The following is a 56415-nucleotide window of genomic DNA, read 5'->3' as shown; positions in this document are numbered from 1 at the left end:
GTCTTGACCAATTACATCGGTGTAATTCGGTGGAAGTCAAGTCGCGAATCGTAAACCCTCAATGCTCCGTCGAGGCTTCAGTCGTGGCCGACACGCGGTCGGCGTGTCTGACTCGTGATGCTCAGTCGTCGGATGCCGCGCGGCGGGCCGCCCACGCGGTGGCGACCATCTCGGCCAGCGAGTGGCGCATGCGCCAGTCGAGGTCGCGTGCGGCCAGTTCGCCCGACGCGACGATGCGCGCGGGGTCGCCCTCGCGCCGCGGTCCGATGGTGGGCTCGAACGCGATGCCCGTGACGCGCGCGACCTCGCGCATGATCTCGCCCACCGAGACGCCGTCGCCCGATCCGAGGTTGTAGACCGCCTCGACCGGGTCGCCGGCGTCGAGGCGCCGCGCGGCGGCGACGTGCGCGTCGGCGAGGTCGGAGACGTGGATGTAGTCGCGCACGCAGGTGCCGTCGGGCGTCGGGTAGTCGTCGCCGTTGATCCGCGGGGTGCGCCCGTCGAGCAGCGCGTCGAACACGAGCGGGAACAGGTTGTGGGGGCTCGAGTCGAAGACCTCGTCCGTGCCCGAGCCGACGACGTTGAAGTAGCGCAGCGAGGTGTGCCGCAGTCCGGTGGCGCGCGCCTGGTCGGCCATGAGCCACTCGCCGATGAGCTTGGACTCGCCGTAGGGCGACTCGGGACGCTTGTCGGTGTCCTCGGTGACGAGGTCGACGTCGGGCGTGCCGTAGACGGCCGCGCTGGAGGAGAAGACGATGCGGTCGACGCCCTTGGCCTGCATGGCGCCGAGCAGCCGCACGGTGCCCGTGACGTTCTGGTTGTAGGTGTGCAACGGCTGCTGCACCGACACGCCCGCGTACTTGAAGCCGGCGAGGTGCACGACCCCGCGCACGCGGTGCGCCTCGATCGCATCCTCGAGGAGTGCGCCGTCGAGGATCGACCCCTGCAGGAAGGGGACGCCCTCGGGGACGAACGCGCGGTGGCCCGACGAGAGGTCGTCGACGACGACCGTGTCGATCCCCTGCGCCCGGAAGGCGCGCACGACGTGCGCTCCGATGTATCCCGCTCCCCCGGTGACCAGCCAGCTCATGTCCGCCTTCCGCCGCCGGTGCCTCCGGCGTCGTGACGATGCTAGCGGTCGGCCCCGAGGGGCGGATGGCGCCGGCTCAGGCCCGGCGCAGCGGCATCCGCTCGACGTGCCGGTTGCGGTCGCGGATCTCGGGACGGCCGTAGCCGTCGGTGTCGAGCCGCAGCAGCGTCGCGACGACGCCCCACGCGGCCAGGCCGGCGATGATCAGCATCACGATGATGTCCATGGCAGTAATTGTGCTCCTTGCAACATCCTGCCGGAAGTGGCAGACTCGCCATAGATCGACACATTCCTGCCAGTCCGCTGGCGGCCGTCCCGGGAGGCCGACGTGCTCCAGACCATCGCCTGCATCGCCGTCCCCCAGATGGCGCCCTTCGAGTTCGGCGTCATCTGCGAGGTGTTCGGCATCGACCGCTCCGAGCAGGGCGGGCCCACGTTCGACTTCCACGTCGTCGCCGCCGAACCCGGCCCCATCCCCACCAAGCTCGGCTTCGACATCGTCGTGCACGAGGGGCTCGCCGCCGCCGAGACGGCCGACCTCGTCGCGGTGCCCGCCTCGCTCATCGACAAGCCGTCGCATCCCGAGGTGCTGCGCGTCATCCGCGAAGCCGTCGACCGCGGCGCGTGGGTGCTGAGCGTGTGCTCGGGCGCGTTCACGCTCGGTCGCGCCGGGGTGCTCGACGGCCGTCGCGCGACCACGCACTGGATGTACACCGACCGCCTCGCCGAGATGTTCCCGGACACCGAGGTCGACCCCGACGTGCTCTTCGTGCAGGACGGCAAGGTCGTCACGGGTGCCGGCACCGCGGCGGGCATCGACGCGGCGCTGCACATCGTGCGCACCGAGCTCGGCGCGAGCGCGGCGAACATCGTCGCGCGCCGCATGGTCGTGCCGCCGCAGCGCGACGGCGGGCAGTCCCAGTTCATCCAGACGCCCGTCGCCGAGGTGCGCACCGACTCGTTCGCCCGCGTGACCGAGTGGATGCTCGAGCACCTCGACGAGGACCTCACCGTCGACCGGCTCGCGCGCACGGCGCTCATGTCGCCGCGCACGTTCGCCCGCAAGTTCCGCGCCGAGACGGGCACCACGCCCAACGCGTGGCTGAACCGCCAGCGGCTGCTGCGCGCGCAGCAGCTCCTCGAGGAGACCGACCTCACGCTCGAGGAGATCGCGCGCGAGACGGGTTTCGGCGCCGCCGCCGTGATGCGGCACCACTTCGTCAAGGTGCTGCAGACCACCCCCACGCAGTACCGGCGCGTGTTCGGGCCGCGCCAGGCGGGCTGAACCGGCGGGGCGCCCGGCCCACCCGCCCGAGGCGGTGCGTCAGTCCGCGACGCGCCCCGGCACCGTGGCGATCCAGGCGATGCCGTCGCCGGCGAGCTCGATCCATCCCTCCTCGGGCGTGACGAACACCGCCTCCCCGCGCTCGACGCCGACGGCGCCGTGTGCGCCGGTCGCCCTGACCGTGCCGCCCTCGGCGAGCAGGATCGCCGGCCCGGCCAACGGCACCCGTGCACCATCCGGCGCCCCCTCGACCCGGAACAGCGTGAAATCCGGCACCGGCGGGCGGAACTCGACCACGCCCGGCGCGACCTGCACAGGCGGGAGCAGCGGCGGCGCGATCGCGGAGAAGTCGAGCACCTCGAGCAGTTCGCGGATGTCGATGTGCTTCGGCGTGAGGCCGCCGCGCAGCACGTTGTCGCTCGCGGCCATGAGCTCGATGGCGAGGCCCGACAGGTACGCGTGGATGTTGCCGGCGTCGAGGAACAGCGCCTCGCCGCGCCGCAGCGTCACGCGATTGAGCAGGAGCGAGATCACGATGCCCGGGTCGCCGGGGTACTCGGCGGCGAGGTCGCGCACCGTGCGGAAGGACGCCGCGAACGGCGAGGTGAGGGCCGCGTCGGAGCCGGCGAGCGCGGTGACGCGCTCGACCAGCCATGCCGCGTCGCCCGTGTCGCCGCCGCGGCCGTCCTGGAGCAGCCAGGCCACGGCCTCCCGCAGCGGGTCCGCGCCGGCGAGGCGGTCGGCCAGCAGGTCGAGTGCGCCGGGCTGCGGCTCGTCGGAGGCGGCATCGGCCGTGCGGAGCACCGCGAGCACGCCGTGCACCTCCTCGAGCGGCCGGAACCCCGAGAGCGCCTCGAACGTCTCGCTCACCGCGACGACGAGCTCGGGCTTGGCGTACGGATCCTTGTAGTTGCGGTCGAACGCGTCGAGGGAGGGCCCCTCGGCCTCCTCGCGGGAGAACCCTGCACGCGCCTGCTCGGGCGTGGGGTGCGCCTGGAGCGAGAGCGGGCGCGCGGCGGCGAGGATCTTGAGGAGGAACGGCAGTCGCGCGCCCCCGCGCGCGACTTCGGCGCCGAGCGCGCCGACCGGGTCGGCGGCGATGAATCGGGCGAGGTCGGCCGCGCCCGCGGACGCCGGTTCCACGACCTCCGACGGCGACGCGGCGTGCGCCCCGAGCCAGAGTTCGGCCTCGGGCGCTCCGCTCGGCTCCACCCCGCGGAACTCGGCGATGGCGGTGTGGGATCCCCACGCGTAATCACGGGGACGGTTGCGGATGGCGACAAACATGCGTGACGGCGTCCTTTCGGGGTTTGGCACCAAACTACCAACGGCTGCGGCTCCGCTCAGCCGCGTGCATAGGCTCTGCGCATCCACCGAGAGGAAAGCCGACATGGCCTACGAGCCGCTCGCGAGCGACTTCTATTCGTACGGGTCCCTGCTGACCGGGCGCGAGCAGGAGGCGCTCGCCGCGCTGCGCGACTGGCTCGAGCGCGACGTGCGCCCGATCGTCAACGACCACTGGGAGCGCGCCGAGTTCCCCATGGAGGTCGTGACGCCCCTGGCCGAGCACGGGGTGCTCTCGTACGCGTGGGACGAGACGGCGCCGTTCGAGAACTCCGCGGTCTTCCGGGGTTTCGTGGCCCTCGAGCTCGCGCGGGTCGACGCGTCGGTCGGCACCTTCGTGGGCGTGCAGAACGGGCTCGCGACGGGCTCGCTCGCGGTCGCGGGCTCGCCCGAGCAGCGACGCGAATGGATCCCGCGGCTGGCCTCCGGGGAGGTCGTCGGCGCGTTCGGTCTCACCGAGCCGCTGTCCGGCTCCGACTCCGCGCGGGGCCTGCGCACCACCGCGCGCCGCGAGGGCGACACCTGGATCCTGAACGGACGGAAGCGCTGGATCGGCAACGCCACCTTCTCGGACATCACGATCGTGTGGGCGAAGGACGAGGCCGACGACCAGGTCAAGGGTTTCATCGTGCCGACCTCCACGCCCGGCTACGTCGCGACGAAGATCCAGGGCAAGGTCAGCCTCCGGATGGTGCAGAACGCCGACATCGAGCTGACGGATGTCGCGGTGCCCGAGTCCCTCCGCCTCCAGCAGGCCGACTCGTTCCGCGCCGCCGCGGCGGTGCTCCGCCACACGCGCGCCGAGGTCGCCTGGTCGGCGGTCGGCACCGCGATCGGCGCGTACGAGGCGGCCGTGCGCTACGCGAAGGAGCGCGAGCAGTTCGGCCGGCCGATCGCCTCGCACCAGCTCGTCCAGGACCTGCTCGTGAAGTGCCTCGGCAACATCACCGCCTCGCTCGGCATGGTCGTGCGGGTCTCCGAGATGCAGGACCGCGGCGAGCAACGCGACGAGCACTCGGCGCTCGCCAAGGCCTACGCCACGTCGCGCATGCGCGAGACCGTCGCGTGGGCGCGCGAGGCGTGCGGCGGCAACGGCATCGTGCTCGACTACGACGTCGCCCGGTTCTTCGCCGACGCCGAGGCGCTGTACTCCTACGAGGGCACGCGCGAGATGAACACCCTCATCGTCGGCCGCGCGATCACGGGACAGGCCGCGTTCGTGTGAGCCCGCCCGGGCGGGCGATAGCCTTGTGCGCATGACCATCGGACGTCGCCCCGCGCTCGAGGGCGCCTTCGCGACGTTCGTCCTCTTCACGGCGTTCGCCGGCCAGTTCTGGCGGAACCTGCTCGGCTGGTGGGGCTGGGGCGCGATCGTCGCCGCGATCCTCGTCGGCTCGGTCTGGCTCTGGATGGCGCGGCGCCCCGCGCTGTCGTGGCACCGCGTGCCGAAGTCGACCCCGGTGTTCCTCGCGATCGCGACGCTCTCGCTCACGTGGTCGGCCTACCCGGCCGGCACCGCCCTGGGGCTGGTGCTCACCCTCGTGCCGACGATCGTGGCGCTCTCGCTGACGCTCTCGCTCGGTTGGCACGGGTTCCTCCGCGCGCTCGTCGGCGCGCTGAAGTGGCTCCTGGCGCTCTCGCTGCTCTTCGAGCTCTGGGTCGCCGTGTTCGTGCGCGAGCCGCTGCTGCCGAACTTCCCCGACTTCGACCCCTCGGGCGACGTGCCCATGGCGTTCTACTGGTCGCGCGCGCTGCTGTTCGAGGGCGGCCCCATCGAGGGCGTCGTCGCCAGTCGCAACCTGCTGGCCATGTCCGCCCTCATCGCCGCCATACTGTTCGCCGCGCTGCTGGCCAGCGGCGGCATGCGCCGCAGCCAGGGCATCGGATGGCTCGTCACCGCCGGGATCGTGCTCGCCCTCACCCGGTCGGCGACCGTCGTATTGGTCGCCCTCGTCGTGCTCGCGGCACTCGGCTTCGCGGTGTGGGCGCGCCGCGCCGGGCCGGAGCGCCGCCGCGTCGTCTACCTCGCCGCGGCGGGCGCCGTCGCGGCATCCGTCGCCCTGCTCCTGCTGTCGTGGAACGCGCTGCTCGGCCTGCTCGGCAAGAGCGAGGACCTGACCGGACGGCTCGACATCTGGGAAGCGGTGATCGGGCTCGCCGGCGAGCGCCCGTGGTTCGGCTGGGGCTGGATCGGCTACTGGCAGCCCTGGGTCGAACCGTACGACGGCCTCGCCGTGCGCAACGGCGTGGAGTACCTGCAGGCGCACAACGCCTGGCTCGACGTCTGGATGCAGCTCGGCGTCGTCGGGCTCGTCGCGTTCGCCTCGATCGTCGTCGGCGCACTCTGGCGCTCGTGGTTCCTCGCCGTCGACCGGCCGATGGACGAGCGCGGGCGCCCCGTCGCGTACTCGCCGGCGTCGCTCATCCCGCTCCTCGTGCTCGTCGCGCTCATCGGCCAGTCGTTCGCCGAGAGCCGCATCCTCGTCGAATCCGGGTGGATCCTGCTCCTCGCGATCGCGTGGGGCACGAAGCAGCGGCAGTGGGCGCCCGAGCCGCTGCCGGCCATGACGCCCACCCGGTGGCCGAGCCGCTTCGCGCGGCCGAAGGCGGCTCGGTGAGGAACACGCTGCGCGAGTTCGCCGGTTCCGCGCGCTTCGCGCAGGCGCTCACGCTCGTCGCCGTCGGCCTGGCCTTCTCGACGCACGCCGTCCGCGCGCTGATCGGCTGGCCCGGGCTCATCGCCGCCGTGCTCACGCTGCTCGTGCTCTGCGGCCTCTCGCTGGTCGCCCGCTGGCGCGCCGTGGAGTGGTACGGGATCCTGCCCCTCACCATCCTGCTGTTCGTCGGATGGTGCGCGGCGTCGGTGCTCTGGAGCGACACGCCGACGCTCACCGTGCTCGGCGTCGGCCATCTCGTGGCGTTCGGCGTGCTCGGCGTCTACGTCGCGCTCATGCGCGACACGATCCAGATCGTGCGCGCGTTCGGCGACGTCCTCCGCGTGCTGCTGGGGGTGTCGCTCGGCCTCGAGATCCTCTCGGGCGTGCTCATCGACCTGCCCATCGCGTTCCTGGGCATCCAGGGCGACATCGCGGAGCTCGGTCCGATCCAGGGCGTCTTCGGCTCGCGCAACGTGCTCGGCTTCGTCGCCCTCATCGCGCTGATCACCTTCATCGTCGAGTGGCGCACCCGCAGCGTGCTGCGCGGCCGGGCGATCGCGTCGCTCGTGCTCGCCTCGCTGTGCGTCGTGCTCGCGGGCTCGCCGACGACCTGGATCGCGCTCGGCGCGACGCTCGTCGCGCTGGCGGCGCTCTACGGGCTGCGTCGCGTGCCGGCGCCCACGCGATGGCGCTGGCAGCTGGCGCTGCTCGTCACGGCCGTCGCCGTCATCGTCGTCGGCTGGATCACGAGGATCCGGATCATCGAACTCCTCGACGCGCGCGCGGAGTTCGACGTACGGCTCGACGTCTGGCGGGAGGTCTCCCGGTACCTCGCCGCGAACCCGCTGCAGGGGTGGGGCTGGGTCGGCCGGTGGCCCGGCACCGCGCCGTACGCGTGGGTCGAGGCCGCGGTGGGCCGCGACCTGTCCTCCGCGCTGAGCGCCTTCATCGACGCCTACTTCCAGGTCGGCGTGATCGGCGCGATGCTGTTCATCGGGCTCCTCGGCGTCGCACTGGTGCGCTCGTGGCTGCTCGCGTCGTCGCGCCGGAGCGTGGTGTACCTCTGGCCGGCGCTCGCGCTCGTGGCGCTCGCGGTGACGAGCTTCGCCGAGAGCTTCGCTCTGGTCGAGGGTGGCTGGATGCTCCTCGTCGTCTGCGCCGTCAAGGCCGCGCGCGACATGAGCTGGCGGGACGCGCTCGCGTCCGCGCGGCCGCCCGCGCCGGCCGTGGCACCGCGCGACTGAGGCGGCGGCGGGTCGACGGCACCGCGTCGCGCGCGACGCCCGGCTACGCCTTGCGCAGTCCGACCTTGAGCACGCCGAGGAAGAGCCCGGCCATGATCGTCTGTGCGCCGAGCATCATGACGAGCGACGCGAGCACGGCGGTGCGCAGGGTCGACGACGGCTCGAGCGCCCCGAAACCGGATTCCGCCCACATCGCGAACTGCCAGAGCGCCACCCCGAGGCCGACGAGGAACATCAACAGGCCCACGAGCGCTCCGCTCTCGAGACTGATGCGCCGCTCCAACCGGTCGAAACTTCGCGACCGCGGGATGTTGAACCCCTCGTGCTGGGCGTAGATCTTGGTCAGGACGGCGAAGAGCACCGCCTGGTATCCGACGACGGTCAGGGCGGCGAGGTAGACCTGGCTGGAGACGTCGAAGCCGACCTCCCCGAAGACGATCGGGCCGAACGCGAGGAAGAGGGTCCCGAGCAGCCCGATCAGGAACGCGGACGCCCCGGGGATGAGGAAGAGCCAGCGCGGACTGAAGATCAGCAGGAACCGCAGGTGGCGCCATCCGTCGCGCCAGCTGCGAAGGTGGGGCGGGCGGCTCCGTCCGTCCTTGTCGAGCGTGGTCGGCACCTCGGAGACGCGGAGCCCGCCGAGCGTCGACTTCACCACGACCTCGCTCGCGAACTCCATGCCCGTCGTCTGCAGGTGGAGGTCGAGGATGGAGCGCCGGTTGAAGCCGCGCAGCCCGCAGTGGAAGTCGCCGATCGGCGAGCGGAACAGCACGCGACCGATCCACGACAGTACCGGGTTGCCGAGGTAGCGGTGCAGCGGCGGCATGGCGCCCTCGGCGATGCCGCCCGCGAATCGGTTGCCCATCACCAGCTCGTCCCCCGCGCGGAGCCGCTCGACGAACAGGTCGAGCCTCGAGAAGTCGTAGCTGTCGTCGGCGTCGCCCATGATCACGAACTCGCCGCGCGAGGCCTCGATCCCGGCGAGCAGGGCGCTGCCGTACCCCCGCTCCGGAACGTCGACGACCCGCGCGCCGTGCGCTCTCGCCACGTCCTGCGATCCGTCCGTCGAACCGTTGTCGGCCACCACGACCTCGCCGACCACGCCACTGCGGCGCAGGTACCCCTGCGCCTTCTCGATGCAGGTGGCGAGCGTCTCGACCTCGTTCAGGCAGGGCATCACGATCGAGAGCTCGATCGCGGTCGTGGGAGCGGGCACTGGGAATCCTGTCGGTGCGTCTGGCGGCCAGCCCATCGTACAGAATGGGTGCATTGTGAATCTCGGACTCGTGGTCTCGACGCTCGGACGCACCGAGGCGCTGGACCGACTGCTCGGATCGCTCGCCGGGCAGGTCGAGCACGAGGACCGGGTCGTCCTGGTCGCCCAGGGGCGCGTCGACGACGTCGAGCGGGTCGCGGCCCGTCACCGGAGCGACCGGTTCGCGATCGCCGTCGTCGAGTCCCCGCGCGGCGCATCGCGCGGCCGGAACACCGGCGTCGCGGCGCTCGAGCCGGGCGAGCGCTTGCTCCACTTCCCCAACGACACCACGTGGTTCCCCGACGGCGCTCTCGACGCGATCCGCGCGGCCGCGCCCGCGATCGCGGTCGGAGCGCTGACCGTCGTCGACGAGCACGGTCCCAAGTTCGTGCTGCCCCCGGCGGGAACGCCCCTGGATCGATGGAACGCGTGGAGCGTCATCGAGATGGGCTTGCTGATCCGACGGTCGGTGTTCGACGAGCTCGGGGGGTTCGATCCCGACCTCGGCACGGGCGCGCCCACACCGTGGCAGGCCGGCGAGGCGACCGACCTGCTGCTCCGCCTCATCGAGCGCCGCCCGGATCTCGCCGCGACGTTCACGTGGCTCGACCCGACGACCTTCGTCGGAGGCATCGCCGACGCGCGCGGACTGTCGACGTCGGAGCGCCGGCGCAAGCTGCGCGCGTACGGCCGGGGGCTGGGCCGCATCGTGGTCCGGCACCGCTACCCGGTGTGGTGGCGCGCCGCCTTCGTCGCGGGCGGGCTCGCCTTCGGCCTGCGCCACCGCGCCGCCAACGCCGTCGGCGACGGCTGGTGGGTGTTCCTCGGTCGCGCGGAGGGCCTGGCCGGACGGGCGCTCGGCGGCCCCGGCGCGGCGGTGACCCGATGACCGAGGTCGTGCCGCCGCCGATGCGGCTGCGACGCGCCACCATGAGCCTGATCACCCTGCTCGGCGGCGTGTCGCTCTCGGTGATCCCGGCGGCGACCCTGTCGATCGCGTCCCGGCTGTTCTCCCCCGCCGAGCAGGGCGCGATCGCGGTCGCGGTCATGGTCGCGACCTTCGCCGGCCAGATGACGTTCGCGATCGTCGTCGAGGCCCGGCTCAGCTCGGCGGCGACCGAGCGCCGGGTGGTGTTCCCCGCCTGGCTCGCCGCGCTCGCGGCGGTCACCGCCCTCGTGATCGCGTTCCTGCCTCCGAATGCGATCGTCCTCGCACTGGGGCTGCCGATCCTCGTCGCGGCCCTGGAGGTCGGTCGCGGCGTCTCCGTGGCCGAACGACTGGACCGGCGCGAGATCGCCGCCTCCATCGCCGTGGGCGTCGGAGCGCTCGTGGGCGTGGCCGCGGGGTTCGCGGACCAGGCATGGGCGCTGGCGCCGCTCGTGCTCGGCATCGCCGTCGCCACCGGGATCCGCTCGCTGCCCGTCCTGCACCGGGCCAGCCGCCCCGAACCCGCGGTCATGGGCTGGGTGGTCCTGGACACCGCTGCGACCGGCGTGGTGTACCCGCTGCTGAACGCCATGATCCTGGCATTCCTCGGTCCGGCCGACGCCGTCCTGTTCACCTCGATCGCCACGGTCTCGGGGCTCCTCGCCATCCCCCTGAACTTCATGCGGCTCCGACTGCTGAAGGCGCACTCGGCGCTCGACATCGTCGTCTCGGCGGCGGCCGTCCTCGCGGCCGTCCTCGCGCTCCTCGTGCTCGAGCTCAGCGGTGCCCTGGCGTTCATCTTCGGAGCCTCGTGGAGCGAGTCGGCGACCCTCGTCCCGCTGCTGGTGGCGTGCGCGTGGCGTGCGGCGTCGCTGGCCACCACCATCCCGTTCGCCGCCCTTCGACGCGACGGCGCCGTGCGCCTCGTGACCGGTCTCCGAGCGATCGTGGCGCTCATCACCTTCGCGCTCGCCGCGGCCGGCCTGGCCGCGGCGAGCCTGACCGCGATCTTCGCCGGGCTCCTGGTGGCCGAGCTGTCGTCGGCGCTCCTCTACGAGCTCGCGCGTCGCCGGCGCCGCCGTCGCCTGGAGCAGTGGTCCGCGCGCGGGACGGGTGCGCAGGCATGAGGATGCGCGTGCTCGTCGACCTCCTGTTCTTCACGGGGACGAAGGGCGGCATGGAGTCCTACGTCCGGGAGACCTACGCGCGACTCTCCCCGGACGACCCGGAGTTCGAGTTCGTCGGGCTCGCGTCCCGCGAACTCGCCGAGTCCGGCGCGCCCTGGTTCCCCGGTCCGCTCGTGGACTCCGGCGTCCGTGGCGATCACCGTCCCGCCTGGGCGATCGCCGAGATCGCCTCGGTGTCCCGCCACGCCGTCCGACACGCCGCCGACCTCGTGCACTGCCCTGCCAACTTCGGCCCGTGGCGCTCGCGAGTGCCCGTCGTGCTCACCGTCCACGACCTCCTCGCGTTCCGCCATCCGGAGTACGTGCCCGGCGCTCACGCCCGCGTCGTGCGCTGGATGATCCGCCGCGCCGCCTCCGCCGCGACCCGCATCGTCACGGTGAGCGATGCGACCCGCCTCGACGTCGTCTCGCTGCTCGGCGTGACGGCGGATCGGGTGGACGTGATCCCGCTCGCCGCCTCGCCGTCGCCGCCCGCGCAGGAGGCCGCGCGCAGCCGGGACCGGGTGCTCGCCGTCGGCAACCGGATGCCGCACAAGGGGTTCGAGACCCTCCTCGAGGCGATGGCGTGCATCCGTCCCGACCGGCGCCCGCACCTCGTGATCACGGGCGGTCCTCCGGACGATCCGCTCGCCCCCGTCGTCGAGCGCCTCGGGCTCGAGGACTGCGTCGAGCTCCGCGGATGGCTCGAACCGGCCGAGCTCGACCGGCTGTACCGCACGTCGGCCGCCCTGGTCTTCCCCACCCGTTTCGAGGGGTTCGGGCTCCCCCCGCTCGAGGCCATGGCCCGTGGCTGCCCCGTGGTGGTCTCCGACCTCCCGGTCATGCACGAGGTGGCCGGCGATGCCGCCGTCTACGTGGATCCGACGAGCCCGGCGGCGATCGCGCGGGCGGTCGAGGCGCTGCTCGACGACCCGGGCGAACTCGAGCGGCGATCGCGGGCGGGCCTCCGGCGGGCGGCCGAGTTCTCGTGGGAGCGGACGGCGGAGGCCACGCGGGCCGCGTTCAGGGCCGCGTCCGCCGCGGCCGGCGAGCCCGGGTCGCGTCGCGCCACCGCGCGATGAGCTCGTCGGCCGAGCCGTGGAGCGAACGCCTGGTGCGCTCCCGCGCGTACCAGGCGGCGGTCGACGCCCGCAGCGGCCGACCGGCGCCGACGGCCCGGGCGATCGCCTCGCCGAGCACCCGCGGATCGACCGAGGTCGCGACGATCCCGTTCTCGTCGTCCACCACGAGTTCCGCGGCCGCATTGTCCTCGCCCGCCACGACCACCGACGGCGTACCATGCGCGGCGGCCTCGGCCACGACGAGTCCGAACCCCTCTCGCATCGAGGGGTTCACCAGCGCCGCGGCCGAGCCGAACAACCCGTCGAGTTGCGCGTCATCCACTCGGCCCAGGAACCGGACCACGCCCGAAACGCCCGCCATGTCGGCGGAACGCCGCGCCGCCGCAGTCTCCGGGCCCTCCCCGACCACGACGGCGTGCAGCTCGGGTACCCGCTGCCGCGCGATCGCGAGTGCCGGCGGCAGCGCGTCGAGCCGCTTGTCGGGGATGTGGCGGCCGACGAAGAGGATCGTCGGCGGCTGCGCCGGTTCCGTCGGCTGCGCCGACGGCGTGGGTGCGTCGACGAGGTCGAGGAGGCCGAGGACGACCGGATCGGCATCGCGACGGTGTCCGAGCAGTCGCGCCCGCGTGAACCGGCTGTTCACCGTCTGGATGCGCCCGACCTGCGCCCCGGCCCACTGCAGGAGGTAGGCGATCGTGCCGACCACGATCCCGGAGTAGCGGCGCCACGTGCGCCACGGCCAGACCTCGAGCCAGTCCGTCGCGATCACCGTGCGCGTGCCGAGGAGCGCCAGCCGGACGGCGAACACGTTGAGGACCGGGAGCGCCGCGACGATGACGAGGTCGTGGTCGCCGCGATGCCGAGCGAAATGGCGCAGGATCGCCCAGGCGAACCCGAGCGCGGCCCTCGGCGTTCGGGCGCCGCGTGCATCCGCGATCTCGCCCTGCCAGACGCCGACGACCCGGAACGGCGCGTCGGCCGACTCCCGCCCCGTACGGGTGACGTAGTCGACGCGCAGGCCGCGCTCCGCGAAGATCTCGGCGAGCGCGCGGTAGACGCGTTCACCGCCGCCACGGTCGACGGGGGGCAGGCAGTCGTACGCGATCGCGATCCGCGGCTCAGGCACGGGCCGTCGCGCTCCCCGTCGCCTGCGGGATCGGCTCGTCCGGCACGGCGAGCTCGCGTCGCGCGATGACCCCGGCTGCGATGCCGACCAGGGCCACGAGGCCGAGCGAGGCGATCACGTACCCGACCGCGAGGCCCGGCCAGCCGAGCGGCGGCTGCCACTGCGGCGAGGCGAGCATGTCCCCCAGCGGCGCCTCTCCGCCGATGACGTACCGCACGAGCACGAGGCCGAACGCGATCACGCCGTACGCGCCGATGAGCGCCGCCCCGATCCAGGTGATCCTGACCGAGAGGAACCGGATGCGCGGGGCGTCCCTCGAGAGGAGCCAGGCCGCGACGACGACGACGCCGTGGTAGAGGAAGAGCGCGTAGCGCCCCTGCCAGATGATGCCGGTCTGCGCCACGCTGTATCCCTGCACGGCGGCCGGGACGAGCACGCACGCCGCCGCCAGCACGGCGAGTGTCGCGAGGCCGCGCCGTGTGGTGGCGGTCGCCGCCAGCACCAGCATGACCGCGAGCGCGGCGATGAAGGGCCAGTACGCCCACGGCGGGAGCGGGGTGTCCATCCATCCGAAGAACCCGATCGCCTGCTGGGCGTAGTCGTTGGCGGCCCTGACCGTGTGGAGGAACCCGTCGAGGAAGCTCGCGCCGACCAGCGGGGCATCGGCCGCCTCCGCTTGTCCGGACAGGCTGCCGCCGAAGAGGGTCCAGCCGATCGAGAAGAGCCCGCCGACGGCGATGACCGCGAGCCACGCGTAGCTCGCCGGCGTCGTGAACAGCGCTCGCGCGGGCCGCCATCCCGCGGCGAGGACGCACGATGCGACGATCAGGACCAGCCAGAGCGGCCCGAGCGCCCGAGCGTTGGTCAGCACGACGGAGGCCACGGCGACGCCGGCCCACAGCCACGTCCGCGACACCAACGGCCGGTGTGCGGCGGGTCCGAACGACTCGAGCAGTCGGAGCACGCCCACCCAGAGCGCCGTCGCGGCCGCGATCTCGGCCCCGTTCGGATTGACCGCCCCCAGCAGGTAGACGCTCATCGGCGCCGCGCAGAACGCGAGCGCGAAGGGCATCCACCGTGCCCGGCGACCGAGGGCGGCTGCCTGGAAGGCCCACGCGAGCAGCGCCGCGCCGAACAAGGTGCTCGCCGCCCGCATCGCGTACACGGCCGCGTTGCCGTCGACGAGCAGACTCGGCCATCCGACGACGTAGTAGTAGACCGGGTTGTACGCGCCGACCCAGGTGTTGAACCAGGGCTGCCCGCCGGGATCGCCGAGCGCGACGGCGCACGAGGCCGGGACGTCGGAGTGCGTCGTGAAGCACATCATCTCGGGCGAGTACTCGTAGCCCGGCGGAAGGTCGACGACGATGTGCCGGACGTCGGGCAGCGTGTATCCGATCACCTGGCCGCGGACCTGCGCGATCGCCTTGGTCGCGTGCGCATTCTCGTCGGGAACGCTGAACACGGGCGAGGCGAACGCCCACATGAGTCCGAGGAGGGCGAAGACGGCGAACGGCCACACGAACCACGCAGTGCGCGAGCGCACTTCGCCGCGAGCCGGCGCAGCGTCGTCGCCCGCGCGTCCGGACGCCGCGGTATCGCCGACGGATGCAGTCACTGTCTCCTCCACGGGTTCGCGGCCCGCCGGCGCCGGCGAACGGTCCCCGCAGCCAGTCTAGGAGCGAGGATCGCGCGGGCCGGCGTCAGGTGCCGGCGTGCGCGTGATCAGGCGGCGAGGATCTCGTCGATCACGACGAGCGTGTGCTCCCAGCCCTCGACCGCGATGCAGTCGACTCCGAGCGCCTTCACCGGGTAGTCGTTGCCGTGCTCGTCGAGGCGGTCGCCGACGAAGAGCATCTCGTCGAGCCCCAGGCCCGACACCTCGGAGAGGCGTCGCATGCCGTAGGCCTTGTCGATGCCGCGCCGGGTGATGTCGATCGAGGTGGATCCGCCCGAGCGGACCTCCAGCTCGGGGAGCCGCTCCTGCACCGCGTCGCGCAGGGTGTTCTTCTTCTCGCCGGTGGGGTCCCAGAGGACCTTCTCGGCGACGGGGGCCGCCTGGCCCAGTGCGGAGAACGTGACCTGGGAACCGCGGTCCTCGAGGATGGGTCCCCAGGTGCGGTCCTCCCAGAAGCCGAGCGCGCGGGCGGTCTCCTCGACGACGTGCATGGCGTGCGCGCGCTCGTCGACGCCGAGCTCCTGGGCGTACACGCGCGTCCAGTCGCCGTCGTCGAACCGGTAGTACTGCGTCCCGCAGGTCGGCATGAGGTGCAGTCGCTGGAGCTGGCCGGGCGATGCGTCGTGGAGCCGGTCGATGACCTGCGCTCGGAACTGGGCGATCTGCCCGCCCGAGATCACGCAGACCTCGGCGACATCGAGCAGCTGCCGGAGCTTGACGGCCATGCGGTCGTCGAGGGGCGACTTGGACGGGGCCAGCGTGTCGTCGAGGTCGAAGGCGATCAGCTTGGGTTCGGGCATGGTGGTTCTGTCCTTGGTGGGTGGGATGGCCGGCGGTCAGCCGCCGAAGGATTCCCGCAGCGCGGCGATGCCCTCTTCGGTGCCGCCGTCGAAGACGACCTTGCCGTGGGAGAGGACGATCGTGCGGTCGCACAGGTCGCTCACCTGCGCCGCGGAGTGGGAGACGAAGACGATGGTGCGGCCCTCACGCTGGAACTCGCGGATCTTGGACATGCACTTCTCCTGGAAGGGCTCGTCGCCGACGGCGAGGACCTCGTCGACCAGCAGGATGTCGGGGTCGACATGGACCGAGATGGCGAAGGCGAGGCGCACGTACATGCCCGACGAGTAGAACTTCACCTGCGTGTCGATGAACTCGCCGATCTCCGAGAAGTCGACGATCGAGTCGAAGTACTCGTCGGTCCGGGACTTGGAGAGGCCGAGGATCGACGCGTTGAGGTAGACGTTCTCGCGGCCGGTGAGGTCGGGGTGGAATCCCGCGCCGAGTTCGAGCAGCGCCGCGAGGCGGCCCCGTCGCTCGACGGAGCCGCGCGTCGGGTCGACGATCCCGCCGATGACCTTGAGCAGCGTGGACTTTCCGGAGCCGTTGGCGCCGAGCAGGCCGACGCTCGAACCGGCGCGGATCGTCAGGTCGACGTCGCGGAGGGCCCAGAAGTCCTCCTTGTGCCGGTTGGACCGGCCGAAGTTCACGATGCGCTCCTTGAGCGACTTGTCCTTGCGGATCACGAACCGCTTCGAGACGTCGTTGACGCGGATGACCTCGGGGGTCGACTGGATGACGCTCATGATCAGATCTCCTGCGCGAAGTTGCCCTGCAGCCGGGCGAAGATGCGCTGCGCGATCCAGACGAACCCGACGCCGACGGCGATCATCACCATGAGGCGGAGCGTCATGTCGGGCGGATAGACGACCCCGTTCGCGGGATCGCTTCCGGCGATCCAGAACGCCCGCTGGAACGCGATCACGGCCATGGTCATCGGGTTCGCGAGGTACAGCTCGGCGAGCCACATCGGGAGGTCGGCCCGCTCGAGCGCGTCGACCACGAAGCCGTAGGAGTAGACGATCGGCGAGATCCAGAACCCGATCAGCAGCCCGACCTCGACGAGGTACTGGACGTCCCGGAGGTAGACGTTCACCGCGGAGAGGAGCAGCCCGAGTCCGACGCCGAAGATGATCACGACCGCGACGGCGAGCGGAGCGTACAGCAGCTCGGCGTGCCAGGGGACCTGCCCGAGCACGATCGTGGCGAGCACGAGCACCACGAGCTGGACGCCGAAGTTGAAGATCGCGCTGCCGGTCGCGGCGAGGGGGAAGATCTCGCGCGGCAGGTAGACCTTCTTGATGAGCCCCGCGTTGCTGAGGATCGACATGGTCCCGCCCGTGACGACCTCGCTGAACAGGCCCCACAGGGTCAGGCCGGTGAAGACGAAGATCGCGAACTGCGGGATGCCGCGCTCGGCGCCGAGCACCTTGCCGATGGCGAAGTAGTAGATGGCGAGCATGACCAGCGGACGGATCAGGCTCCACGCGAACCCGAGCGAGCTGTCCTTGTAACGGGCCTTCAGCTCGCGACGGATCAGGAGGTCGAGCAGCTCGCGCTGGCGCCAGGCGTCGCGCACGGCGGCGAGGAACCCGTGGACGGCCGTCGTCCCGGTGCTCCCGGCGCGCTCGAATGGGAGCGCGGCCAGACGTTCCGCGCGCTGCGAGGCCGTTTCCGCCATGCTGCTCCCTACGATCGATGAATGCCGGCTGCGTCGGCCAGGACATCGGCGCGACCCTAGGATGAGGTGACACGCAAGCGAACTGCCGCGCCGGCGCCCCCGGTAGCCTACAACGCGCCAGGCTTCGAGTTCGCCGTGCGCCAGATCAGGACCATCGTCGACAGCGGTGTCGACGCGGAAGAACGGGAGCACTGCTTCGTGACGGTTTCCATTCCCCGAGCCGAGGACCCGACGGTGACCGTCGTGATCATCGGATGGCGGCTCGCGGCCCCGCTGCTCGACGCGATCCGCTCCGTCGTGGCATCCGCCGATGCTCCCCCGTACGAGGTCGTGGTCGTCTTCAACGGCGCGTCGGATGCGGTCCGCGAGGCCTTCCACGCGGAGGTCGAAGGCGCGGTCGTGGTCGACCTGCCGTACAACACGGGGTACGGCCATGCCTGCAACCGGGCGGCGGCGGTCGCCCGAGGCGAGTTCCTCCTGTTCCTCAACGACGACGCCCGGCTCCTCCCCGACGCCGTGCGCCGCCTGGTCGACTCGGCTCGGAAGGGCCTGCATCGCGAGACACCCGTGGGCGCCGTCGCGGCCGTGCTCACCGGCGAGGACGGCCGCGTCCAGGAAGCGGGTTCGCGCGTGCTGGCCACTGCGGGCACGGTCCAGATGGGCGCGGGACTCACGATGGAGCAGGCGCGATCGGAGGGGTACCTCCGGCGACGGTCGATCGACTACGGGTCCGGGGCCGGCCTGCTCGTCCGTGCCGACCTGTTCCGGCGACTCGGCGGGCACGACCCGCGATACCGGCCCGCGTACTTCGAGGACGTCGACCTCGCGTTCCGCATCCGTGCCGCAGGAGGCGACGTGATCCTGGAGCCGGACGCCGTGGTCGTTCACATGTCCGGAGGGTCGACCGACACCGACCGCCGCTTCCGGGAGTTCGCCGGACACCACGCCGGGCTGGCGTTCATCGAGCGCTGGCGCGACGAGTTGGCGGGCGCGGCGAGCGAGGACGACCCGATCGAGCGCATCTGCCCCATCCGACGCGAGGACCCCGACTCGGGACCCTCGACGGCCGCGGCCCACGCGGACGAGGATCCCGCCGAGATCGCGCTGGGCATCGCGCGCGACTACGAGGCGTGGCTCAACCGCCGGCTCGACGAGTGCGTCGAGGAGCGCGCCGGGATCGCGTCGGAGCTCGAGCACGCCCGGTCGGAGTGGAACCACTGGCACGACACCGCGCAGGAACGCGGCGCGCATTCGCACGAGCTGTACCTCGAGCTCCAGTCGCTCCAGGAGCGCAACCTGCTCGGCATCGCGCGGTGGCGGATCGACCTCGCTAGGAAGCGACGGGTCGAGCGCCGAGCGCAGTGACGGTTCCGTCGCCGCTCGTCGAGACCGACTCGAGCCCGAAGAACTCCCACAGCTCCTCGGCGTACTCCTTCCAGGAGCGCTGGTCGCGCCTCGCAGCCTCGGCGCGAAGCCGCTCCTGCAGTTCGGGCGTGGTGAGATACGAGCGGATGGCGTCCGCGAGGGCATCGTCGTTCCTGGGATCGACGAGCAGCGCTCCCCCTCCGGCCTGCGCGATCTCGCGCATGCTGCCGAAGTCGCTGGTGACCACGGGGACGCCGATCGCGAGCGATTCGGCGACCGGAAGCCCGAAGCCCTCGTTCACCGAGGGGAACAGCGTGAGCGTCGCCGAGCAGTAGAGGCTCCACAGCTCCGCGTCCGAGAGCCCGCGCTGGGTCTCGACCGGACGTCCCGCTTCCTGCATCGCGGCGCTCAGACGCTCGAACTCCGCACTGTTCCACGAGTTGCCGCCCACGAACACCAGTCGGAACCGGTGGCCCTCGCGCCACAGCAGCTCGGCCGCCTGCAGGATGGCGAGGTGGTTCTTCCGCGGTTCGTGACTGCCGACGCTGAGCAGCAACGGGTCGCCGTCGTCCGAGTCGGGCGTCGTGGCCCGGGCCGCGTCCAGGGCGCGCTCGTCGACCCCGGTGGGCAGCATCACCTCGCCGATGCGGGGTCCGGGAAGCCCGATCGCGGCGAGCGCGTCGCGCCAGCCGCTGTACTCGGCGGTCGAGGCGACCGAGGTGGTCGCGACGTTCGTCGCGAAGGCCACCGCACTGAGGTTCTTCGCGAAGACGCCGCCCATTCCGGGGCCGACCGTCTCGGCCGTCGTGATCGGCACGCAGTCGTGCCCGACCACGTGCAGCCGGGTGGGCGACAGGCGCGCGAGCGCCTGGAGGCGGGCGGTGCGCGCGGTCTCGGTCGCGAGCTCGATGAGCACGTAGTCGCAGTTCCACGGCACCACGTAGCGACCCCGCGGCTCTCGCACCGTTCGCGGGGCGGTCCCCCACAGCGCGTTCTCCCGCTCGGAGGGGCTGAGCAGCCGGAGGCGCGAGTACGAGTCGTCCCAGCCGATGAGCGCGAAGCGGCGGTCGGCCGACCAGCGCGCCGTCGTCTGCCGGACGACGCGCTGGATCCCCGTCGCCAGGGAGGACCGGGCCGTGTGGTCGGCGTCGACCACGACACCGGAGACGACCTCGACGTGGTCGCGGAGCCGGGCGGCGTATCGCGACTGGGCGGTGCGGATCGCGGCGGCCACGCCGGCCACCGGGCCGTCCAGCCGCACGCGGCGCTGCAGGGCGATCACCTCGTCGGCGTTCGGCAGGGTCGCCGTGAGCACCGCGAGCAGGAGCCACAGGCGCTGGGCGTCGTCCTCGACGAGCGACGCGACGAGGCGCCGGAGCACCGGGACGTCGGACGACGTCGGTGCCGACGCGTCGAGGGTCTGGGCGACGAGCCGCAGCCGTGCCTGGATACCGGCAGCCATCAGCGGGACGCCTCCTCGATCGGGACGACGAGTTCGTCCCACAGTTCGCGGGCGTAGTCGTCCCAGCTTCGAGCCGGCCGGTTCGCGGTCTCGGTGCGCAGTCGCTCCAGCGTGCCGTCCCCGTCGAGCAGCGAGCGCATCGCGCGCATGATCGCGAGGTCGTCCCGAGGGTCCACGAGGAGGCATCCACCGTCTGCCGCGATCTCGGCGGTGCTCCCGAAATCGGACGTGATGACGGGCACGCCGAAGGCGAGGGACTCCGCGACGGGCAGCCCGAACCCCTCGTGGAGGGAGGGGAACACCGAGAACGTGGATTCGCGGTACGAGTCGACGAGCACCCGGTCGTCGACGTTGCGGAGCGCCTCGAACGGTCGACCCTTGCGGCGCAGCTGCGCGACGGCGCGGTCGAACGGAACGGTGAACTGGGCGCCGCCGCTCCCGATGAATCGCAGTCGGAACCGGAGTCCGCGGCGCCACAGCGCCTCCGCGGCCCACAGGACGGCGTCGTGGTTCTTGCGAGGTTCCTCGCTGCCGACGCAGAGCACGAGCGGAAGATCGGCACGGCGTTCGCCGGCGACCGCGCCGTCGTGCGGCACCGGGGCGTCGATGGGCAGCGGGACCGCCGTGACCTCCGGACCCGCGATGCCCTGGGAGCTCAGCGAGCGGACGAACCCGGCGAACTCGGAGGCCGCCGAGCGGCTGACCCCGGCCAGGCGGTCGGCGTGCTTGACGACGGAGAGGAAGTCGACGAATCGGTCCGTCTCGCTGAGCGAGACCATATCGCCGCTGATGGCGGGGATCATGTCGTGCACGACGAAGCCGAAGCGGTTCCCCGAGAACTGCGCCAGCGCCCTGAGCGGTCCGCACTGCGACTGCTGGGGCACCTCGATGTGGATGAGCACGCTGTCGATCGGCACGACGACCTCGGTCGCGTCGTCCTCGGCCCTCGGCCGGGCGGGCTCGCCCGCGTGCCAGTCGAACAGCGTCGACTCCTCGGACGACCTGAGGGTGCGAAGCGCGTTGTCGCGGTCGGACCACACGACGAAGACCGGTTCGTGCGTCTCGCGCCAGCGACGCGCCGTGTTCCTCACCACCCGTTGCACGCCGGTGTTGTGCCGGGTGCGCGCGGAGAAGTTCACGTCGACGACGACGGCCTCGCGGACGATGCGCAGGCGCGTGGCGAGGGAGCCGCTGCGGATCACCGCGTCGCGGCACGCGGCCAGGACCACCCGGTTCAGCTGGGACTCGTCGATCAGCTGGAGCCGGCGACGCAGGCGCAGGAACTCGTCGGAGTCGGGGTAGACGCCGGCGACGGCGACGAACAGGAGCCAGACCGCGGAGTCGACCGGGTTCCGCTTGACGTGCGATGCGACGAGGCGCAGCAGGGGGCCCGGACCACGGCCGGCCGCCTCGTCGAGATCGCCCTCCGCGATCCCGAGCTCGGCGCCGACGACGATGAGCCGATGGGCGAGGGCGTCGACGAGGACCCCGTCGGTGCGCTCTGCGAGGACGCCCGTCAACGGCCGCCCCTGGCCCGTCGACCGACCCGCGAGGCGACGATCCTGGCGGTCGGCAGGAAGCCGATCTCGGATACCTTGAGCTGGACCGTCCGAACCTGCCTGAGCGGGCGCGTCACGCGCCATGAGAACGTGTTGTGCACGTCGGGCACGTCCGTCGCGTAGGCGTCGGACGAGACCAGCCAGTCGCGGACCACCCCGTTCTCGTAGTCGTCGACCTGGCTGCGCAGTGCCGCGACCTCCTGCTCGAGCTCGGCGACGCGGGCCTCCAGGGGCGCGTTCGTCTCTGTTGCCACGTGTTCCGGCACCTTTCAGCTGGACGGGGTCGTTCCCGGTCGATTCTAGTCAGCGCCTCGAACCGGGCAAATCGCGTCCGACCTCGCCGGACGCCGCCGACGGTCGCACCGCCTCAGGCCGAGGGGCCCGTCGGGATGGTGGCCAGCGCCGCTCCGCCGATGGTCACGATGGTGGGCACGGAGCCGCCGTTGAGCGCGATGAGGCGGTCCCATGATGACACCGGCTTCTTCTGGCCGTCGGCGAGCTGGTACACCATCGGGGCCGCCGGGTCCTTGACGAAGAACGCGCCGGGGATCACCATCGTCGAGTGCGGCATGGCGGCGCAGGTCATCGGATCGAGCGTCGTCGCCGCGAGGCCGAAGCCGTCCGCGGCGCCGAGCTTCCAGAGCTTGCCGTGGCCGCCGATGTGGAAGGCGCCCGTGCCGCAGCGGACCACGAGCCGGAGCGCCGTGCCCGAGTCCGCGTACGCGGCAACCCGCGAGTCCGTCTCGGTGGCGTACCCCTTCACGCCGAGTTCGTCCGTGATCGCGAACGAGTCGACCGGCACGCGGGCGGCCAGCCCGTCCACGAGGAAGATCCGCGGGTTCGCCGACGTGCGCACGAGCCCGGCGGGCGCGAGCGCGTCCGGCCCCTTCGGGATCACCGAGACGCCGTACCCGCTCATCGTGACGATCACCGGGACACGGGTGCCGTTGAGCGCGACGAGGGCGCTCCAGGAGACGACCCGCCGGGCGGTCCCACCGCTCACGATGTGGACGTCGGCGGAGGAGGACGTCTTCACGAACAGCGGGCCGTCCTGCGCCTGCCCGGTGTTCGGGAGCGCATCGCACGTGATCGGGTCGAGCGCGGTGCTCGGAAGCCCGGTCGCGCCGGGCTGCGTCAGCGCGGTGAGGGCGCCGCCGCCCCCGACGAACGCGCGTCCGCCGCAGAGCACGAGGTTGGTCAACGGGCCGGACGCCGTCGGGTACGGAGCGAGCAGTCCGTCGCCGACGACGGTCCAGCTCCGCATGCCGTGGTCGGCGGCGATGTCGAGCGAGGTCACGTGGACCTTCGATGCAGTGCCGTCCACCATGTAGATCTCGGGCGCCCCCGCCGTCTTCACCAGCGTCCCCGGAGCGAGCATCGCGGGGCCGGTCTGCAGCGAGTCGATGCGCGCCTGCGGCCAGACGGCGATCCAGGGCGTGCGCCGACCGTACAGCGCCAGCACCGTCGCCCACTCGCCGATCGGACGCTTCCGCCCGTCCTCGAGGTAGAACACGTCCGCCGAAGCGGGTCCCTTGACGAACGGCGCGACCTCGGCGCCGGTCGCGAACTTCGCCAACTGGGACGACATGAGGTCGGTGGCCGCGCCGCAGGCGTGGCCGAACGCAGCGACGAGCTCGCAGGTCGGGAAGCGATGCTTCACGCCGTTCTCGACCAAGAAGACGTCGCCGGTGAGCGGATCGCGGATGAGGCCCGTGAAGGTCCCCGCGGGCGCCAGCGAGTCGAGGTAGCTCCTCGCCACCGTCCGGTACGGGAACAGCGGCCTCAGCAGCTCGAGCTCGACGACCGATGGCACGAGCACCTTCGTCCCGCCGACGACGAGGTGGATCTCCGGCGCATCGGGCGCCTTCACCAGGTCGCCGTCCTCGAGGGTGCTGCCGAACCAGTCGCTGAAGATGCGCCAGAAGTTGCGATTGCCGTACGACGAGCAGGCGTCGCCCGTGCCGTACAGGTTCGCGAGCGCCGCCGCGTTCGGGCGATACGGCGTGTAGATGTACAGCCCGGCGGTGGCCTGGTTGCGGATGTGGACGATCGACGAGCCGCAGGCGGTGTTCGGATGCCACAGGATGGTGTTGTCCTGCCCGGCGCGATACCGCCAGTTGGCGGGGTTCGCCTGGTAGTTCTTGAACTGGCGGGCCGCGTTGTAGACCTGGTTCGCGAAGCCGTAGTACGCCGCGTCGCAATCGGCCGTGTCGGGACAGCCGTACCCGGTGGCACTGCGGTACTGGCGCGACGACGGCGTCGAATCCGAGACGAGGCCCTGCTCCTTCTCGAGGAGCGTGATGAGTACTTGCGGGTTGATGCCGCAGACCTGGCTCACGAGGTGGATGATCGTCGCGGCGGACTGGTCGCCGCCGGGATACGCCAGGCAGCGGGCATCGGCCGCCCTCGACGCGGTGACCTCGCGGTAGTCCTTCAGGCACGTGTACCCGGCCTGGCACGTCGGCACCTTCAATCGGAGGAACGCGCCGATCTGGGCCTCGGTCATCGCGCCCTGGTTGTAGAAGACGCCGTCGCTGATGATGTGGCCGGGATCGAACTGCGACCCGTCGAGTGCGGCCGCCGGGGGGTCGCCCGGCATCGGGGCGAGCACGCCGGCCACGAGGGCGACGATGACGGCCACGAGGGCGACGACGGCCGCGGGTCCGCGCCGGTGCGCATCCTCGCGTCTGATCGGGCGCACGTTCACGTCGCCTCCCCTCCCCGGACAGGGGCAGTATTCCACGGGCCGGGACGGGAGCCGGGGATTTCGCGAATCGTGGCACGTCGCGCCGCCGGGCGATTCGTCAGCCGCGACGAAATAGGATGGGTCGACACCCCCGTTCGAACCAAGGATTCCCGCGTGCCCACATCCCGGCTGCTCATCGATGCGACCGCGCTGCCCGCCGACAAGGGCGGCGTCGGTCGCTACGTCGAGGGCCTGCTGGGGGCGCTCGACGAACTCGCGCCCGGCTCGGTCGTCGCCTGCCAGCCGAGGGACGCGCAGACGTACCGATCGACCTACCCGAGCCTCGAGATCGAGCCGATCCCGGCCCTCGCCTCGCGACGCGGGATGCGACTGGCCTGGGAGCAGTTCGGCCTTCCGCGGCTCGCGCGCCGGGTGGGCGCCACCGCGGTCCTCTCCCCCCACTACACCCTGCCCGTGTTCGGGAGGTTCCGTCGAGTGGTCACGCTGCACGACGCGACCTTCTTCAGCGACCCGGGGCTGCACCTGAAGCTGAAGGCGGTGTTCTTCCGCGCCTGGAGCCGCTACGCCCTGCGCCGCGCCGACGCCGTGATCGTGCCGAGCGCGGCGACCGCCTCCGAGCTGGCTCGGTTCGTCCCTCGCCGTCGTGCGGCCGTGCACGTCGCGCACCACGGCGTCGACTTCGACGTGTTCCACCCACCGTCCGACGCCGAGGTGGCCGCGATGCGGGAGGACCTCGCCATCGGGGACCGGCCGTACGTGGGCTTCCTCGGCACGCTCGAGCCGCGCAAGAACGTGCCCGCCCTCGTCGGGGCGATGCCCGCCGTGGCGGACCGGCTCGGCGCGGGCGCACCCGCGCTGCTCCTGGCCGGTGCCGCCGGATGGGACCACGACATCGAACGGGCCGTCGACGAGGTCGCCTCGAAGGCGACCGTCGCCCGGACCGGATACCTGCCGATCGAGCAGTTGCGGGCGTTCCTCGCCGGTGCCGTCGCCGTCGTCTACCCGAGCCTCGGCGAGGGGTTCGGGCTGCCCGTCGTCGAGGCGATGGCGAGCGGCGCCTACGTCGTCACGACTCGGCGCCTCGCACTCCCGGAAGTCGGCGGCGACGCGGTGGACTACACCGACGTCGACTCCGCCGCGATCGCCGACCGGATCATCGCCGCGGTGGAGGGGGTCGACGCCAACCGATCGATGCGAGAGGCGGCCGTCGCCCGCTCCGAGCGGTTCACGTGGACCGAGAGCGCCCGCATCCACCTCGGCGCGGCCTTCCCGGACGAAGGAGCCGGCTCGTGAGCGAACTCGTCGTCATCACGGTCGCCCACCGCTCGTCCTCGGTCCTCGACGAGTTCATCCGGAGCGCCCGAGTGGCCTCGCGGCACGCGTTCGAGATCCACGTCGCCGACAACAGCCTCGGACAGGACCCCGACCTGCACGCGGTGATGGCGCGCCATCCCGACGTGACCCTCCACGAGCTCGAGGAGAATCGCGGGTACGGCGCCGCGGTCAACGAGGTCGCCCGCGACCTGCCCGACGAGACCCGATGGATCCTCATCGCGAACCCCGATGTCACCTTCACGCCCGGGAGCCTGGACGCCCTGCTCGCCGCGCCCGCGCGCCATCCCGACGGCGCGGTGTTCGGTCCGGTGATCCTCACCGCCGACGGCGAGGTCTACCCGTCGGCTCGGAACCAGCCCTCCCTGCGCACCGGCGTCGGCCACGCGCTCGCCCACCCCGTCTGGCCCAACAACCCCTGGTCGCGCCAGTACCTGCTGCACGAACGGGAGAGCACGGAGCGCGTCGCCGGATGGCTCTCCGGGGCGTGCATGCTGGTGTCGGTCGAGGCATTCCGAGCGGTCGGCGGGTTCGACGAGCGGTTCTTCATGTACTTCGAGGACGTCGACCTCTGCCGCCGCATCGGCTCGACCGGCGGGGAGTGCGTGTACGTGCCGTCCTCCGTCGTGACCCACACCGGCGCCCACTCCACGCAGCAGGCGCGCACCCGGATGATCCGCGCGCACCACGACAGCGCCTACCTCTTCCTCCGTACCAGGTACCCCGGTCCCTGGTACGCGCCGCTCCGCCTGGTGCTCCGCATGGGGCTCGCCGTGCGCGCGAGCGCCTCCAGCCGTCGATCAGGCGGCGGCCACTAGTATCGGAGCGCACTTCGCGCGCTCCCTCGACCCCAAGGCTCACCACACATGACCATCCAGCCGCCACCCGACGATGTCCCCCAGCCGCCGGCCGGCATGCAGGGATCGCCGGGCCTCATGCTCCGACTCGTCAAGGACTACCGCGTCGCGTTCCTGATCGTCGGCATCGCCAACACCGTGATCGGCTTCGCCTGGTTCGCACTGTTCCAGGCGACCGTGGGCGTGCTCTACGGATACATGGTCACCCTGGTCTGCGCGCACATCGCCAGCGTGCTGTGCGCCTTCGTCCTCTACCGGCGCTTCGTGTTCCGAGTCCGCGGGCACGTCTTCCGCGATCTCATCCGCTTCGAGTCGGTCTACCTCGTCGCGCTGGGCATCAACGCGGTCCTGCTCCCCCTGCTCGTCGAGTTCGCCCACCTCGAGCCGATCGTCGCGCAGGCGCTCATCGTCTTCGTGACCACGCTCGTCAGCTTCTTCGGTCACCGCGAGTTCTCGTTCCGACGACCCAAGCACAAGCCGAACGGGCTGACCACTGAGGAGCCGACCCCATGACCCTGGTCTCGATCGTCGTTCCGGCGTACAACAACGCCGACCACATCGAGGAGACGCTCCGGTCGATCGTCGACCAGACGCACGAGGACCTCGAGATCATCGTCGCCGACCATTCCTCGACCGATGGCACGCGCGCCGTCGTCGAGCGCTTCGCGTCCGACCCGCGCCTCCGGATCGTCGACACCGAGGCCGGCGGAGGCGCGCCGAGGAACTGGAACCGCGTCACCGAACTGGCGACCGGCCCCTTCCTCAAGCTCGTCTGCGGCGACGACCTGCTCGATCCCTCGATCGTCGAGCGCCAGCTGGCGGCGATGGAGGTCGACGACCGCATCGTCCTGGCCGCCGCACGCCGCAGCATCGTCGACGCCGACAGCCGTCCGGTGCTCGGCGCGCGCGGGCTCTCGGGGCTCGAGGGCCGCATGCCGGGCACGACGGCCGTGCGTGCGACCGTCCGGGCCGGGTCCAACATCTTCGGCGAGCCGGCCTGCGTGATGATGCGCCGCGACGCGCTCGTCGACATCGGCCTGTGGGACCCGCGCTTCCCCTATCTCATCGACGAGGCCACGTACGCCCGAGTGCTCCTGACCGGCGACTTCGTGGCCATCCCCGAGCCGCTCGCCGCATTCCGGATCAGCCAGTCGCAGTGGAGCGTCGCCCTGACCAAGCAGCAGTACGGCCAGGCCGCGGCGTTCCACCGCTGGATCAACGAGGCCCGGCCCGACGTCGTCCGCAACGCCGACGTCGTCATCGGCAATGCCATGGCCCGAGCCAATGCGACCGGTCGGCGACTGACCTACGCGGCCCTGCAGAGGCGAATGAGCAAGCACGCATGAGGCGGGCGCTCGCGGCCGTCCACGCGGCCTGGACGAGGTCGGATGCCCTGCTCTACCTGCTGACGTTCGTGCTGTGCGCACTCACGGCGTGGTTCGCCCTCGACCTCGGCACCGCACGACTGGACGCGCCGTTCGAGTACGCCGGCGATGCGCTCGCGGTGGGCGCGCACGTCAAGACCACGCTCGAGACGGGCTGGTACGAGCACCAGGCGATGCTCGGCGCTCCCTACGGCCAGACGTACCACGACTTCCCGCAGGCCGACAACCTCCATCTCGTCGTCGTCAAGCTCATCGGGCTCTTCACGCAGGACTGGGCGGTCGCGCTCAACGTCTACTACCTCATCGGCTTCCCGCTCGCCGCGCTCTCGGCCGTGTGGTTCTTCCGGACGGTCGGCGTCGGTCGCCTGCTCTCCGCAGCCCTCGCGGTGGCGTTCGCGTTCGCGCCGTACCACTTCATGCGCGGCGAGGGCCACCTGTGGCTCGCCTCGTACTACGGCGTCCCGCTGGCGATGGGCCTGCTCGTCCTGGTGCTGCAGGGCCGACCGCTCTGGGGCCGGGGCGACCACGCCAATCCGGTCCTCGCCTGGCTGCTCAGCCCCGCGGCGCGCACGATCGTGTTCATCGCCGTCCTCGCGATGTCGGGCTCGTACTACGGGGTTTTCTTCCTCGTGCTGCTCGCCGCGGCGGGCATCGCCGTGCTGATCCGCGACCGGAGCTGGAAGCGGTTCTGGGGCGCGGTCATGGCCGGCGTGACGACGGTGCTGGTGATGCTCGCCAACATGCTTCCCGACGTCATCTACGGCTGGGTGAACGGGCGCAACTCCGGCGGCCTCGAGCGCCTGGCTCCGGAATCGGAGATCTACGCCCTCAAGCTGACGCAGCTGCTGATGCCGTGGCCTCACCACCGCATCCCGATCCTGAGCCAGATCCGGGCCGCCTACGACAACCAGTACCCCCTCGTCTCCGAACGCCCGGCGCTCGGCGTGCTCGGCGCACTCGGCCTCGTCGCGGCCTTCCTCGTCCTCGCCTACCTCGCCTTCGGCTGGCGCGATCTCAGCCGCCGCGCGGAGTCCGCGCGGACGCTGCTCGAGCGGGTGGGCTGGCTCGCCGGCCTCCTCTTCGTCGCGTTCCTCTTCTCCACCGTGGGCGGGCTCTCGACGCTCATCTCCTTCGCCACGGACGCGCTCCGGGGGTGGAACCGGATGTCCATCATCATCCTGCTCTTCGCGCTCGGCGTCGTCGGGCTGCTCCTCGGCGCCGCGCTCCGCGCCTCGGCCCGGCGCTTCAGCTGGCGCACGACCGGCCGCGTCGTGGCGTCGGCGACCGTCGCGGGCCTCCTCGTCGCCGTGGCGTTCGTCGACCAGACCCCCGGCGATCTCACCGCGTCGAGGGCGGCGGCGGCCGAGGCGTACGACGCCGACGCGGCATGGATCGACCAGGTCGCCGGCGCGGTGCCCGAGGGCGCCATGATCCTGCAGATCCCGTACGTCCCCTTCCCCGAGAGCTCGTCGGCGACCGGCGTCCTCGGGTCGGAGTCGCTGGTGCCGTACCTGCATTCGGGCGACCTCCGCTGGTCCGGCGGAGGCATCAAGGGCCGTCCGCGCAGCGACTACCCGCAGGGGCTGCAGCAGTTCCCCGGCGAGGACCTCGCCCGGCTCGCGGCGATCGCCGGATTCGACGGCATCCTCATCGACCGGAACGCGATGCCCGACCGCTCCGAGCCGACCGAGAACGGCCTCGCTGCGGCGCTGGACGCGGCGCCGCTGGTCAGCCAGAGCGGCCGGTACGCGTTCTTCGCGCTCACCGATGCCGACGCGCTCAGGGGACCCGTGACGGACGAGGAGCGCGAGCACCTCGCCGCGCTGCTCACGAACCCGGTCACCGTGTACCGCGGTCCCGGCTTCACCCCGGCGACCGGGGCCGACGGCTACCCGGAGTACACGACCGTGCTGGAGGAGTCGACGCTGCACCTCGTGAACCCGGGCGACGAGGACGTCGCGATCACGCTCGAGCTCTCCGCCATGAGCGACGAGGAGTCCGTCTCCTCCGTGCGCGTGCTCGGCGCGGAGGCGGCGCTGCCGTCCTCGCCCGAGCCGGCATCGTCGCCGATCCGCCTCTCGGTCACCGTGCCGCCCGGCACGCACGACATCATCGTCGAGAACGGGACGGGCGGTCGACTCACGGTCGCGAATCCGCGTGCGGTCGCCGACGACGTCACCGCCTATCTGGCGGAATCGCCGGTGGGCGGATGACCGGCCGCTCGCCGAGTCGAGGAACCCCTGAATGCTAGGCTCGACTGTCGTGCCAGAGCGGAGAGAAACAGTGAACACGCCCCCGCACTCGATCTCGATCGTCATCCCCGTGTACCAGGGCGAGCGCACGCTGGCCTCCGTCGTCGACGAGATCCTGCCGATGTCCGAGATGACCGTCACGCCCGACGGCAACGAGTTCGTCGTGGGCGAGGTCCTCCTGGTCTACGACAACGGTCCCGACCAGTCCGACCGCGTGATGCGCGAGCTCGAGCGCGACCACGACATCGTCCGCGCCGTCTGGCTCAGTCGGAACTTCGGCCAGCATGCGGCCACGCTGGCCGGCATGGCCTCGAGTGGCGGGGACTGGATCGTCACGCTCGACGAGGACGGCCAGCACGACCCGGCCGAGATCGCCACGATGCTCGACACGGCGCTCGCGCAGCGGGCCGACGTGGTCTACGCGAAGCCCACGAACGTGGCCCCGCACGGCTTCTTCCGGAACACGGCGTCCAAGACCGCGAAGTGGGTGCTCACCAAGCTCTTCGGCAACCCGAACGCACCCGAGTACCAGAGCTACCGCCTCGTCCTCGGCTCGATCGGGCGGAGCGTCGCCGCCTACTCGGGCTCCGGCGTCTACCTCGACGTCGCCATGGGCTGGGTCGCCGCACGCATCGTGACCTCTCCGGCGGTGCTGCGCGAGGAGGGCGACCGACGATCCGGGTACTCCCTCCCCCGCCTGATCTCGCACTTCCGGCGGATGGTCCTGTCGAGCGGCACGCGTGGCCTCCGCCTGGTCACCGCGCTGGGGGTCATCGTCGCGGCCATCGGATTCGTCATGGCCATCTGGGTGCTGATCGAGCGGCTCACGGGCGGAGTCGACGCCGAGGGCTGGGCTTCCATCATCGTCGTGCTCCTGCTCACCTCTGGAGCCATCCTGTTCTCACTCGGGATCATCGCCGAGTACATCGGCGTCAACGTCAACATGGCGATGGGACGGCCTCCGTACCTCATCACCTCGGACCCGGTGAACGGTCCCCTCCTGCGCGGGCGCCGCCAGCCCCGATGAGCAGGCTCGCCTGGGTCATCGGCTCGAGCGGCCTCCTGGGCAGCGCGATCCGTCGGTCGATCGCCGGGCGCCCCGACTGGGAGCTGTTCCCGCAGCCGGGGCTGCCGTGGGCCGATCCGCGGGCGCTGCGCACCGCCGCCCGGGCCGCGATGCGCGGCCTGGTCGATCGTGCCGCCGCCGAGGGCCACGACTGGGCCGTGATCTGGGCCGGCGGATCCGTCGTCACCTCGAGCCCGCCCGACGCGGTCGCGGCCGAGCTCGACCAGTTCCGGCTCGTCGTCGCCGAGATCGCCGCGGCGTCGACCTCGGAGTCCGCGTCGGGCGCGTTCTTCTACGCCTCGTCGGCCGGCGGCGTCTATGCCGGATCGACGTCGCCCCCGTTCACGGAGCTCACGCCGGTCGCCCCGCTCTCGCACTACGGCCAGTTCAAGCTCGACGCCGAGGCGACGGCGTTCGCCGTGCTGGGCGAGGCCGGCGTGCCCGCCGTGGCGGGGCGCATCTCGAACCTGTACGGTCCGGGCCAGCGCCTCGAGAAGCCGCAGGGGCTCATCTCGCACCTGGCCCGGGCGCAGTTCACGCCCTCGCCGGTGTCCATCTACGTCTCGCTCGACACGCTTCGCGACTACCTCTACGTCGACGACTGCGCCGGGCTGGTGCTCGACGCGGTCGACCGTGCGGGAGTCGAGCACCGGGCCCACGGCACGACCTCGACGGTCAAGAACCTCATCTCCGGCCGGGCCGTCACGATCAGCGCGCTGCTCGGCGTGCTGCGCGGCCTGGTGAAGGCGCAACCGCACGTCATGCTGGGTTCGTCGCCCTCCGCTGCGCTGCAGGCGGTCGACCTGCGCCTCGCGAGCGTCGTCTGGACCGAGCTCGACCAGCGCATGATGACGACGCTGGACGCGGGGATCGATGCGACGCTGCGCGACGTCCTCGGCCGCATCCAGGCGTCGCGCGCGACCTGAGGAACGGCGGACCCGGCGGACCCGTCCGCGGCTCAGTCGAGCAGTGAGGACAGGTAGCGTCCGTAGCCGCTCTTGTTGAGCGGCGCGGCCAGCCGGCGGAGCTGGTCGTCGTCGATCCAGCCTGCGCGCCAGGCGATCTCCTCGATGCAGCCGATCTTGTGGCCCTGGCGATCCTCGATCACCTTGACGTACTCGCTGGCCTGCATCATCGACTCGAACGTCCCGGTGTCCAGCCAGGCGGTGCCGCGGTCGAGGATCTGCACCCTGAGATCGCCGCGGTCGAGGTAGGTCTGGTTGACGGCCGTGATCTCGAGCTCGCCCCGCGGGCTCGGTGCGATCGACTTCGCGATGTCGATGACGTCGTTGTCGTAGAAGTAGAGCCCGGGCACCGCGTAGTTGCTCTTCGGGGTCGCGGGCTTCTCCTCGATGGACAGGGCCCGGAAGTCGTCGTCGAACTCCACGACGCCGTAGGCCTGCGGGTCCGCCACGTGGTACGCGAAGATCATCGCGCCCTCGATCTCGGAGTTCTGCCGCAACGACGTGCCCAGGCCGACACCGTGGAAGATGTTGTCGCCGAGGACCAGTGCGACGCTCTGGTCGCCGATGAACTCCTCGCCGATGATGAACGCCTGGGCGAGGCCGTCGGGCGAGGGCTGGATCGCGTACTCGAGCCGGATGCCGAGTTCGGATCCATCGCCGAGCAGTGACCGGAACTGCTCGTTGTACTCCGGCGTCGTGATGATGAGGATCTCGCGGATGCCGGCCATCATGAGCGTCGACAGCGGGTAGTACACCATCGGCTTGTCGTAGATGGGCATCAGCTGCTTGGAGATGCCCTTGGTGATGGGCCACAGGCGCGTGCCCGATCCGCCGGCGAGGATGATTCCGCGCATGTCAGTTCACTCCATCGAGGGTTCGGTAGAAGGCGAGGCACTCGTCCCAGGTCGGCAGCAGGCCCTCGGCCGCCGCCTCGGCGAGGGACGGCGCCTCCGCGTCCTTCGGCGACAGCAGGGCCTCCGGGGAGTCGGGCAGCCGCAGGCCGATGTCCGGGTCCAGCGGGTCGATCCCGTGCTCGCGTTCCGGGTTGAAGGTGTCCGAGACAAGGTAGGTCACGACGGCGCGGTCGGTCAACGACACGAACGCGTGCCCGAGCCCCTCGGCGAGGTAGACGCTGCGGCGGTCGACGTCGTCGAGCAGCACGCTGTCCCACTGCCCGAAGGTGGGGGACCCGACACGGATGTCGATGACGAAGTCCATCACGGCGCCGCTCACGGCCGTCACGTACTTCGCCTGGCCCCGTGGGATGGAGGCGAAGTGGATGCCGCGCAGCACTCCGCGGCGCGAGACCGAGAGGTTCGCCTGCCTGAGGTCGAGTGCGTGCCCGATCGTCTCCTGCAGCCGGTCGTGGCGATACCATTCGAGGAACACGCCGCGATCATCGGAGTGCTGTCGCGGGGTCATCTCGTAGGCATGGGGAATGGAGAGCTCGCGGATCTGCACGACGAGCAGTCTACCGGTCGCGATGTCGTAGAATTCCGGGGGCCAGCGAGCGAACGGAGCGACACCACAGCATGAAGATTCTCGTCACGGGCGGCGCCGGTTTCATCGGGTCGAACTTCGTCCACCACCTGATCGACCACACGGCGCACGAGGTGACGGTCCTCGACAAGCTGACCTACGCGGGCAACCTCGCCTCGCTCGAGGGCCTGCCCGAGGACCGCTTCAGGTTCGTCAAGGGCGACATCTGCGACGCGGCACTCGTCGACGAGCTCTTCGCCGCACACGACGCCGTCGTGCATTACGCCGCCGAGAGCCACAACGACAACTCCCTCGTCGACCCGCGCCCGTTCCTCGACACGAACATCATCGGCACCTACACGCTGCTCGAGGCGGCTCGCCGGCACGGCATCCGCTTCCACCACATCTCCACCGACGAGGTCTACGGCGACCTCGAGCTCGACGACCCGGCGAGGTTCACCGAGCAGACGCCCTACAACCCGTCGAGCCCGTACTCGTCGACGAAGGCGGGCAGCGACCTGCTCGTGCGGGCGTGGGTCCGCTCGTTCGGCGTGAGGGCGACGATCTCCAACTGCTCGAACAACTACGGTCCGTACCAGCACGTCGAGAAGTTCATCCCGCGCCAGATCACCAACGTCCTGCGCGGCGAGCGTCCGAAGCTCTACGGCAAGGGCGAGAACGTCCGCGACTGGATCCACGCCGACGACCACTCCTCGGCCGTGCTCACGATCCTCGAGAAGGGCGTCATCGGCGAGACCTACCTGATCGGCGCCGACGGCGAGCGCAACAACAAGGACGTCGTCGAACTCATCCTCACCATCCTCGGGCAGCCGGCCGACGCGTACGACCACGTCGTCGACCGCCCCGGCCACGACCTGCGGTACGCGATCGACTCGACGCGACTGCGCACCGAGCTCGGCTGGTCGCCCCAGTTCTCCGACTTCGAGGCCGGACTCGCCGACACCATCGCGTGGTACCGCGACCACGAGTCGTGGTGGGCGCCGCAGAAGGACGCGACCGAGGCCAAGTACGCGTCGCAGGGGCAGTGAGCTTGATGCGCGTCCTCGTCACCGGCGCCCACGGCATGCTCGGGCGCGACGTGCAGTCGGCCTTCGCCGATCGCCGGGTGACGGCGTTGGGCCGCACCGACCTCGACGTCACCGATGCCGCGGCCGTGGCCTCCGCCGTCCGGGGCCACGACGTCGTCGTGAACTGCGCGGCCTACACCGACGTCGATGCGGCCGAGACCCACGAGTCCGCCGCCTTCGCCGTCAACGCCACCGGCCCGGCCAACCTGGCCGCGGCGAGTGAGGCCGCGGGTGCGCGGTTCGTCACCATCTCGACCGACTACGTCTTCAACGGGCGGGCGACGTCGCCGTACGCCGAGGACGACGCCCGTGAACCCCTGAACGCGTACGGTCGCACGAAGGCGGCGGGCGAGGTGGCCGCGCTCGCGGCGCACCCCGAGGGAAGCTTCGTCGTGCGCACGGCCTGGCTGTACGGCGAGCATGGTCCGAACTTCGCCCGGACCATGCTGCGACTCGCGCGCGACCGCGAGACGTGGTCGGTGGTGGACGACCAGGTGGGCCAGCCCACGTGGACGCGTGATCTCGCGCGACGCGTCGTCGAGCTGATCGACGCCGACGCCCCTCCCGGCATCTACCACGGGACGAACGCGGGATCGACGAGCTGGTTCGGGTTCGCCCGGGCCATCCTCCGCCACTCTGGGCTCGACCCGGAGCGCATCACCCCCACCGACAGCGCGTCCTTCGAGCGTCCCGCCGCGCGTCCCTCGTACTCGGTCCTGGGGCACGCCGGCTGGGCCCGGGCCGGCCTTGCGCCGCTCCGCGAGTGGGACGAGGCGCTGGCAGAGGCGGTCCGCGAGGGGGCGCTCGTCCCGTGACGGATCGATCGGCGCGCTGATGATCACGCTCACGATCCTCCTCGACCAGCTCGTCGCGCCCGTTCCGGGCGGCATCGGCCGGTACACCCGGGAGCTCGCACGGCACCTCGTGCCCACCACGCCGCCCGGGTGGCAGGTTCGGGGCCTGGTCTCGATGACCCCGCGCGCGCGGGTGCGGCAGCTCCGCTCCGAGATCCCGGGCCTTTCCGGGATCCGCCGGGTGGCGCTCGATCGCCGGGTGCTCGCCCGCGCCTGGGAGCACGGGCTGCCTCCGAGCGTCGGGGGCAGCATCCACGCCACGAGCCTCCTCGCGCCGCTGCACGGCCGCGGGCGGCGTCGCCGCGCGGTCGCCGCGACCATCCACGACGTCGTGCCGTGGACGCACCCCGAGACGCTGACTCCGCGGGGCGTGGCATGGCATCGGACGATGGCCGAGCGCGCACACCGCTACGCCGACGCCGTCGTCGTGCCGACGCAGGCGGTCGCCGAGCAGCTCGGCGACCTGTTCGACTTCGGCGACCGGATCCACGTGGTCCCGGGCGCGGCGAGCGGAGACCTCGCACTTCCCGCCGACCACGAGCAGCGGGCTCGCGCCCTGCGGCTGCCCGATCGGTTCGTCCTCGCCGTCGGCACCCTCGAGCCCCGGAAGGGGCTCCGCCAGCTCATCGAGGCGTTCGCCCACCCCGAGGCGCCCGACGTCCCGTTGCTCATCGCCGGTCCGCCCGGGTGGGGCGGCATCGATGTGGACGCCCTCGCCTCGGCCTCCGGCATGCCGTCCGGGCGCGTCCGGGCGCTCGGGCACGTCACGGAGGAGGACCTGGCCGTGCTCTACGACCGTGCCGACGTGTTCGCGATGCCGAGCCTGGCCGAGGGGTTCGGACTGCCGATCGTGGAGGCGTTCGCCCACGGCACGCCCGTCGTCCACTCCGACGCGCCTGCGCTCGTCGAGGTCGCCGGCGGCGCCGGACGGACGGTCGCGCTCGCAGGTCCGGAGGACTATTCCGAGCGGCTCGCCGTCGCGCTGGCCGACGTCCTCGACGACGCGGCCACGGCCGACCGGCTCCGCGCGGCGGCGGTGGCCCGTGCCGCCGCCTTCGACTGGCGCGCCTCCGCGACCGCGGTCTGGTCGCTGCACCTCGCGTTGGCTTCGCGCTGATCGCGGTCCCGCCTGGGGCGGGGACGCCGCGGCGGCGCACGCGACGCCTCAGCCCTCCGGGGACTCCTCCGTCGGCGGGATGAGCGCGTTCGCCACGAACTGCCGCGCGAGCTCCCAATCGGGCGCCTCGGGATCGAAGTCCGGCGGGACGAGGGCGACCCGTTCGACCGGCTGCTCCTTGGTCTTCGAGGCGAGGTCGACGAAATAGCCCAGCATGCCCTGCGGGACGTCGGTGCGGACGACCTGCGACCCTGCGTCGGCGACGGCCTGGAACTTCGAGAGCACGTTGGACGGCGTGAACTGCTGCAGGATGGCGTCCTGAAGCTGGGCCTGGCGCTGCATGCGGTCGTAGTCGCTCGTCTCGAAGCGGGACCGCGCGTACCACAGCGCGTGGTAGCCGTCGAGGACCTGCGTGCCCGGTTCGATCCACTCGGTGATCTCGACGGCGTTCCCGAACTCGTCGTGCCCGGCGCCCATGGGCACCCGGTTCTCGACCGTCATGGTGACGCCGCCGAGCGCGTCGATGAGGTCGGAGAATCCCTGCATGTCGATGAGCACGTAGTACTGGATCGTCAGGCCCGTGATCGCCTCGGCGGCGTCGCGCATGGCCTCGATGCCGGGCTCGCTCCCCTCTGCGACGGCGTCCGGGTACATCTCGGGACTCTTGAGCTCGACCTCCGTGTAGATCGAGTTCAACTGGCAGACGTCGACGTCGCAGCCGTCGATCGATCCGTAGCCCTCCGGGTAGACGGACGCGAGGGGCGAGTCGCCGTTGAAGGGCACGTCCTCGAGGTTGCGCGGGAGCCCGATGGTCACGGCTCGCCCGGTCTCCGCGTCGATGCTGACGACCGTGATGCTGTCGGGACGAAGGCCCTCGCGGTCGGGTCCGGCGTCGCCGCCGAGGAGCAGCACGTTGTAGCGACCGTCGACCGGCGGCTCGCTCGGCCCGGCCACGAAGATCGACGAGAGGAATCCGCTCGCCGTGGTCGCGAGATAGGCCCCGTACGCCGCGGTGCCCGACATCGCCGTCATCAGCACCACCGTGAGCGCCGCCAGCCACACCCGGACGGATGGCGCGACCTTCACCAGGCGGACGAGCCGCAGGGTGTCGAGGGTGAGCACGACCCACAGCACCGCGTAGAAGGCGAGCAGCGCGGCGAGGATCCAGAGGGTGACCGACGTCGAGAACGCCGTGTAGAGCACGACGGGCCAGACGAGCCACACGACCAGCGCGACGGCGGCAGCGACCCAGAGGGCCAGCGTGGCGCCGAGCCCGAACCGGCCGAGCTTCCGGTCGCCGGCGAGCACCTGCGCCGATCCCGGGATGAGCACGTTGAGCACGACGAGCCACCACCCGCGCCGCGTCATGACCGCGCGGGAGCCGGCGTCTGGGAAGCGGATGGGGCTGGCGGCGACGCTCATCGACTGGACTTCAGGCGCTCGTTCTTCTCCTCGACCAGCTCGGCGAGGGACCCGGCGTACGCGGCGAGCGCGTCGCGGAGCCCGTCGTCGGACGTCGCGAGGATCTTGACGGCGAGGAGGCCGGCGTTCCTGGCGCCGCCGATGGACACGGTGGCGACGGGCACGCCCGCCGGCATCTGCACGATCGAGAGCAGCGAGTCGAGGCCGTCCAGGCGCGAGAGCGGGACGGGGACGCCGACCACCGGCAGCGTGGTGACCGAGGCGAGCATGCCGGGGAGGTGCGCCGCTCCGCCGGCCCCCGCGATGACCACCTTCAGGCCGCGGTCGGCGGCGGCCCTCCCGTACGCGATCATCTTGTCGGGGGTCCGGTGCGCGGAGACGACCTCGACCTCGTGGGCCACCCCGAACTCGTCGAGCAGCGCGGATGCCTCGCGCATGACGTTCCAGTCGGAATCGGAACCCATGACCACTCCCACGAGCGGTCGGGACATGCTGTCTTCGGTCACCCGATGAGTGTAGACCGCGGTCTCCGACAGTTCGCCCATGGCGCGCACGGAGCCGTCGGACGGGCCGGATCGCGCGCCCGCCGGCCCGGCTCGGACCTGTGGAGAACCCGCACGTCGCGTTCGAACGGCGGGGCTAGTCTGGTGCGACCGGATCGGGGGCCGGCCCGGAAGGAGCGACGTGACCACCACCCTGCGGCTCATCGTGGACCAGATCGTCGCGCCCGTGCCGGGTCCGATCGGCCGTTACGCGAGCGAGCTCGGACGAGCGCTGGTCGCCACGGCGCCGCAGGGCTGCGAGGTCGAGGGCGTCGTGTCCTCCTCGCTGCCCGAGGAGTACGAGCGCCTCCAGGCCGCGATCCCCGGCATGTCCGGCCTCTACAAGTCCTCGCTCGCACGCCGCGAACTCGCCGCGGCGTGGCAGTTCAACCTCACCACCTCCCCGGGTGGCGGCATGATCCACGGGACCAGCCTGTTCGCGCCGCTGCGCAAGCACGACCGGGAGGCCGGCGACCAGGTCGTGGTCACCGTGCACGACCTGCTCGCGTGGACCCACCCCGACGCGCTCAGCTCGGCCTCGGTCGCCTGGCAGAAGGGGATGATGAAGCGCGCTCGCCGCTTCGCGGACGCGGTCGTGGTGCCCACCCATGCGCTCGCCGAGCGCCTCGCGATGGTCGGCGACTTCGGAGACCGCGTGCGGGTGATCGGCACCGCACCGCGGACCGGCCTCAGGATCGGACCGGATGCGGCGGACCGCGCGTCGCGGCTCGGCCTGCCGCCGGCGTACGTCGTCGTGGCGGGCACGCTCGAGCCGCGCAAGGGGCTCGTCGACGTGCTCGCCGCGCTCGGGCGCCCGGGCGTCCCCGACGTCTCACTGGTGGTGCTCGGCCCCGAGAGCTGGGGCGACCAGCACCTGGCCACGGCGGCCGAGGAGTACGGCGTCGACGCGCGAAGGGTGCACCGTCACGACGACCTCGACGCGGCAGACCTGGCCGTCGTCCTCGCCGGCGCCGCCGCCTACGTCGCACCGTCGCACGACGACGACTCCGGCACCGAGCTCATCGAGGCCTTCGCCCTGGGCGTGCCGGTGATCCACTCCGACACGCCGTCGTTCCTCGAGGTCTCCGCGGGCGCGGGACTCGCGGTGCCCGTCGGCGTCGGCGACGGCTTCGCCGACCGGCTCGCCGCCGCCATCACCCGGATCCTCGAGGATCGGGCGGCCGCGCAACGGCTGGCCATCGCCGGGAGCGATCGCGGCCGGGCGTACAGCTGGCGCGACTCCGCCGAGCGCGTCTGGCTCCTGCACGCCGACCTCTGACCGATCGGCGCCGCCGCGATGCCGCGAGGCTCAGTCCTGCAGTGCGGCCGCCGCGGCACGCGCCTCGTAGACGGCCTGGTCGAGGTCGGGCCCGATCGCGGTGACGTGGCCGACCTTGCGGCCCGGGCGCGGCGCCTTGCCGTAGTTGTGGATCTTCACGGTCGGGTGCCCCGTGAGCGCGTCGGCGTACCGGTCGGTGAGCGAGCCCTCGGCGGGGCCGCCGAGCAGGTTCACCATCACGGACCACTCGTCGTGGCATCCGGTGCCGCCGAGCGGCAGGTCGAGCACCGCACGCAGGTGCTGCTCGAACTGGCTCGTGGTCGAGCCGTCCATGGTCCAGTGGCCCGAGTTGTGCGGGCGCATGGCGAGCTCGTTCACGAGCACGCGATCGTCGGTGGTCTCGAACATCTCGACGGCGAGCACGCCCGTGACGCCGAGCCCCTCCGCGACCGCGATCGCGACGTCGGCCGCGACCTCGGCCAGCCGGCCCGCCGCGTGCGGTGCCGGGGCGATGACCTCGCTGCACACGCCGCCGACCTGCAGGGTCTCGGCGAGCGGCCAGGCCGCGACCTCGCCCGAGGGACGGCGCGCGACGAGCTGCGCCAGCTCGCGGCGGAAGTCGACGAGCTCCTCGACGAGCAGGGCGCCCTCGCGGCCGTCCTCGCCCGCCGCGGCGAACCACTCGGCCACCTCGCCCGCACCGCGGACGACGCGCACGCCCTTGCCGTCGTAGCCGCCGCGCGGCGTCTTGACCACCGCCGTGCCGCCGTGGTCGGCGATGAACACGTCGAGCTCGTCAGGTGTCGTGACGCGCGCCCATTCCGGCACGGGCAGGCCGAGCTCGTCGAGCCGGGCGCGCATGAGCAGCTTGTCCTGCGCGTAGCGGAGCGCGTCGGGCCCCGGACGCACGGGCACGCCCGCGTCGACGAGGGCCCGCAGCACGTCCTGCGGGACGTGCTCGTGGTCGAAGGTCACCACGTCGACCTCTCGCGCGAAGGCGAGCACGGTCCCGGCATCGGTGTAGTCGCCGACCCGCTCGGCCGCGAGCGCCGCGGCCATGCCCTCATCCTCGGCGAGCACCCGGAGCTCGACGCCGAGCTCGATCGCCGCGGGGATCATCATTCGCGCGAGCTGCCCTGCGCCGATCACTCCGACTCGCACCGGTCCGAACCGTCCGTTCCCGCAGCGCCCCGTGCGCCGCGACACCCCAGTCTACGGGGCGCCGCTCGCTAGGATCGGGGGGGGTGTCCGCCACCCTCCGCACGCTCGCGTCCCGGGCATGGCACGGGTTCCTGGCCTACCTCGTCAAGTTCGGCGTCGTCGGCCTGATCGGCTTCGTGATCGACATCGCGCTGTTCAACGCGCTGCGCGTGGGCGTGTTCGGCGAGGGGACCTGGGCGCAGTCGGCGATCGGCGCGAAGACCATCTCGACGAGCGTCGCGATCATGTTCAACTGGCTCGGCAACCGGTACTGGACCTTCCGGCGGCACCGGCGGCGCCACGCCCTCCGGGAGTTCGCCGAGTACGCCATCGTATCGGTCGGCGGCATGGCGATCTCGCTCGCCTGCCTGTGGATCAGCCATCACCTGCTGGGGTTCACCAGCCTGCTGGCCGACAACATCTCGACGAACGTGATCGGCCTGGCGCTCGGCACCGCATTCCGGTTCTTCCTCTACCGCTACTGGGTGTTCGGCCACCACCGCTCCGACGGGCTCTCGAACCTCGCCCGCGTCGAGGAGGCGCAGCGCTCGCTCTTCGAGGAGCCACCGCTCGAGGCGGCGCCGCTCGAGGCGGCGCCGATCGGCGGCGGCGAGGCCCGGTCCCGCGATCCCGGTCCCGGCCCCGGTCCCGGTCCCGACGGAGTCGAGGACTACTCGGCCCCGCCGAGGAACCACGGCGGGTAGACCGCGACGCGCACCTTCACGCCGACGGCCTGCAGCGCCGCGCGGACCCGATCGCGCACGCGATCGTTCGCGACCGCGATGAGCGCGATGCGCTCGAGGGGCACGCTGCCGCGCACGAGCACCTCCGCGGCGCGCAGACCCGCACCCTCGTCGGCGAGCGTGAGTCGCACGATCGCCCGGTCGGCCTCGGGCCACGTGGCGGCGAACGCGGCGCCGCCGACCGCGGCATCCGTCTCACTGACCGCCACCTCGCCGGGCGCCTGCAACCGGGCTCCGGCGGCCGCGGCGACCGAGGTCACCAGCAGCACGTGGTCGGCGGTGGGGCGGCGCACGGCCTCGTCGGCCAGGCGCGGGTCGGGCGTGCCGGTGCGGATCGCATCCCACACGTGCGCGTCGGTGGAGAGCAGGAACGGCACGTACTCGGCCACGTGGGCGCCCGAGTCGCCGACCGTGGCGCTCCGTCGGTAGGCCCGCGCGGCCGGCGCGGCCAGGTCGACCACGGGCGATGCGGGCGGATCCCCGGCGTCGGCGAGCAGTGCCCCCGCCCCGAGGATGCGACCGAGGTTCTCGATGTGCGTGACGTGGTAGAGGCGCGTGGCACCCGCGTCGACGGGCGGGGCCGAGGCTCCGGCGACGCGCGGTGCGCGTGCGGGTGCCGGGGTGCGCGTCGAGCGCGCGACGCCCGCCGGACGCGACGGTCGTGCCCGCGGTGGCGTCTCGGGCTCTGGCGGCGGGGAGCAGATCGCGCAGAGACCCTCGTCGAACCCGTGGATGCATTCCTCGCCCAAGTGGTGGTGCCTTTCTCGCCCGGCACGCCGGGCGCGCGCCGCCCGACTACAGTACGCGCTTCCGCCGGGGAGATCGCACGCGAGGCCTCAGCGCCCGCCCCAGGAGGTGGTGTCGCCGTCGATCGGCGCGGACGGTCCGACGGACGGACCGCCGAGCGAGTGCGACTCCGCCATCAGCTCGTGGAGGGCTGCCTGCACGGCGAGCGGCGCGGGCACGTCGGGCACGACCACGGGCACCTCGTGGCCGGTCTCGAGCCGCACGTCGCCCGAACCGATCACGCCCTGGATCCACGACCGGCTCACCTGGACGTCGTAGCCGCGCCGGTGCCAGAGCTCACGGCGGACGCGGACGAACAGCCCGCGCCGGACGATCACCCGGCGCGTGGTGATCGTCGTTCGCGAGGTCAGCCACGCGAGGTAGGGCAGCGCGCACCCGAGCACCACGACGAGCGCCGCGCCGATCATCACCGCGAGCCGGGGCCAGCCCACGAGCGCCGGCAGGAGGTAGGCCACGCCGCCGGCCGTGGCGATGAGCAGGAGCGCGGGCAGCGTGAGCGCCCGGCCGTGCCGGCGCAGCCTCGCCACGACGCGCTCCTCGGGCGCCGTCACGGGCGCGGTACTCGCCTCCCCCATAGGCCCATTAATACCGCAGGTGCGTGACGTCGCCTGCGGCGACGGCGTGCTCCTCGCCGTTCTCGCGGTCGCGGACGACGAGGCGGCCGTCCTCGTCGAGGCGCTCCGCGAGTCCGAGCAGCTCGCCGCCGCCGGGGAGTTCGACGCGGACCTCCTGGCCGAGCGTGCCGCACGCGGCGCCGACCCGCGCCGCCACCCCGCTCGCGACGGCGTCACCGCCTGCCGCGACGAAGCCGCCGACGAGGTCGAGCAGCCGCGCGAGGTAGTCCGCGAGCACGGCGTCGCCGTCGGGCCGCCGTCCGGTGACGAGCTGCAGCGACGTCGAGGTCAGCGTCGGCAGGTCATGCTCATCGAGCGTGAGGTTGAGCCCGGCCCCGACGACCACCGTGCCGTCGGCGACGAGCTCCGAGAGGATGCCGCACACCTTGTAGCCCGAGATGAGCACGTCGTTCGGCCACTTGAGCTCGACCTCGATCAGACCGGTCCCGTCGTCCTCGTCGTCGGGTGCGGCGGATGTCGCGGCGACCGCGCCACGCACCGCCTCGGTCATCGCGACCCCGGCGATCAGCGGGAGCCAGCCGTACGCCTCGGGGGCGAGCGGCGCACCGCCCGCCTCGCCCGGGCGCAGCAGCACCGAGATGGCGAGGGTCTTGCCGGTCGGTGCCAGCCAGGTGCGCCCGAGCCGCCCGCGCCCCCTCGTCTGGTCGTCGGTCACGACCGCCGAACCGTGCGGCCACGCCGAGGCCTCCGCCCCGGTCGCCGCCTCGCGCAGCACGTCGTTGGTGGACCCGGTGGTCTCGAGCCATTCGAACCGCGGCACGACCGCACGCGACCGCTCCCACTCCATGCCGATCTCCCGTCCGTCGCCCTCAGGGTAGTGTCCGCGGGCGGCGCCGCGTGGCGATCATCACCACGAGCCGAGACCTTTTTGTGGGAATCCGTCAACGAACCGGCCCGGATGGGCGCCGGTAGAGTGAACCGCGTGACCGAATCGACGACCGACGGCCCCGACCTCTCGACCACCGCAGGCAAGCTCGCCGACCTCAAGCAGCGCTACCACGAGGCCGTGACGGCCTCCGGCGAGGCGGCTGTCGAGAAGCAGCACGCCAAGGGCAAGATGACCGCGCGCGAGCGCATCGCCGAGCTGCTCGACCCCGGCTCGTTCGTCGAGCTCGACGAGTTCGTGCGGCACCGCACGCACGCGTTCGGCATGGACAAGAAGCGCCCCTACGGCGACGCGGTCGTCACCGGCACCGGCACCATCCACGGGCGCCAGGTCGCGGTGTACTCGCAGGACTTCACCATCTTCGGCGGCTCGCTCGGCGAGGTCGCGGGCGAGAAGATCATCAAGGTCATGGAACTCGCGCTGAAGACCGGCGTGCCGATCATCGGCATCCTCGACTCGGGCGGCGCGCGCATCCAGGAGGGCGTGGTCGCGCTCGGCAAGTACGGCGAGATCTTCCGGCGCAACACCGCCGCGTCCGGCGTCATCCCGCAGATCTCGATCGTGTGCGGCCCGGCCGCGGGCGGCGCGGTGTACTCCCCCGCGCTCACCGACTTCGTGATCATGGTCGACAAGACCAGCCAGATGTTCGTCACCGGCCCCGACGTCATCAAGACCGTCACCGGCGAGGACGTCGGCATGGAGGAGCTCGGCGGCGCGCTCACCCACAACACGATCTCGGGCGTGGCGCACTACCTCGCGAGCGACGAGTCCGACGCGCTCGACTACGCGCGCACGCTCGTGTCGTTCCTGCCCGACAACAACATGTCGGAGGCGCCGGTCTACGAGGCCGAGGTCGAGCTCGAGGTCACCGACGAGGACCGCCGGCTCAACACCGTCATCCCCGACTCCCCGAACCAGCCGTACGACATGCACTCGGTCATCGAGGGCATCGTCGACCACGGCGACTTCCTCGAAGTGCAGCCGCTGTTCGCGCCGAACATCGTCGTCGGCTTCGCGCGCGTCGAGGGCCGCTCGGTCGGCATCATCGCGAACCAGCCGAGCCAGATGGCGGGCACGCTGAACATCGCCGCCGGCGAGAAGGCCTCGCGCTTCGTGCGGTTCTGCGACGCGTTCTCGATCCCGATCCTCACGCTGGTCGACGTGCCCGGGTACCTGCCCGGCACCGACCAGGAGTGGACGGGCGTCATCCGGCGCGGCGCGAAGCTCCTCTACGCCTACGCCGAGGCGACCGTGCCGCTCGTGACGGTGATCACCCGCAAGGCGTACGGCGGCGCGTACATCGTCATGGGCTCCAAGCAGCTCGGCGCCGACATCAACCTCGCCTGGCCGACGGCCGAGATCGCGGTCATGGGCGGCCAGGGCGCGGTCAACATCCTCTACCGCGGCGAGATCAAGCGAGCCGAAGAAGCCGGCGAGGATGTCGCCGCGGTGCGCACGAGGCTCGCCAACGAGTACACCTACAACGTGGCCTCGCCGTTCCTCGCCGCCGAGCGCGGCGAGCTCGACGGCGTGATCGAGCCCGCGGCGACGCGCGTCTCGGTGACCAAGGCGCTGCGGGCGCTGCGCACCAAGCGCGCGAGCCTGCCGCCCAAGAAGCACGGCAACATCCCGCTCTAGGAGGCGAGTCATGACCACCGCACCGGGCGAGCCGAACGGCGCCGAGTCGATCGACCTGAAGTTCCTGACCCGCAACGTCTCCGCCGAGGAGGCCGCGGCGGTCACCGCCGTCCTCGTCGCCGCGGTGCACGAGGAGCGGGCGGTCCCGCCGCCCGCCGCGCGCAGCGCATGGGCGCACCCGCGCACCGCCGTGCGGCCTCCCATCGAGGTCGGCCCGCGGCGATGGGCGTACTCGGCGCGCTGACGCGACACTGTCCCCCGGCCGATGATCGTTCGCGGCCGTCAGGACGCCCGATCCGGCGTCCCGGTGGCTCGCGGGTCGGCATCCGGTCCCCCCGTTGTCCCCCGAAATGCTGACTTCGCACGGCGCTGCCGAGCCGTACCATGGTCGTACGGTCCTCTTCGAGAGGCCGTCTCGTCACCGGCTGGGTAACCGGTGGCGCTCTGGGGGCGAGTCAGGGCGATATTCGGGTTGTCGCCGTGACTCGGGCTTGCTGGGGGGTCGGTAGGGGCCGACCCCCCGCTTCCATGTCGCGGGGCGGTCCGGGCGCCTCCCGTGTCGCGGTCGATGCGGTCGTCGCGACGGTCAGCCCGCCCTCGGGATCTCCATCCAGAGCTCGACTTCGGCGTCCTCCGACATCGCGACCTCGTCGACGCCGGCGCCGCGGAGCCCGACGACCGTGACGGCGACGGGCGAACTCTCGGCCGCGGTGCGTGCGATCACGCGGTCGGCGCTCGTCGTGTCGAGCGCGTCGGCGAGCTGGGAGAGCACGCGATCGCGGGCCGCCTCGTCGAGGTCGTCGATGCCGCCCTCGTCGAGCAGGGTCACGGTCGCACCCCGATCGCGGGCGCGCTTGACCGCCTGGCGCACGGCGTCGGTCAGCAGCATCCGCCCGCGGATCTCGTCGCGGATCGCCGCCTCGAGCGTGCGGCACTCGCGCCGTTCGTCGTCGGTCAGTGCCTGGGCCGCGCCGGTCCCGGTCTCCGCGATGCGGCGGAGCATGGGCGCCGCGATGCGCTGGGTCTGGGCGAGGCGCATCCGCCCCTCGAAGAGGTGCGCGTCCTGCGCGGCCTGCCAGGCCGCCGCCTCCCGTTCGGCCTGCGCGTACCGACGCGTGGCGCGCGCGGCGTTCGCGAGCGCCGCCGAGAGCATGTGCGCGATCGCCACCCACACGATGCTGCCGACCACGCCGAGCGTGCCGAGGGCCAGCGGACCGGCCCACACGACGGTCTGGACGGCGAGCGCGATGACGCCGAGCCACGCCGCGATGAGATGCCGGCGGGCCGCCGTGATGGTCATGAGCGTGCCGACCGCGGCCACGTACCAGGTGGCGTAGCCGAGGTCGTCGTCGGCGGGATCGAGCTGGCTCGTCACCAGCAGCGGCAGCACGATGCTCACGGCGAGGTTCGCCGCGGCGAGCCAGTCGGGCATCCGCGCATGGCCGGCCGGCCAAAGGCTGAGCCCGGTGGCGACGGCGTACAGTGCGAGGGCGACCACGGTCGGCCACGGCGACGCGGGAATGCCGAGCGAGTAGATCCCGAGGACCACGTGGTACGCGGAGAACATCGCCGCGAGGACGAGCAGGAGCCAGCGGGGGACGGAGATCATGCGGCACCCGCGTCCGCTCCGGCCGGCCAGGCCAACGTCACGCGGGTCCCGCGCCCCGGCGTGGACTCGATCCTCGCGGAGCCGCCGGCGCCCGCGACCCGCTCCTCGATGGAGACGCGGAGCCCGAGCCGGCCCGGAGGCACCTCCTCGGGCACGAACCCTCGCCCGTTGTCGGAGACCTCGATCACGCACCCGCCCGCACCGACGCCGCGGATCTCCAGCTCGCGCCGGACGCGCCCGACCGGGCCGTCGGCGTGCTGCACGCTGTTGACCATCGCCTGAAGCGCGGCCGAGGACAACGCGTCGACGGCTTCGACGGGCAGTTCCACACCGCTCGTGTCGACCACGTGCACGATGAACGGCGCCGAGAACCCGGTGACCGCCGACCGCAGCCGACGGGCGAGCACCGACAGGTCGGCGCGGTCGGCCGCGCCAGGCACCTCCACGGCGGCCTCGTCGAGCCGGCGCAGCGCATCCGCCGCCATGCGGGACGCGAGTGCGCGCTCGGGTTCGGATCGTGCCGCGGCCGCCGACAGCAGCGTGGTGAGCACGCTGTCGTGCACGAGCGAGTCGACCTTGACCCGCTCGATCTCGTTCGCATGCTGCCGGGCGACGACGTCGTACCGCTGCAGCGCCGCCTCCTGCGCGGCATCGACCGCCTCCGCGGCCTGTCGCAGCATCGTGATGATGATCAGCGTCACTGAGCCGAGGATGACGGCGTAGAGCGTGTCGAGCACGGCGAGCAACGGCGGGGCCTGCCCGCCCGATGGGCTCAGCCGCACCATGCCGTAGATGGCGGGCACGGCGACGGTATAGGCCGCCGCGGGGACGGTGGGCAGGCCGACCACGGCCGCCGTCGTCGCGACGGTGCAGAGCACGTACAGCCACGGCGCCTCGCCCGCCATGACGGCGGCGTCGACCACCAGGAGCGGCCAGAGCGCCAGCGCGACCGCGTAGAGCGCCGCGAAGGCGATCGCCGCGCCGCGTACCGCGATGCGGGTGAACGCCGCCGCCGCGAGCGTGGCGATCGCGCCGTACAGCACGGCCATCATCGCCGCGCCCGCGCCGGGGGCGAGCGCCTCCGACTGGGCGATCGCGTCGGGCACGGTCTGCGCACCGAACACGAGGCCGAACGCGCCGACGGCGCGACCGGAGACGGTCTCGACCTGGGCGCGGCTCACGGCCGCGCGGCGCGGGACGAGCTGACCCGCCGTCCAGTCAGCGGCGGCCATCACCGGCCTCGGCGTCGAGGCCCGGCAGGATGCCGTCCTCCACGGCCCGCCGGAGCAGGTCGACCTTGGTCGGGGCGGGGCGGCCGACCTCGACGTACTTGGCGCGGATCCGGTCGAGGTACTCGCGCGCGGTGGAGTGCGCGATGCCGAGCTGCTGCGCGACGAGCTTGAGCGGGAGCCCCGACGCGTACAGGTGCAGCACGTCGCGCTCGCGCCGCCCGAGCTGGGCCTTCGCGAAGTCGCGGTCGGCCTCGATCGCGCTCGCCCACTCGACGTTGTTCAGCGCCTCGCCGCGGGCGACGGTCGCGATCGCCGCGATGACGGCCGAGGTCGGCGAGGACTTCGGGATGACGCCCGCCGCGCCCGCCGCGAGCGCCTCGCGGACCGCTGCGACCCGATCGGCGATGCTGTGCACGAGCACCTGGCTGCCCGACGCGAGCACCGCGTGCACGTTGTCGGTCACGCTCGACCCGTCGCCCAGCGAGAGGTCGAGCAGCACGACCCGTGGCGGCTCGATCACCGGGTCCTCGAACGCGGCGAGCAGCGTGGGCACGTCGGCGGTGTCGGCGACGACCTCGTATCCCGCGTCGCGGCAGGCCGCGCGCAGCCCGAGGCGCACCGCCTCGTGATCGTCGACGATGGCCACGCTCGTGCGCGGGCGGTCGGCCTCGGCGGCCTCGGCGTCCTCGGTCACTCGGCCTCCCCCGTCATCCGATTCCCCGGTCCATTCGGCGCAGCGCCGTCCTCACACGATAGCCGCCAGCCGGGCGACCGCCTCGACGTGGTGCGTGTTCGGGAAGAGGTCGAAGGCGCGGATGGCCTCGAGCTCGAAGCCGTGCGCCCGGAACAGTCCGACGTCGCGGGCGAGCGCCACCGGGTCGCACGCCACGTACACGACCTGCGCGGGCCGCAGCGCGGCGAGCCGGTCGACGACGGCGCGCCCCGCACCGGACCGCGGCGGGTCGAGCACCACGGTCGCACCGCGGAGGCCGCGCGTCGCGGCATCCGGCGCGGCGGCCAGCTCGTCGAGGTGGCGGTCGACGCGCGCGGTCGTCGCGCGGGCGCCGACCCAGTCGGCGAGGTTCGCGCCGGCGTGCTCGGTCGCACGGGCGTCGGCCTCGACGGTCGTGATGTGCACCGACGGGCCGAAGCGGTCGCCGACCGCGGCCGCGAGCAGGCCGACGCCGCCGTAGAGGTCCTGGTTCTCGGCCGCCGGGTCGAAGCGCGCGGGATCGACGAGGTCCTGGACGGCCGCGGTCAGCGTCGCGGCGGCACCGCGGTGCACCTGCCAGAAGCCGTCGCGATCCACGGTGAAGCGGCGCTCCCCCACGAGCTCGACGACGGTCGGCGCCCCGCCCCGCACCCGGTTGCTCCGGTCGTCGAGGAAGCGGACGACGACCTGCGGCTGCCCGTCGGACGGCGCGACGAGGTCGACGGCCGTGGCGCCCTGCAGCGTGCCCGCGAGCGGTGCGATGGCCTCGAGCTCGGCGACGGCGAGCGGGAGCGAGGTCACGGGCACGACGGTGTGGCTGCGCGCGGCGTACGGGCCCACGGTGCCGTCGGACGCGACGTGCAGGCGCACGCGCGTGCGCCAGTGCGTGCCCGAGTCGACGTCGACGCCCGGCGCGACGGCCGGATCGACCGGCTCGACGACCACGTCGAGCTCGACCCCGCCCATGCGCGCGAGCGCGTCGCGCAGCACGTCGGCCTTCAGCGCACGCTGCCGGGGCATCGTGATGTGGCCGAACTCGGCTCCGCCGGCGCGGTGCTCGGCGGCGCGGTCGACGGATGCCTCGGGCCAGACGTGCTCCCGACGGTCCGGCGAGGCACGCAGCACCTCGATCGTCTCGGCACGCCAGAATCGCTCGCGACCGGCGTCGACGACCTGCGCGACGACCCGCTCGCCCGGGATCGCGTCGGCGACGAACACGACACGCCCGTCGTGGTGCGCGACGGCGACGCCGCCGTGCGCGATGCGCTCGACGTCGAGCTCGAGCAGGGGCCCGGGCTCGGCCGGACGCGCGACGGGACGGCGACCGCCCGCCGAGGGACGGCGCGCCGGGCGACGTCGACGTGACTGTGCCATCATCCGAGCATCCCACACCGGGTCGCGGCGGCCGGCAGGCACGGCCGGGCGTGCGGACCGGCAGGATGGGGGCATGCGCCTCTACCTCGCGTCCACGTCCCCCGCGCGCCGGCAGCTCCTGCGACAGGCGGGCGTCGAGCCGCTGCTCGTCGCGCCCGGCGTCGACGAGGAGGCCGCGGTGGCCGCGCACGAGGCCGGGCACGGCCCGCTCGCTCCGGACGAGCTCGTGCAGTTGCTCGCGCAGCGCAAGGCCGAGGCGATCGTCGGACGCGACGTCGACGGGCGCCCGATCGACGGGCTCGTGCTCGGCGGCGACTCGGCGTTCCTCGTGGACGGGGAGCTGTTCGGCAAGCCGCACCGCCCCGAGGTCGCGCGCGAGCGGTGGGCGCGCCAGAACGGCCGCTCCGGCGTGCTCTGGTCGGGGCACTGGCTGATCGACCACCGGGGCGGCGCGCCCCGCGCGGCCGCCGGGCGGCCGTCGTCGGCCGTCGTCGAGTTCGCGCGCCTCGACGATGCGGAGATCGACGCGTACGTCGCGACCGGCGAGCCGCTCGCGGTCGCGGGGGCGTTCACGGTCGACAGCCTCGGCGGACCGTTCATCCGGTCGGTCACCGGCGACCCCTCCACGGTCGTCGGGCTGTCGCTCTCGACCCTGCGCGAGCTCGTCCACGAGCTCGGCGTGCGGTGGACCGACCTCTGGGACCTGCGCTGATCGAGGCGGGAACCCCGCCGCGATCGGCCGAAACGCGCGCCGCGCCATCCGTCCCTTGTCGCTGAACGACACCCTCTCGCGCCTTTTTTGTGGACCGCGCCCAAAGGCCGTTGGGCATCCCCCAATAGGCTTGGGGATCATGCGTCGCATCACGAAGGTCCTCATCGCCAACCGTGGAGAGATCGCCGTCCGCGTCATCCGCGCAGCTCGCGACGCGGGTATCGGGTCGGTCGCGGTCTACGCCGACCAGGACCGCGACGCCCGCCACGTCAAGCTCGCCGACGAGGCGTACGCGCTCGACGGCACCACGAGCGCCGAGACGTACCTCGTCATCGACAAGCTCCTCTCGGTCGCCCGCCGCTCCGGCGCCGACGCCGTCCACCCCGGCTACGGCTTCCTCGCCGAGAACCCCGACTTCGCCCGCGCGGTCATCGCCGCCGGCCTCGTGTGGATCGGGCCCTCGCCCGAGGCCATCGAGCGCCTCGGTGACAAGGTCTCGGCCCGTCACGTCGCCGAGAAGGTCGGCGCGCCGCTCGCGCCCGGCACCCTCAACCCGGTGGCCGATGCGGCGGAGGTGCTCGAGTTCGTCGACGTGCACGGCCTGCCGGTCGCGATCAAGGCCGCGTTCGGCGGCGGCGGACGCGGACTCAAGGTCGCCCGCACGCGCGACGAGGTCGCCGAGCTCTTCGAGTCCGCCACGCGCGAGGCCGTCGCGGCGTTCGGCCGCGGCGAGTGCTTCGTCGAGAAGTACCTCGACAAGCCGCGCCACGTCGAGACCCAGTGCCTGGCCGACGAGCACGGCAACGTCGTCGTCGTCTCGACCCGCGACTGCTCGCTGCAGCGCCGCCACCAGAAGCTCGTGGAAGAGGCGCCGGCGCCGTTCCTCACCGAGGAGCAGAACCTCCTGCTGTACGAGGCGTCGAAGGCCATCCTCAAGGAGGTCGGCTACGTCGGCGCCGGCACGTGCGAGTTCCTCATCGGCCAGGACGGCACCGTCTCGTTCCTCGAGGTGAACACGCGCCTGCAGGTCGAGCACCCAGTCTCCGAGGAGGTCACGGGCCTCGACCTCGTGCGCGAGCAGTTCCGACTCGCCGAGGGCGGCGTGCTCGACTATCCCGACCCCGAGACCACCGGGCACTCGATCGAGTTCCGCATCAACGGCGAGGACCCGGGCCGCAACTTCCTGCCCGCGCCCGGCCCGATCCACCAGCTGCGCTTCCCGGGCGGCCCCGGCGTGCGCATCGACTCGGGCGTCACGAGCGGCGACGAGATCTCGGGCGCGTTCGACTCGCTGCTGGCCAAGCTCATCGTGACCGGGGCGACGCGCCGCGACGCGCTCGAGCGGGCCCGACGCGCACTCGACGAGTTCGACGTCGCCGGCCTCCCGACGGTGCTGCCGTTCCACCGCGACATCGTGAGCCACCCCGCCTTCGCCCCCGCCGGCGACGAGCCGTTCTCGGTGTACACGCGCTGGATCGAGACGGAGTACGAGAACTCCCTCGAACCGTGGACGGGCGAGCTCGAGCAGTCCAAGGGGCCGGCCGCGCGCACGAGCGTCGTCGTCGAGGTCGACGGCCGTCGGGTCGAGGTCTCGCTGCCGAAGCGCCTCGCGGGCGTGCCGTCGGGCTCCGCGAACGCGGGCCCGGCACCGCGCCGTCGCGCCGTGCACCACTCGGTCGACACCGCCACGGGCGACGCCGTGACCGCGCCGATGCAGGCGACGGTCGTCAAGGTCGCCGTCGCCGAGGGCGACAAGGTCGTCAAGGGCGACCTGGTCCTGGTGCTCGAGGCGATGAAGATGGAGCAGCCGATCGTCGCCCACAAGGACGGCGTCATCGGCCTCGTCAACGCCGAGCCGGGCACCACGGTCTCGAGCGGCCACCTGCTCCTGTCGATCGCCGACGCCGCCGACGCCTGACCCTCGGGCCCGGCCCGCCGACGGCTGACGCCCGGACCCGGCCCGCCGACCCGAATTCAGGACGCGCCGCCGTCCGCGAGGTTCGGAATTCAGGACGCGGCGGCGTGGATCACCGCTTCACACCCGACTTTCCGCGCGCGACCGGAGAGATTCCGGACCGCGGTCCTGAATTCCGACCGTTCCCGGATCGGCGATGCGTCGCGGCATCCTGAATTTTGAACACGCCGGATGTCACGCAACGGGGTCGATGCCCGGATGCCCGGACGATGCGCACGGTCGCGTTCGGCGCCACGGCGGAACGGGCCATGCTCGGCCCTGACGCACTCGAGCGGGATCAGGCCGCAGCGTTCTCCGCGAACGCCCGGACGGCGCCGCGCAACATCGAGGCCGCCACCGCGGGCGACTCGAGGACGATCCGTGCAGGGATCCGCAGCGTGGGCAACCCGAGCGCGAGCAACGCGGCGTCGCGTGCGCGATCCGCCTCGATCTGCTCCTTCGATGAATGGAACTCGTGACCGTCGATCTCGACGACCAGGCGACCCTCGACCACGAAGTCGACCCTTCCGACCCCGGCGAACTCGACCTGCTGAGCGAAATGGAGACCCTGTTCGAGCAGTTCCTCGACGAAGTGGGATTCGGCACCGGACCCCGACCTGCGGCTGAGCAGCATGGCAGGTGCTCCCGGCGGCAGGGACGCGTCGAGCAGTCGCTGGGCTCGAGCAGCACCGATCCGGCCCGAATGGATGGCGGACTCGAATGCCGCTCGGATGTCGCGGCGGGATGCGCACGCGGCGACGTCTGCCAGCGCGGTCGGGAGCCCGACGCGCCACGCCGTGCCCGATGTCCGTGCACCGACCGGGACATCGGTCCAGTGCAGGAGGACCGGTAGGCGGAATCGGTCGGGTGTGAGCGCGGTCGTGCGCGATCGCAGCGCCACGTTCGTGCGGAGTCGGGCGGCGTTCGCGGGGAGGGTGACGTGCACGCAGGTCCCGCTTCCCGACCAGAGGCCCAGCGCCTTCATCGCGCTGATGCAGCCGAGTCGGCCGCCGAGCCGTACGGCCGCGAGCGCCTCGACGCCGGCGGTAGGGGTCGCGTAATGCCCCCGCCGGACACGGCGGATCGCGCCGGCACGAACCGCCGCGGTCAGCTGCCGGCCGGAGAACCCCCGACGGACGAGCTGGCGTCGCGTGGCGATCCCGCCCATCCCGTCGAGGACCTTCCGGATGCGTTCCACCCCTCGATCGTGCTCGGCGCGGTGCCCGCGGACCCCCGTGGCGACGCATCCGTGCACGGCATCGCCTGAACCGCCCCGGTCGAGGAGGGGTCGGTCCGCGTCCACAACTCAGGAACGCCCGCTCCGCCGGCCCGTCGCCAGCGTGCAGTATTCAGGTGCGCACAGCGGATGGCTCAGGCGATGCTGTTCCGAATTCAGGACGAAGCCGCCCGCACGACGCGGTCACGCCGCACTTCTTGTGCGCGAATCGCCCGTACTCGGGACGTGATCCTGAATTCTGGACAGCAGCACCGGAGGCGCATCCTGAATTCCGGCGCTCACCGACACGGGCGCGTCCTGAATTCGGAACACGGCGGGCGAGGCTGGCGGGCGGCGTCACTGGAGCGGCGGCGCCCCCTGCGGGGTCGGCAGCTCGACCTCGCTGACCTGCTCGCCGAGGCGCGAGCGCGGCCGGCCGTAGATCAGGTAGATCACGACGCCGATCGCGAGCCACACGAGGAAGCGCACCCAGGTGAGCGTCGTGAGGTTCAGCATGAGCCAGAGGCACAGCGCCGCCGAGAGGATCGGCAGGACGGGCGACCACGGCACCCGGAATCCACGCGGCAGGTCGGGCCGCGTGCGGCGCAGCACCACGATGCCGATGCTCACCAGCACGAAGGCCGAGAGCGTGCCGATGTTGATCATCTCCTCGAGCAGGCCCACGTCGGTGAACGCGGCGACGAGGGCGACGATCGTGCCGCCGATGATCTGGATGCGCGCCGGCGTCTTCGTGTGGTGCGTGGTCTTGGACAGCCACCGCGGCAGCAGTCCGTCGCGGCTCAGGGCGAAGACGATGCGCGACAGTCCGAGCAGCAGCACCATGATGACGGTCGTGAGTCCGGCGATCGCGCCGACCGAGATCACCGCCGACGCCCAGTCCTGGCCGACGAGCCGGAACGCCGTGGCGAGCGAGGGTGCGTCCTCTTCGGCGAGCTCGCGGTAGGACACCATCCCGGTCATCACGATCGAGACGAGCACGTAGAGCGCGGTGACGATGCCGAGGCCGAGGAAGATGCCGCGCGGCAGTCGCCGCTGCGGCTCGCGGACCTCCTCCGCGCTCGTGGCGACGACGTCGAAGCCGATGAAGGCGAAGAACACGAGCGACGCCGCCGACAGCATCCCGAAGATGCCGTACTGCGCGGGTGCCGCGCCCGTCGCCCACGAGAACAGCGACTGCGTCCACACGTCCTCGGCGCCGCCCTCGGTGGGCACCGGCGCGGGGATGAACGGCGTGAAGTTCGCGGCGTTGATGAAGAAGAACCCGACGACGATCACGAACAGCACGATCGCGACCTTGATGATCGTGAACACGGAGCCGACGCGCGCCGTGAGCTTGGTGCCGGCGACGAGCAGGGCGGTGAACACCGCGACGATCAGGAACGCGGGCCAGCTCACCTCGAGCCCGCCGAGGGAGATCGTCGCGGGGAACGGCAGTCCGAAGGCGAGCAGGGCCTCGCCGAGGTAGACGCCCCAGTACTTCGCGATGACCGCGGCGCCCGTGAACATCTCGAGGATGAGGTCCCAGCCGATGATCCAGGCGAGCAGCTCGCCCATGGTCGCGTACGTGAA

General features: G+C 72.1%; 50 protein-coding genes and 1 pseudogene (1 of these 51 only partly in view). 24 read left to right on the top strand and 27 right to left on the bottom strand.

All coding sequences use genetic code 11. The annotated features are described in order from the left end of the window. Nucleotides 1-121: 121 nt before the first annotated feature. Nucleotides 122-1090 (bottom strand): UDP-glucose 4-epimerase GalE, encoded by a 969-nt coding sequence (gene galE, locus AC3RKB_RS12170; protein ID WP_491436406.1) that lies wholly within the window; start codon nucleotides 1088-1090, stop codon nucleotides 122-124. A 76-nt stretch (nucleotides 1091-1166) separates the two neighbouring features. Continuing rightward, nucleotides 1167-1316 (bottom strand): hypothetical protein, encoded by a 150-nt coding sequence (locus AC3RKB_RS12165; protein WP_491436405.1) that lies wholly within the window; start codon nucleotides 1314-1316, stop codon nucleotides 1167-1169. Between the two features lie 102 nt (nucleotides 1317-1418). Between AC3RKB_RS12165 and AC3RKB_RS12160 the strand changes: the two genes are divergently transcribed. Beyond that, on the top strand, nucleotides 1419-2375 hold the full coding sequence (locus AC3RKB_RS12160) for a GlxA family transcriptional regulator (protein ID WP_491436404.1): 957 nt from the start codon (nucleotides 1419-1421) through the stop codon (nucleotides 2373-2375). A 39-nt stretch (nucleotides 2376-2414) separates the two neighbouring features. On the opposite strand, the gene manA is transcribed toward AC3RKB_RS12160, so the two are convergent. Further along, the gene (gene manA, locus AC3RKB_RS12155; protein ID WP_491436403.1) at nucleotides 2415-3662 is read right to left on the bottom strand and encodes a mannose-6-phosphate isomerase, class I; all 1248 of its coding nucleotides are present in this window, start codon (nucleotides 3660-3662) and stop codon (nucleotides 2415-2417) included. 103 nt (nucleotides 3663-3765) lie between these two features. Between manA and AC3RKB_RS12150 the strand changes: the two genes are divergently transcribed. Genes AC3RKB_RS12150 through AC3RKB_RS12140 form a run of 3 tightly spaced genes read left to right on the top strand, consistent with a single transcriptional unit; the run spans nucleotide 3766 to nucleotide 7620 of the window. After that, complete coding sequence (locus AC3RKB_RS12150; protein ID WP_491436402.1) at nucleotides 3766-4944, top strand: acyl-CoA dehydrogenase family protein; 1179 nt, start codon at nucleotides 3766-3768, stop codon at nucleotides 4942-4944. A 31-nt stretch (nucleotides 4945-4975) separates the two neighbouring features. Then, nucleotides 4976-6337 (top strand): O-antigen ligase family protein, encoded by a 1362-nt coding sequence (locus AC3RKB_RS12145; protein ID WP_491436401.1) that lies wholly within the window; start codon nucleotides 4976-4978, stop codon nucleotides 6335-6337. Further along, complete coding sequence (locus tag AC3RKB_RS12140) at nucleotides 6334-7620, top strand: O-antigen ligase family protein (RefSeq protein WP_491436400.1); 1287 nt, start codon at nucleotides 6334-6336, stop codon at nucleotides 7618-7620. The genes AC3RKB_RS12145 and AC3RKB_RS12140 overlap by 4 nt, the downstream gene beginning before the upstream one ends. Nucleotides 7621-7663: 43 nt before the next feature. On the opposite strand, the gene AC3RKB_RS12135 is transcribed toward AC3RKB_RS12140, so the two are convergent. Further along, nucleotides 7664-8836 carry a glycosyltransferase family 2 protein gene (locus AC3RKB_RS12135; protein WP_491436399.1) on the bottom strand — a complete coding sequence of 391 codons (1173 nt, stop codon included), beginning with the start codon at nucleotides 8834-8836 and terminating at the stop codon, nucleotides 7664-7666. Between the two features lie 55 nt (nucleotides 8837-8891). Between AC3RKB_RS12135 and AC3RKB_RS12130 the strand changes: the two genes are divergently transcribed. The 3 genes from AC3RKB_RS12130 to AC3RKB_RS12120 are packed head-to-tail and all read left to right on the top strand — an operon-like array spanning nucleotide 8892 to nucleotide 12051. Next, complete coding sequence (locus tag AC3RKB_RS12130) at nucleotides 8892-9764, top strand: glycosyltransferase family 2 protein (protein WP_491436398.1); 873 nt, start codon at nucleotides 8892-8894, stop codon at nucleotides 9762-9764. A 41-nt stretch (nucleotides 9765-9805) separates the two neighbouring features. Continuing rightward, a complete protein-coding gene (locus tag AC3RKB_RS12125) occupies nucleotides 9806-10930 on the top strand; it encodes a hypothetical protein (protein ID WP_491436397.1) in 1125 nt (374 codons plus the stop codon). Continuing rightward, on the top strand, nucleotides 10927-12051 hold the full coding sequence (locus AC3RKB_RS12120; RefSeq protein WP_491436396.1) for a glycosyltransferase family 4 protein: 1125 nt from the start codon (nucleotides 10927-10929) through the stop codon (nucleotides 12049-12051). Before AC3RKB_RS12125 ends, AC3RKB_RS12120 begins: the two co-directional genes overlap by 4 nt. Here the strand turns inward: AC3RKB_RS12120 and AC3RKB_RS12115 are convergent. From AC3RKB_RS12115 to AC3RKB_RS12095, 5 genes and pseudogenes are all read right to left on the bottom strand, one after another. Continuing rightward, nucleotides 11993-13177, bottom strand: coding sequence for a glycosyltransferase family 4 protein (locus AC3RKB_RS12115; protein WP_491436395.1), 1185 nt, complete (start codon nucleotides 13175-13177; stop codon nucleotides 11993-11995). The genes AC3RKB_RS12120 and AC3RKB_RS12115 overlap by 59 nt on opposite strands. Beyond that, nucleotides 13170-14795, bottom strand: a complete 1626-nt coding sequence (locus AC3RKB_RS12110) for a DUF2142 domain-containing protein (protein ID WP_491436394.1) — start codon at nucleotides 14793-14795, stop codon at nucleotides 13170-13172. Before AC3RKB_RS12110 ends, AC3RKB_RS12115 begins: the two co-directional genes overlap by 8 nt. 107 nt (nucleotides 14796-14902) lie before the next feature. Continuing rightward, nucleotides 14903-15655: an HAD-IIB family hydrolase gene (locus tag AC3RKB_RS12105; RefSeq protein ID WP_491436393.1), complete on the bottom strand. Its 753-nt coding sequence runs from the start codon at nucleotides 15653-15655 to the stop codon at nucleotides 14903-14905. A 48-nt stretch (nucleotides 15656-15703) separates the two neighbouring features. Further along, nucleotides 15704-16441 (bottom strand): annotated as a pseudogene (locus AC3RKB_RS12100) (ABC transporter ATP-binding protein); the annotation flags it as partial. Nucleotides 16442-16443: 2 nt separating this feature from the next. Further along, complete coding sequence (locus AC3RKB_RS12095) at nucleotides 16444-17376, bottom strand: ABC transporter permease (RefSeq protein WP_491436392.1); 933 nt, start codon at nucleotides 17374-17376, stop codon at nucleotides 16444-16446. Nucleotides 17377-17610: 234 nt separating this feature from the next. On the opposite strand from AC3RKB_RS12095, the gene AC3RKB_RS12090 reads away from it, so the two are divergent. Further along, entirely contained in the window at nucleotides 17611-18741 is a 1131-nt protein-coding gene (locus AC3RKB_RS12090; protein WP_491436391.1) for a glycosyltransferase family 2 protein, read from the top strand. Here AC3RKB_RS12090 and AC3RKB_RS12085 read toward each other — a convergent pair. From AC3RKB_RS12085 to AC3RKB_RS12070, 4 genes are all read right to left on the bottom strand, one after another. Then, nucleotides 18707-20203 (bottom strand): glycosyltransferase family 4 protein, encoded by a 1497-nt coding sequence (locus AC3RKB_RS12085; RefSeq protein WP_491436390.1) that lies wholly within the window; start codon nucleotides 20201-20203, stop codon nucleotides 18707-18709. The genes AC3RKB_RS12090 and AC3RKB_RS12085 overlap by 35 nt on opposite strands. Then, nucleotides 20203-21723: a glycosyltransferase family 4 protein gene (locus tag AC3RKB_RS12080; RefSeq protein WP_491436389.1), complete on the bottom strand. Its 1521-nt coding sequence runs from the start codon at nucleotides 21721-21723 to the stop codon at nucleotides 20203-20205. The genes AC3RKB_RS12085 and AC3RKB_RS12080 overlap by 1 nt, the downstream gene beginning before the upstream one ends. Next, nucleotides 21720-22016: a hypothetical protein gene (locus AC3RKB_RS12075; protein ID WP_491436388.1), complete on the bottom strand. Its 297-nt coding sequence runs from the start codon at nucleotides 22014-22016 to the stop codon at nucleotides 21720-21722. Before AC3RKB_RS12075 ends, AC3RKB_RS12080 begins: the two co-directional genes overlap by 4 nt. Nucleotides 22017-22129: 113 nt before the next feature. Continuing rightward, on the bottom strand, nucleotides 22130-24463 hold the full coding sequence (locus AC3RKB_RS12070) for a LasA N-terminal domain-containing protein (protein ID WP_491436387.1): 2334 nt from the start codon (nucleotides 24461-24463) through the stop codon (nucleotides 22130-22132). A gap of 159 nt (nucleotides 24464-24622) precedes the next feature. Between AC3RKB_RS12070 and AC3RKB_RS12065 the strand changes: the two genes are divergently transcribed. The 7 genes from AC3RKB_RS12065 to AC3RKB_RS12035 all read left to right on the top strand — a co-directional run bounded on the left by AC3RKB_RS12065 (nucleotide 24623) and on the right by AC3RKB_RS12035 (nucleotide 32287). After that, on the top strand, nucleotides 24623-25762 hold the full coding sequence (locus AC3RKB_RS12065; protein WP_491436386.1) for a glycosyltransferase family 4 protein: 1140 nt from the start codon (nucleotides 24623-24625) through the stop codon (nucleotides 25760-25762). Next, nucleotides 25759-26619, top strand: a complete 861-nt coding sequence (locus AC3RKB_RS12060) for a glycosyltransferase family 2 protein (RefSeq protein ID WP_491436385.1) — start codon at nucleotides 25759-25761, stop codon at nucleotides 26617-26619. The genes AC3RKB_RS12065 and AC3RKB_RS12060 overlap by 4 nt, the downstream gene beginning before the upstream one ends. Before the next feature lie 48 nt (nucleotides 26620-26667). After that, nucleotides 26668-27171, top strand: a complete 504-nt coding sequence (locus AC3RKB_RS12055; RefSeq protein ID WP_491436384.1) for a GtrA family protein — start codon at nucleotides 26668-26670, stop codon at nucleotides 27169-27171. Beyond that, the gene (locus tag AC3RKB_RS12050) at nucleotides 27168-28004 is read left to right on the top strand and encodes a glycosyltransferase family 2 protein (RefSeq protein ID WP_491436383.1); all 837 of its coding nucleotides are present in this window, start codon (nucleotides 27168-27170) and stop codon (nucleotides 28002-28004) included. The genes AC3RKB_RS12055 and AC3RKB_RS12050 overlap by 4 nt, the downstream gene beginning before the upstream one ends. Further along, entirely contained in the window at nucleotides 28001-30256 is a 2256-nt protein-coding gene (locus tag AC3RKB_RS12045; protein ID WP_491436382.1) for a hypothetical protein, read from the top strand. Before AC3RKB_RS12050 ends, AC3RKB_RS12045 begins: the two co-directional genes overlap by 4 nt. Nucleotides 30257-30326: 70 nt before the next feature. After that, entirely contained in the window at nucleotides 30327-31322 is a 996-nt protein-coding gene (locus AC3RKB_RS12040; protein WP_491436381.1) for a glycosyltransferase, read from the top strand. Continuing rightward, the gene (locus AC3RKB_RS12035) at nucleotides 31319-32287 is read left to right on the top strand and encodes an NAD-dependent epimerase/dehydratase family protein (RefSeq protein WP_491436380.1); all 969 of its coding nucleotides are present in this window, start codon (nucleotides 31319-31321) and stop codon (nucleotides 32285-32287) included. Before AC3RKB_RS12040 ends, AC3RKB_RS12035 begins: the two co-directional genes overlap by 4 nt. Nucleotides 32288-32319: 32 nt before the next feature. On the opposite strand, the gene rfbA is transcribed toward AC3RKB_RS12035, so the two are convergent. Both rfbA and AC3RKB_RS12025 read right to left on the bottom strand, forming a co-directional pair. Next, nucleotides 32320-33180 (bottom strand): glucose-1-phosphate thymidylyltransferase RfbA, encoded by an 861-nt coding sequence (gene rfbA, locus AC3RKB_RS12030; protein ID WP_491436379.1) that lies wholly within the window; start codon nucleotides 33178-33180, stop codon nucleotides 32320-32322. 1 nt (nucleotide 33181) lies between these two features. Continuing rightward, complete coding sequence (locus AC3RKB_RS12025) at nucleotides 33182-33787, bottom strand: dTDP-4-dehydrorhamnose 3,5-epimerase family protein (protein ID WP_491436378.1); 606 nt, start codon at nucleotides 33785-33787, stop codon at nucleotides 33182-33184. A gap of 71 nt (nucleotides 33788-33858) precedes the next feature. On the opposite strand from AC3RKB_RS12025, the gene rfbB reads away from it, so the two are divergent. Genes rfbB through AC3RKB_RS12010 form a run of 3 tightly spaced genes read left to right on the top strand, consistent with a single transcriptional unit; the run spans nucleotide 33859 to nucleotide 36864 of the window. Then, complete coding sequence (gene rfbB, locus AC3RKB_RS12020; RefSeq protein WP_491436377.1) at nucleotides 33859-34854, top strand: dTDP-glucose 4,6-dehydratase; 996 nt, start codon at nucleotides 33859-33861, stop codon at nucleotides 34852-34854. A 5-nt stretch (nucleotides 34855-34859) separates the two neighbouring features. Then, nucleotides 34860-35708: a dTDP-4-dehydrorhamnose reductase gene (rfbD, locus tag AC3RKB_RS12015; protein ID WP_491436820.1), complete on the top strand. Its 849-nt coding sequence runs from the start codon at nucleotides 34860-34862 to the stop codon at nucleotides 35706-35708. Nucleotides 35709-35727: 19 nt separating this feature from the next. Further along, the gene (locus AC3RKB_RS12010; protein ID WP_491436376.1) at nucleotides 35728-36864 is read left to right on the top strand and encodes a glycosyltransferase family 4 protein; all 1137 of its coding nucleotides are present in this window, start codon (nucleotides 35728-35730) and stop codon (nucleotides 36862-36864) included. 48 nt (nucleotides 36865-36912) lie between these two features. Here AC3RKB_RS12010 and AC3RKB_RS12005 read toward each other — a convergent pair whose 3' ends face one another. Beyond that, nucleotides 36913-38286, bottom strand: a complete 1374-nt coding sequence (locus tag AC3RKB_RS12005) for an LCP family protein (protein WP_491436375.1) — start codon at nucleotides 38284-38286, stop codon at nucleotides 36913-36915. Next, entirely contained in the window at nucleotides 38283-38750 is a 468-nt protein-coding gene (purE, locus tag AC3RKB_RS12000) for a 5-(carboxyamino)imidazole ribonucleotide mutase (RefSeq protein ID WP_491436819.1), read from the bottom strand. The genes AC3RKB_RS12005 and purE overlap by 4 nt, the downstream gene beginning before the upstream one ends. Nucleotides 38751-38970: 220 nt before the next feature. On the opposite strand from purE, the gene AC3RKB_RS11995 reads away from it, so the two are divergent. Beyond that, complete coding sequence (locus AC3RKB_RS11995) at nucleotides 38971-40107, top strand: glycosyltransferase (RefSeq protein WP_491436374.1); 1137 nt, start codon at nucleotides 38971-38973, stop codon at nucleotides 40105-40107. Between the two features lie 30 nt (nucleotides 40108-40137). Here AC3RKB_RS11995 and AC3RKB_RS11990 read toward each other — a convergent pair whose 3' ends face one another. Continuing rightward, nucleotides 40138-41268: a 5-(carboxyamino)imidazole ribonucleotide synthase gene (locus AC3RKB_RS11990; RefSeq protein ID WP_491436373.1), complete on the bottom strand. Its 1131-nt coding sequence runs from the start codon at nucleotides 41266-41268 to the stop codon at nucleotides 40138-40140. A gap of 83 nt (nucleotides 41269-41351) precedes the next feature. Between AC3RKB_RS11990 and AC3RKB_RS11985 the strand changes: the two genes are divergently transcribed. Next, nucleotides 41352-42011, top strand: a complete 660-nt coding sequence (locus tag AC3RKB_RS11985; protein WP_491436372.1) for a GtrA family protein — start codon at nucleotides 41352-41354, stop codon at nucleotides 42009-42011. Here AC3RKB_RS11985 and AC3RKB_RS11980 read toward each other — a convergent pair. The 3 genes from AC3RKB_RS11980 to AC3RKB_RS11970 all read right to left on the bottom strand — a co-directional run bounded on the left by AC3RKB_RS11980 (nucleotide 41978) and on the right by AC3RKB_RS11970 (nucleotide 44279). Beyond that, a complete protein-coding gene (locus AC3RKB_RS11980; protein ID WP_491436371.1) occupies nucleotides 41978-42799 on the bottom strand; it encodes a DarT ssDNA thymidine ADP-ribosyltransferase family protein in 822 nt (273 codons plus the stop codon). The two genes, AC3RKB_RS11985 and AC3RKB_RS11980, sit on opposite strands and share 34 nt — an antisense overlap. Nucleotides 42800-42886: 87 nt before the next feature. Continuing rightward, complete coding sequence (locus AC3RKB_RS11975) at nucleotides 42887-43432, bottom strand: PH domain-containing protein (protein WP_491436370.1); 546 nt, start codon at nucleotides 43430-43432, stop codon at nucleotides 42887-42889. A gap of 7 nt (nucleotides 43433-43439) precedes the next feature. Then, nucleotides 43440-44279, bottom strand: a complete 840-nt coding sequence (locus tag AC3RKB_RS11970; protein WP_491436369.1) for a biotin--[acetyl-CoA-carboxylase] ligase — start codon at nucleotides 44277-44279, stop codon at nucleotides 43440-43442. Between the two features lie 111 nt (nucleotides 44280-44390). Here AC3RKB_RS11970 and AC3RKB_RS11965 point away from each other — a divergent pair, with 111 nt between their 5' ends. Together AC3RKB_RS11965 and AC3RKB_RS11960 are read left to right on the top strand one after the other, a co-directional pair. Then, on the top strand, nucleotides 44391-46016 hold the full coding sequence (locus tag AC3RKB_RS11965) for an acyl-CoA carboxylase subunit beta (RefSeq protein ID WP_491436368.1): 1626 nt from the start codon (nucleotides 44391-44393) through the stop codon (nucleotides 46014-46016). A gap of 10 nt (nucleotides 46017-46026) precedes the next feature. Continuing rightward, the gene (locus AC3RKB_RS11960; RefSeq protein ID WP_491436367.1) at nucleotides 46027-46260 is read left to right on the top strand and encodes an acyl-CoA carboxylase epsilon subunit; all 234 of its coding nucleotides are present in this window, start codon (nucleotides 46027-46029) and stop codon (nucleotides 46258-46260) included. A 342-nt stretch (nucleotides 46261-46602) separates the two neighbouring features. On the opposite strand, the gene AC3RKB_RS11955 is transcribed toward AC3RKB_RS11960, so the two are convergent. The 4 genes from AC3RKB_RS11955 to AC3RKB_RS11940 are packed head-to-tail and all read right to left on the bottom strand — an operon-like array spanning nucleotide 46603 to nucleotide 50943. Further along, on the bottom strand, nucleotides 46603-47625 hold the full coding sequence (locus tag AC3RKB_RS11955) for a DUF8320 family protein (RefSeq protein ID WP_491436366.1): 1023 nt from the start codon (nucleotides 47623-47625) through the stop codon (nucleotides 46603-46605). Next, nucleotides 47622-48857: a sensor histidine kinase gene (locus tag AC3RKB_RS11950; protein ID WP_491436365.1), complete on the bottom strand. Its 1236-nt coding sequence runs from the start codon at nucleotides 48855-48857 to the stop codon at nucleotides 47622-47624. Before AC3RKB_RS11950 ends, AC3RKB_RS11955 begins: the two co-directional genes overlap by 4 nt. Beyond that, nucleotides 48844-49551: a response regulator transcription factor gene (locus AC3RKB_RS11945; protein WP_491436364.1), complete on the bottom strand. Its 708-nt coding sequence runs from the start codon at nucleotides 49549-49551 to the stop codon at nucleotides 48844-48846. Before AC3RKB_RS11945 ends, AC3RKB_RS11950 begins: the two co-directional genes overlap by 14 nt. A gap of 51 nt (nucleotides 49552-49602) precedes the next feature. Then, entirely contained in the window at nucleotides 49603-50943 is a 1341-nt protein-coding gene (locus tag AC3RKB_RS11940) for a class I SAM-dependent RNA methyltransferase (protein ID WP_491436363.1), read from the bottom strand. 73 nt (nucleotides 50944-51016) lie between these two features. Between AC3RKB_RS11940 and AC3RKB_RS11935 the strand changes: the two genes are divergently transcribed. Continuing rightward, entirely contained in the window at nucleotides 51017-51655 is a 639-nt protein-coding gene (locus tag AC3RKB_RS11935) for a Maf family protein (RefSeq protein ID WP_491436362.1), read from the top strand. Between the two features lie 139 nt (nucleotides 51656-51794). Next, a complete protein-coding gene (locus AC3RKB_RS11930; protein WP_491436361.1) occupies nucleotides 51795-53573 on the top strand; it encodes an acetyl/propionyl/methylcrotonyl-CoA carboxylase subunit alpha in 1779 nt (592 codons plus the stop codon). Between the two features lie 334 nt (nucleotides 53574-53907). On the opposite strand, the gene AC3RKB_RS11925 is transcribed toward AC3RKB_RS11930, so the two are convergent. Both AC3RKB_RS11925 and AC3RKB_RS11920 read right to left on the bottom strand, forming a co-directional pair. Next, on the bottom strand, nucleotides 53908-54807 hold the full coding sequence (locus AC3RKB_RS11925; RefSeq protein ID WP_491436360.1) for a type IV toxin-antitoxin system AbiEi family antitoxin domain-containing protein: 900 nt from the start codon (nucleotides 54805-54807) through the stop codon (nucleotides 53908-53910). 375 nt (nucleotides 54808-55182) lie between these two features. Beyond that, nucleotides 55183-56415, bottom strand: the 3' portion of a protein-coding gene (locus AC3RKB_RS11920; protein WP_491436359.1) for an APC family permease. It continues 279 nt past the right edge of the window; only the last 1233 of its 1512 coding nucleotides appear in the window; the start codon falls outside the window, past its right edge — the gene reads right to left on this strand; it ends in the stop codon at nucleotides 55183-55185.

It is taken from the genome of Agromyces capsici, assembly GCF_058349965.1.
The sequence above is the reverse complement of the archived record's forward strand: the minus strand, read 5'-3'. Positions and strand labels throughout refer to the sequence as shown.

What these genes read in the sequence shown, in the direction of transcription:
- AC3RKB_RS12055 (WP_491436384.1), top strand. Translation starts at nt 26,668, where the DNA reads ATGACCATCCAGCCGCCACCCGACGATGTCCCCCAGCCGCCGGCCGGC.
- AC3RKB_RS11930 (WP_491436361.1), top strand. Translation starts at nt 51,795, where the DNA reads ATGCGTCGCATCACGAAGGTCCTCATCGCCAACCGTGGAGAGATCGCC.
- AC3RKB_RS11950 (WP_491436365.1), bottom strand. Translation starts at nt 48,857, where the DNA reads ATGGCCGCCGCTGACTGGACGGCGGGTCAGCTCGTCCCGCGCCGCGCG.
- AC3RKB_RS11960 (WP_491436367.1), top strand. Translation starts at nt 46,027, where the DNA reads ATGACCACCGCACCGGGCGAGCCGAACGGCGCCGAGTCGATCGACCTG.
- AC3RKB_RS12085 (WP_491436390.1), bottom strand. Translation starts at nt 20,203, where the DNA reads ATGGCTGCCGGTATCCAGGCACGGCTGCGGCTCGTCGCCCAGACCCTC.
- AC3RKB_RS11940 (WP_491436363.1), bottom strand. Translation starts at nt 50,943, where the DNA reads ATGGCACAGTCACGTCGACGTCGCCCGGCGCGCCGTCCCTCGGCGGGC.
- rfbA (WP_491436379.1), bottom strand. Translation starts at nt 33,180, where the DNA reads ATGCGCGGAATCATCCTCGCCGGCGGATCGGGCACGCGCCTGTGGCCC.
- AC3RKB_RS11955 (WP_491436366.1), bottom strand. Translation starts at nt 47,625, where the DNA reads ATGATCTCCGTCCCCCGCTGGCTCCTGCTCGTCCTCGCGGCGATGTTC.
- galE (WP_491436406.1), bottom strand. Translation starts at nt 1,090, where the DNA reads ATGAGCTGGCTGGTCACCGGGGGAGCGGGATACATCGGAGCGCACGTC.
- AC3RKB_RS12145 (WP_491436401.1), top strand. Translation starts at nt 4,976, where the DNA reads ATGACCATCGGACGTCGCCCCGCGCTCGAGGGCGCCTTCGCGACGTTC.
- AC3RKB_RS12005 (WP_491436375.1), bottom strand. Translation starts at nt 38,286, where the DNA reads ATGAGCGTCGCCGCCAGCCCCATCCGCTTCCCAGACGCCGGCTCCCGC.
- AC3RKB_RS11935 (WP_491436362.1), top strand. Translation starts at nt 51,017, where the DNA reads ATGCGCCTCTACCTCGCGTCCACGTCCCCCGCGCGCCGGCAGCTCCTG.
- AC3RKB_RS12165 (WP_491436405.1), bottom strand. Translation starts at nt 1,316, where the DNA reads ATGGACATCATCGTGATGCTGATCATCGCCGGCCTGGCCGCGTGGGGC.
- rfbB (WP_491436377.1), top strand. Translation starts at nt 33,859, where the DNA reads ATGAAGATTCTCGTCACGGGCGGCGCCGGTTTCATCGGGTCGAACTTC.
- AC3RKB_RS12010 (WP_491436376.1), top strand. Translation starts at nt 35,728, where the DNA reads ATGATCACGCTCACGATCCTCCTCGACCAGCTCGTCGCGCCCGTTCCG.
- AC3RKB_RS12095 (WP_491436392.1), bottom strand. Translation starts at nt 17,376, where the DNA reads ATGGCGGAAACGGCCTCGCAGCGCGCGGAACGTCTGGCCGCGCTCCCA.
- purE (WP_491436819.1), bottom strand. Translation starts at nt 38,750, where the DNA reads ATGGGTTCCGATTCCGACTGGAACGTCATGCGCGAGGCATCCGCGCTG.
- AC3RKB_RS11970 (WP_491436369.1), bottom strand. Translation starts at nt 44,279, where the DNA reads ATGGAGTGGGAGCGGTCGCGTGCGGTCGTGCCGCGGTTCGAATGGCTC.
- rfbD (WP_491436820.1), top strand. Translation starts at nt 34,860, where the DNA reads ATGCGCGTCCTCGTCACCGGCGCCCACGGCATGCTCGGGCGCGACGTG.
- manA (WP_491436403.1), bottom strand. Translation starts at nt 3,662, where the DNA reads ATGTTTGTCGCCATCCGCAACCGTCCCCGTGATTACGCGTGGGGATCC.
- AC3RKB_RS12120 (WP_491436396.1), top strand. Translation starts at nt 10,927, where the DNA reads ATGAGGATGCGCGTGCTCGTCGACCTCCTGTTCTTCACGGGGACGAAG.
- AC3RKB_RS12045 (WP_491436382.1), top strand. Translation starts at nt 28,001, where the DNA reads ATGAGGCGGGCGCTCGCGGCCGTCCACGCGGCCTGGACGAGGTCGGAT.
- AC3RKB_RS12150 (WP_491436402.1), top strand. Translation starts at nt 3,766, where the DNA reads ATGGCCTACGAGCCGCTCGCGAGCGACTTCTATTCGTACGGGTCCCTG.
- AC3RKB_RS11975 (WP_491436370.1), bottom strand. Translation starts at nt 43,432, where the DNA reads ATGGGGGAGGCGAGTACCGCGCCCGTGACGGCGCCCGAGGAGCGCGTC.
- AC3RKB_RS11965 (WP_491436368.1), top strand. Translation starts at nt 44,391, where the DNA reads ATGGGCGCCGGTAGAGTGAACCGCGTGACCGAATCGACGACCGACGGC.
- AC3RKB_RS12105 (WP_491436393.1), bottom strand. Translation starts at nt 15,655, where the DNA reads ATGCCCGAACCCAAGCTGATCGCCTTCGACCTCGACGACACGCTGGCC.
- AC3RKB_RS12035 (WP_491436380.1), top strand. Translation starts at nt 31,319, where the DNA reads ATGAGCAGGCTCGCCTGGGTCATCGGCTCGAGCGGCCTCCTGGGCAGC.
- AC3RKB_RS12125 (WP_491436397.1), top strand. Translation starts at nt 9,806, where the DNA reads ATGAGCCTGATCACCCTGCTCGGCGGCGTGTCGCTCTCGGTGATCCCG.
- AC3RKB_RS12050 (WP_491436383.1), top strand. Translation starts at nt 27,168, where the DNA reads ATGACCCTGGTCTCGATCGTCGTTCCGGCGTACAACAACGCCGACCAC.